The sequence below is a fragment of the Streptomyces sp. NPDC005784 genome (assembly GCF_042871525.1).
In the GTDB taxonomy this organism is placed as follows: Bacteria; Actinomycetota; Actinomycetes; order Streptomycetales; family Streptomycetaceae; genus Streptomyces.
In genome coordinates this window covers 284,809-341,667 of sequence record NZ_JBIAIQ010000003.1, presented here as the reverse complement: position 1 = coordinate 341,667, position 56,859 = coordinate 284,809, and the positions used below count along the sequence as shown (strand labels likewise).

The window sequence follows — 56,859 nt, the reverse complement described above, 5'->3', positions numbered from 1 at the left end:
GCGGTCTCCGGGAGGAAATCGAGCGTGGAGGTGCGGGCGATCTCGGCGCGGCGCTCCGCGCGGCGGGCGAGGAGCTCGTCACGCCGGGGCGTGAACAGCCGGTGCAGTTCGGCCACGAAGGCGAGGGCCGAGTCGGTGAGGACCTCCTCCTGCCGGGGCAGGGGCTCGGCGTCGACGATGGCCAGCGGGGACGGCGCTGGTGCGGACATGGGCTGTCACTTCCTTCAGCGAGCTATGTGCGGGCGAGCTGCATACGGGCGAACTGCGGGCGGGCTGCACAGGGCCATGCGAGCCAACCACGTGCGGCGTCACCGCGCCTGGCACCCGGTGCCGTGGCACGCGGGGACGGCGCAGGGCGCCCTCGACCCGACGGGGGCACTTCTGAGCAGTGGATACTAATTTCCTCATGGTGGAAGTTCAATGGTTTGTTGATGTCGAGATTCTCCGGGTCGACAGAAGGTGGCGCTCGGTGCCACCCCGCTCACTCAAGGTGGACCAGGTCGGCCTCCGTGTCGATGTCGTAGGCCCGCGCCACATCCCCGCACTCCACGAGGGTGATCGCGTCCTCGTGGGCCTTCAGATAGGCGCGCGCCCCCCGGTCGCCGGTGGCGGTCGCCGCGATCCCGGCCCAGTGACCGGCCCCGAAGAGCACCGGATGGCCGCGTTCCCCGTCGTAGGCCGCCGCGGCGAGCGTCAGCGGGGAGGCGTACGCGGCGAGCACCCGGGCGACCGCTTCCCGGCCGATTCCCGGCTGGTCGACCAGCGACACCAGCGCGGCCCGTGCCCCCGAGTCGGCCAGCGAGTCGAGCCCCGCCCGCAGCGAGGAGCCCATGCCCTCCTCCCATCGCGGGTTGTCCACGAGGACGCACCCGGCCAGCGACGCCTGATCCCGTACGGCATCCGCACCCGCGCCGAGGACGACATGGACGCGGGTGCAGCCGCCGGCGCGCAACACCCCGACCGCATGTTCGACGAGTGGCCGTCCTCGGTGGGGCAGGAGTGCCTTGGGGCGACCCCCGAGACGCCGTCCGCCTCCGGCCGCCAGCAACAGCCCCGCCACCTCGTCCTTGTTCACCGTCATCTCCCCTGCATACCCGACCCGGCCGGAGCACGCCCCGGAACCCGGGCCGTCAACCCCGATGTCCCCGGGCTGAATTTCGGTCCGGGCGGTGGCGCCCGGCGCACCGGGTGGCGTTTACTGGCCCGCGTCCCCCGGCGCCCGACCACCGCCACGGGGAGCTCGGGCCGACTTGAGGCCGCCGTAAGAGGGACCGACGCAGAACGGCGCGCGAGGGGGAGAGCTGTGTTGCGGAGCTTGGGGCAGAGGTCAGTGACCGGCAGCGACGAGGATCCGAGGGTGGCGGAGTTACGCACCGCCGTCTCCCGGCTGCGCCGTGAACTCGCCGCGCATCCGGCCGAGTTCCCCGACCGTGGCATCGCCGAGGACGAGCTCGCGGCGCTCGCCGCGATGGCCGCCGGAGGCATCCCGGAGATCCCCCGGCTGCGCCGCTCGCTCCTCCTGGTCGCGGGCGCGATCGGCTCGGTGAGCGCCCTCGCGACCCGCCTCGCGGACGTCCGCGACGCGGTCGAACTCTTCGGAGAACCCCCGCGTCGAACCCTGCGGTAGTCGCCTCGGGAACTTCGCGTCGAACCCTGCGGTAGTCGCCTCGGGAACTTCGCGTCGAACCCTGCGGTAATCGCGTCGGAGAACACCGTGCCGAACCGGGCGGTGACCGCGCCGAACCGGTGACCGTGAGAACCCGGCGGTGACCGTGCCGAACCGGGCGGTGACCGCGCCGAACCGGTGACCGTGAGAACCCGGCGGTGACCGTGCCGAACCCTCCCGTCCTGTCCACGCCCGGCCCGGCTCAGCCCCGTCTGCGGATGACTCCCCGCTCGGTGGCAGCCGCCACCGCCGAGGTGCGGGAGTCCACGCCCAACTTCGCGTAGATGTGCACCAGATGGGACTTCACGGTCGCCTGGCTCAGGAACAGCTTCTTGCTGATCTGCAGGTTCGAGAGACCGTCCTTGACCAGTTCGAGGACTTCCAGCTCGCGACGGCTGAGGGCGGCGGCGGGAGTGCGCATCCGGTCCATGAGGCGATCGGCGACCTTCGGGGCGAGCGCCGAGTGACCCGAGGCGGCGGTGCGCACGGCGGCGGAGAGCTCCTCGGGAGGGGCGTCCTTGAGGAGGTAGCCGGAGGCGCCCGCCTCGACCGCGGCGAGGATGTCCGCGTCGGTGTCGTACGTGGTGAGGACGAGGACCCGGGGCGCGCCGGGGCGTGCCGTGATGGCCGCCGTGGCCTCCGCTCCGTGCATCCCGGGGCCGAACTGGAGGTCCATGAGGACGACGTCCACACCGCCCGCCCCGGCGCGCTCCACCGCGGCCTCTGCCGTCGGCGTCTCCGCGACGATCTCGAACTCCGGCTCCGCGGACAGTACGGCGCGCAGTCCGGCGCGGACGACGGGATGGTCGTCCGCGAGCAGCAGGCGGATGGTCACGTCCGGCTCCCTGCGGCCTGCGGCAGGGGAAGCCGTTCGGCGTCCAGGGACACCGTCTCCGGTGGCTCCCCTGTGACGGGCAGCGGCAGCGTGACCGCCACCGCCGTGCCCTGTCCGGGCGCCGACTCGACGGTGAACGTCCCGCCCAGCGACTCCGCCCGCGAGCGCATCGCGGGAAGACCGAAGCCCCCGTCCGCCTGGTCCGCTTCCGTACGGTCCCCGTCCGGCCGCACGCCGCCGGGGGCGAAGCCGACACCGTCGTCGACCACGTCCAGGGCGACCGAGGTGTCCATGAAGCTGAGCGTGATCTCCGCGCGGTCGGCGCGCGCGTGGCGCAGCGTGTTGCCGAGCGCCGACTGGGCGATCCGCAGCAGCGCCACCTCGTACGGGGTCGGAAGCTCGGCCGGCCGGCCGCTCACCGAGAAGCGGATCTTCGGCGTGTCCACGGCGGCCGACCGGCACAGCCGTTCCAGCGCGGCGGCCAGCGAGCCGTGTTCCAGGTCGGGAGGGGTGAGGGCGCGGACGAAGCGGCGGGCCTCGGCGAGGTTGTCCTGGGCGGTGGCGCGGGCCTGCTCCAGATGCGGGGCGGCCGGGGAGTCCGCGGGCAGCAGACGCTGGGCGGCGCGCAGCAGGAGCTGGATGCTGGAGAGGCCCTGGGCGAGCGTGTCGTGGATCTCGCGGGCGAGCCGCTCCCGTTCGGCGAGCGTGCCCGCGGCGCGCTCGGCCTCGGCCAGCTCGGCGCGGGCGGCGATGAGCTCCTCGATCAGCTCGCGGCGGCGCTCACTCTCCCGGTACAGCGCCTCGTACCCGAGGACCGTGGCGACAGCGACCGCCGCCCCGAGCAGCGGGCCGATGAACGCGCCGGGTGTGAGTGGCGCGCCGTGCGCCACGAAGCTCGCGATGGCCGCTCCGGCGGTCAGGGCGACCGCGGGCAGGCTCCAGCGCACCGGCAGCAGGTGCAGCTGCAGGAAGTAGAGCGGGAACGCCACCCAGACTCCGTCCGGTGAGAGCGTGACCAGCACCAGCCAGCTCGCGCTCAGGGCGGCCACCCATACCGCCGCCGCACGCCGTGAGCGGTGCACCGCCGGGCCGACGGCGCCCGCCACGAGCACCGCGCCGGTGACGAGGACCGACAGGACGACCGCCGTCGGGTGCCCGCTGTCCCCGGCACGGAGGGCGGCCAGCAGGAGAAGCCCCGCGAGCAGGACGTACAGGCACAGGCGCAGGGTGGCGACGACGGGGGAGTGGCGGCGGACATTCATGGTCGTTCCAGGGTAGGCGGGTCGGGGCCGGCCCCGGTCAACCGAAAGGTTGAAAGCGGGCCGCCTCCTTTGTCGGCGCGGCCTCCCTCGCGCGTCCGGGGGACCTTCGTTCCTCCGGTTCCGGCCGGTCCGTCTCCCGGTGACGCGCGCGCCCCTCTTTCGGCGCGGGTGAACCATGCCGTGGCGCGATGCCCCGGACGCGGTCCGGGCAGCAGGGTTGAGGCATGTTCGTCGCATGGAGAGATCTACGGTTCGCCAAGGGGCGGTTCACCCTCATGGGAGCCGTGGTCGTACTGATCACCCTGCTCGTGGGGCTGCTGTCCGGGCTCACCGCCGGGCTCGCCGAGGAGAACACCTCGGCCGTCACCGGGCTGCCCGCCGACCACCTCGCCTTCGCCGCGCCACCCGCGGGGCAGTCGGTGTCCTTCACCGGCTCGGAGGTGCCCGCTCGTGCGCGGGGAACCTGGGCCGACAGGCCGGGCGTCACCTCGGCCGAGCCCGTCGGCATCCGCACCCTGAACGCGGCCGCCGGGAACCGTACGGCCGCGGTGTCCACCTTCGCCGTGCGGCCGGGCTCCGGGATCGCCCCGGCCGGGGTCGCCCCGGGCCGTGTCGTGCTCTCCGAGAAGGCCGCCGCCGCGCTCGATGTGAAGCCCGGGGACCGGGTGCGGCTCGGCGGCACCGGGCTGACCGTCGCGGCCGTGGCGGGCCATGCCTCGTACAGCCACACCCCTGTCGTGTGGACCGACCTCTCCGGTCCGGCGACCGTGCTCGCGCTGCGGACCGGCGGTGCCGACCTGCCGGCGGCCGACCGTGCGGCCGGGACGAAGACCCTCACCAGGGACGACGCCCTCACCGCCATCGGCTCCTACCGGGCCGAGAACGGCTCCCTCCAGCTCATGCGCGGATTCCTCTTCGTCATCTCGGCGCTCGTCATAGGGGCGTTCTTCACGGTCTGGACGATCCAGCGGTCGCCCGACATCGCCGTCCTGAAGGCGCTGGGCGCCTCCACGCCGTACCTGCTGCGGGACGCGCTCGGACAGGCGGTGCTCATGCTCGCCGTCGGGACGCTGCTCGGTACCGGGCTCGCCGCCGGAGCCGGCGTACTCGTGCGGGGCGGCGACGTGCCGTTCGTGCTGGACGGGCCGACCGTGCTCGGACCCGCCGCCGTGATGATCGCCCTCGGGGCGCTCGGCGCGGGCCTGTCCATCCGGCGGATCACCACCGTCGACCCGCTCACCGCGCTGGGAAGCGCCCGATGAAGGCGCCGGGAGTACCAGATGAGGGTGCCCGGGGAGTGCCCGATGAAGGGTGCCGGGGGTGCCCTGTGACTGGTGTCAGGGATTGCCGGATGAAGGCGCCGGGGGTGCCCGATGAGGGGTGGCAGGGGTGCCCGATGGCGGGTGCCGGGGATTGCCGCATGAAGGCGCCGGGGGTGCCCGATGGCGGATGCCAGGGATTACCCGATGAAGGCGCCGGGAGTGCCCGATGAGCCGATGAAGGTGCCGGGAGTGCCCGATGAGGGCACCAAGGAGTGCCCGATGAGGGCACCAAGGAGTGCCCGATGAGGGCACCAAGGAGTGCCCGATGAGGGCACCAAGGAGTGCCCGGTGAGGGCGCCAAGGAGTGGCCCGCGAGGGTGCACCGAAGTGCCGGACCGACCCACGAGAGAGTGCCGCATGAGCCTGTTCCTTGACGACATCACCCTTACCTACCCGGACGGCGACGGCCGTCTGACCGCCCTGGACGGTGTCGGCCTCCTGGTGCCGGCCGGGACCATGACGGCCGTCGTCGGCCCCTCCGGATCCGGCAAGTCCAGCCTCCTCGCGGTCGCGGCCACCCTGGTCACCCCGGACCGCGGGCGCGTTCTCGTCGGCGGTACGGAGACGGGGACGCTGACCTCCGCCGAGCGGGCCGCGTTGCGGCGGCGCGAGATCGGGATCGTGTTCCAGCAGCCGAACCTGCTGCCCTCGCTGACCGCGCTGGAGCAGCTCCAGGTGATGGGTCACCTGGACGGACGCCGCCAAGTGGCGGACCGGTCAAGGGAGTTGCTCGCCGCAGTTGGACTCGGCGACCTGGCGCACCGGCGCCCCCACCAGCTCTCCGGCGGTCAGCGGCAGCGGGTGAACATCGCTCGCGCTTTGGTCAACGAGCCGTCGGTGCTCCTGGTCGACGAGCCGACCAGCGCCCTCGACCACGAACGCGGCACGGCGGTGCTCGACCTGCTGGTCCGGCTCACCCGTGAACGCGCCACGGCGACCGTCCTCGTGACACACGACCGCGCCCACCTCGGCGAGGCGGACGCGGTGCGGGAGATGACGGACGGGCGCCTGGAGGCACCCGTCGGAGCCTAGGGGCCGGACTGGGACGACGCCGGGGCGGGTGAGCGCGCGCCGTGGGGCGGGGCTCAGGTCAGTTGGCGCCCGGACCCGAACTGGCCAGGGCCTCCGACAGCTCGGCCGCGACCTGCTGGAGCACCGGCACGATCTTCTCGGTGGCGGCCTCGGTGACCCGGCCGGCCGGACCGGAGATCGAGATCGCGGCGGCGGTCGGGGAGTCGGGCACGGAGACGGCCAGGCAGCGGACGCCGATCTCCTGCTCGTTGTCGTCGACCGCGTAGCCGGTCCTGCGCACCTCTTCGAGCGCGGCGAGGAAGCCGTCCGGCGTGATGATCGTCTTCTCCGTCGCGGCCGGCATCCCGGTACGGGAGAGCAGCGCGCGCACCTCGTCGTCCGGGGTGTGGGCCAGCAGCGCCTTGCCGACGCCGGTGGAGTGCGGCAGCACCCGGCGGCCCACCTCGGTGAACATGCGCATGGAGTGCTTGGACGGCACCTGGGCGACGTAGACGATCTCGTCCCCGTCGAGCAGCGCCATGTTCGCGGTCTCCCCGGTCTCCTCGACCAGGCGCGCCAGGTAGGGGCGGGCCCAGGTGCCGAGCAGCCGGGAGGCGGACTCGCCGAGGCGGATCAGACGGGGACCGAGCGCGTACCTGCGGTTGGTCTGCTGGCGTACGTATCCGCAGGCCACCAGGGTGCGCATCAGCCGGTGAATGGTGGGCAGCGGCAACCCGCTGCTCGCGGAGAGCTCGCTCAGGCCGACCTCGCCCCCGGCGTCCGCCATGCGCTCCAGCAGATCGAAGGCGCGCTCGAGGGACTGGACGCCGCCACTGGGAGCGGATGATTTGGCGGCGTCGGTGGTGCTGGCGCTGGACGACGGCACGACGGCGGTCCTTTCGGGCGGGCGGGCAGGAACGCAGCCTACCCGGCAGTCGATCGACTGCCGGGTTGTGCATCACTACATTCTGCCTGCCGGAAGTCGGATCTCGTCTTGTGGAAACCTCCAGAGTCGGGCAGGTCGGGGGCGCGAGTGGGGCGGATCGAGGGAGCCTGGAGCGGTGAACCCTTGACGGAGAGAGGGTCGGAGTGAAGACTTCTTCAACAGAAAGTTGAATTCCGTTACGCGGAAGTAAACCGGCGATGGCGGGAGTCAACGGCTGCGGAGAGAGGGGTCCGGGTGTCCGATGTCGAACTGGTGCTGCGCTCGACGCGCGTCATCACTCCCGAAGGGACGCGCGCCGCTTCGGTCGCGGTCGCCGCGGGGAAGATCACGGCCGTGCTCCCGTACGACGCCGAGGTACCGTCCGGTGCCCGGTTCGAGGACTTCGGCGACGACGTCCTGCTGCCCGGCCTCGTCGACACCCACGTCCATGTGAACGACCCCGGCCGCACCGAGTGGGAGGGCTTCTGGACCGCGACGCGCGCCGCGGCCGCCGGCGGCATCACCACCCTGATCGACATGCCGCTCAACTCGCTCCCGCCGACGACGACCGTCGGCAACCTCCGTACGAAGAAGGAGGTCGCCCGCTCCAAGGCACACATCGACGTCGGATTCTGGGGCGGCGCGCTGCCCGACAACGTCAAGGACCTGCGCCCCCTGTACGACGCCGGCGTCTTCGGGTTCAAGGCGTTCCTGTCGCCCTCCGGGGTCGACGAGTTCCCCGAACTCGACCAGGAACAGCTCGCCCGGTCCCTCGCCGAGATCGCCGGCTTCGGCGGCCTGCTGATCGTGCACGCCGAGGACCCGCACCACCTGGCCGACGCCCCGCAGAAGGGCGGCCGCAAGTACGCCGACTTCCTCGCCTCGCGGCCCCGCGACGCCGAGGACACCGCCATCGCGAATCTCGTCGCGCAGGCCAAGCGCCTCGACGCGCGGGTACACGTACTGCACCTGTCGTCGAGCGACGCGCTCCCGCTGATCGCCGCCGCGAAGGCCGACGGCGTCCGGCTCACCGTGGAGACCTGCCCGCACTACCTCACCCTGACCGCCGAGGAAGTCCCCGACGGGGCCAGCGAGTTCAAGTGCTGCCCGCCCATCCGCGAGGCCGCCAACCAGGACCTGCTGTGGCAGGCGCTGGCCGACGGCACGATCGACTGCGTGGTCACCGACCACTCGCCGTCGACCGCCGACCTCAAGACGGACGACTTCGCGACCGCGTGGGGTGGTATCTCCGGCCTTCAACTGAGCCTGTCCGCCGTCTGGACAGAGGCCCGCAGGCGCGGCCACGGCCTGGAGGACGTGGTCCGCTGGATGTCCTCCCGTACGGCCGAACTGGTCGGCCTCGGCGACCGCAAGGGAGCCATCGAGGCAGGCCGCGACGCCGACTTCGCGGTGCTCGCCCCCGACGAGACCTTCACCGTCGACCCCGCCGCGCTCCAGCACCGCAACCGGGTGACGGCCTACGCGGGCAGGACCCTCAGCGGCGTCGTGAAGTCGACCTGGCTGCGCGGCGAACGCATCGTGTCCGAGGGCCGGTTCGCCGAGCCCGCCGGACACCTCCTCACCCGCCACCCGTAAGCCCACCACCGTCTCCCGCCACCGATCCGCACAAATCTGATCCGCGCAACGCTGGTCCGCCTAACTGATCCCCGCGCCCCATCCGCATCACGGATCCCCGCACCCCATCCGCATCACCGATCCGTACACCGACCGCCGCACCGCACTCCGGCACCCGCACCGCATCCGCACCCGCAACGGCCGACCCCCGAAAGGCAGATCGATCATCGTGACGGCGCAGCGCCCACCCGTTCCGGCCACCTTCACCGGAGACGCGAACCCCTATGGAGGAGGCGACCCGTACGCGGACTACCGCACCGCCGACTTCCCCTTCACCCGGTACGTCAACCTCGCCGACCGGCAGCTCGGTGCCGGGGTCGTCGCCGCCAACGACGAGTTCTTCGCCGAGCGCGAGAACCTCCTCGTGGCCGGGGCAGCCGCGTTCGACCCCGAGCACTTCGGCCACAAGGGCAAGATCATGGACGGCTGGGAGACCCGACGGCGCCGCGGCGCCTCGGCCGAGCACCCGTGGCCGACCGCCGAGGACCACGACTGGGCCCTGGTACGGCTCGGGGCCCCCGGTGTGATCCGCGGGATCGTCGTCGACACGGCCCACTTCCGCGGCAACTATCCCCAGGCGGTGTCGGTCGAGGGCGCGTCGGTGCCCGGTTCGCCCTCTCCCGAGGAACTTCTCGCGGACGACGTGAAGTGGACGGCCCTCGTACCGCGCACGCCGGTCGGCGGTCACGCGGCCAACGGATTCGCCGTCTCCGCCGAACAGCGCTTCACGCACGTCCGCGTCAACCAGCACCCCGACGGGGGCATCGCGCGACTGCGTGTGTACGGCGAGGTCGTGCCCGACCCGCGCTGGCTGTCAGCCCTCGGCACCTTCGACGTGGTCGCCCTGGAGAACGGCGGACAGGTCGAGGACGCCTCCAACCTCTTCTACTCACCCGCCGACAACACCATCCAGCCGGGCCGCTCCCGCAAGATGGACGACGGCTGGGAGACCCGCCGGCGCCGCGACAACGGCAACGACTGGATCCGCTACCGGCTCGTCGCCCAGTCCGAGATCCGCGCCATCGAGATCGACACGGCGTACCTGAAGGGCAACAGCGCCGGATGGGCCTCGGTGTCGGTGAGGAACGGCGGCGAAGGCGGCGAAGGTGACGCGGGCGAGTGGACGGAGATCCTGCCCCGAACCCGCCTCCAGCCCGACACCAACCACCGCTTCACCCTCACGGCGCCCGTCGTCGGCACCCACGCGCGCGTGGACATCTTCCCGGACGGCGGCATCTCCCGCCTGCGCCTCTTCGGCTCCCTGACGGACGAGGGCGCGTCCCGCCTGACGGCACGCCACCAGGAACTGGGCGGCTGACCCTTCCGGAGCCCCCATCCGGAGCCGTGAGGCCTGCGGCTCCGGCTCCGGCTCCGGCTCTGGTCCTGGTCCTGGTCCTGGTCCTGGGCCCTCTGGTCCCGCGCTCCGGCGGTCCCGCAGTCCCGCGGTCTTGCGGAATGCGCTCCAGCGGTCTTGTGGGTCGTGCGGTCTCCTGGGGGCGCGCCGTTGCCGGTGCGCCCCCACGGGCCGTGGTCCGGCTTGTGCCGGGTACCACCCGTGTCCTGGTGCTCCGGGTGTTGGGTGCGGGGCGTGACGTGCCGCGCTACGCCGCGTGGCCTCCGTCCACCGCGAACTCCGCCCCCGTCACATACCCCGCCTCGCTTCCCGCCAGATACGCGACCATCGAGGCGACCTCGTCGGCGGCGCCGAAGCGGCCGAGGGCGGTCATCGCGGTCTGGTCCGGTGCGTACGGACCGTCCGCCGGATTCATGTCCGTGTCGATGGGGCCGGGATGGACGATGTTGGCGGTGATCCCCCGGCCGCCCAGTTCCCGGGCCAGTGCCTTGGTGAGGCCGATCAGCGCGGACTTGCTCATGGCGTAGAGCGTCCCCCCGGGGCCGGGTACCCGCTGTGTCATGCAGCTGCCGATCGTGATGATCCGCCCTCCCGCGCCGAGGTGCGGCGCGGCCGACCGGGAGGCCAGAAAGACCCCCCGGACATTGACGGCGAGCACCCGGTCGACCTCCGCCGGGGACAGTGAGTCCAACGGCCCCAGAACGCCCACCCCCACGTTGTTGACGAGTACATCGAGCCTCCCGAACTCCGCGACGACCCGGTCCACCACTCCACCGGCCTCCGCCGCCTCCGAGGAGTCCGCGCACAGGGCGATCCCCCTGCGTCCGATCGCCTCGATGCCCCGTACGACGCCCTCCGCGGCCTCCTTGCCACCCACATAGGTGATGGCCGCATCCGCACCCTCCCGGGCGAGGCGCAGCGCCGTCGCGGCCCCGATGCCCCGGCTGCCGCCGGTCACGAGGGCCACCTTGCCGTTCATGGTTCCCTGAGAAGTCATGCGTCCATCCCAGCGGCCCCGCGTGGCAGGCGCTGGCGGCGAACGGACGCCGAATTCGCCCGGCGCCGCGCCTCACCCGACGGGCTGGAACTCTTTGCTCCGTCTCCCGCGTTCTTTCGGCGTGACTCTTCAGCAAGAAATCGTCGGCAACGCCATGCGGATGGCGGTCGTCAACCTGAGCCTCGGCCAGACCGTGTACTGCGAAGCGGGAAAGTTCCTGTTCAAGACGACCAACGTGACCATGGAGACGCGGCTCTCCGGGCCGTCGGGCGGCGGTGGCGGAGGTCAGCAGGGCGCAGGCGGTGGCATGGGCGGCATGCTGCGCCAGGCCGTGGGCACCGCCATGCAGGCCGGCCAGCGCGCCCTCGCGGGCGAGTCGCTGGCGTTCCAGTACTTCACGTCGACGGGCGGTGAGGGCACCGTCGGTTTCGCGGGCGTGCTGCCCGGTGAGATGCGCGCCCTGGAGCTCGACGGCACGCGCGCGTGGTTCGCCGAGAAGGACGCCTTCGTGGCCGCGGAATCGACCGTGCAGTTCGGCATCGCCTTCCAGGGCGGCCGGACCGGGCGCAGCGGCGGCGAGGGATTCGTCCTGGAGAAGTTCACCGGGCACGGCACGGTGATCATCGCGGGCGCGGGCAATTTCATCGACCTGAACCCGGCCGACTTCGGCGGCCGCATCGAGGTCGACACGGGCTGTGTCGTCGCCTTCGAGGAGGGCATTCAATACGGCGTCCAGCGCATCGGAGGCCTCAACCGGCAGGGGCTGATGAACGCGGTCTTCGGCGGCGAGGGCCTGTCGCTGGCCACCCTGGAGGGCAACGGACGGGTGATCCTTCAGTCCCTCACCATCGAGAGCCTCGCCAACGCCCTGAGAAAGGCCCAGGGCGGCGACAAGCAGGGCCCGACGGGCGGGCTCTTCTCGACCGACGCGGGGTGAACCGTCGGCCGATCGAAGCGGGGTGACTCGTCGGCCGACGCGGGGCGAGTCCTCGACCGGCCCAGGGTGAGCCGGTCGCGGGACCGCTGACGGATGCCGGGTGACCGATGCCCGGTGACTCCGCCGCGGGACCGATGAGTTGCGGGCGCCGGTGGAGTCTGCCCTGATGACAGCAGACCCCACTGCAAGGAAGCAGGCACCGTCATGGGCAAGCTCACCCTCACCGCTTTCGTCACTCTCGACGGAGTCCACCAGGCGCCGGGCGGTCCGGAGGAGGACCCGAGCGGCGGCTTCGACCACGGCGGCTGGAGCGTCCCCTACGGCGACGAGGACTTCGGGCGCTTCGTCACCGACGGCTTCTCCCGGGTGGACGCCTTTCTGCTGGGCAGGCGCACGTACGAGATCTTCGCGGGCTACTGGCCGAAGATCACCGACCCGGCCAACCTGATCGCCTCCAAGCTGAACTCGCTGCCGAAGTACGTCCCCTCCTCGACTCTCACGGAGCCCGCCTGGGAGGGCACGACCGTGATCACCGGTGAGCTCGACAAGGAGGTCAACGCCCTCAAGGAGCGCACCGAGGGCGAGCTGCAGGTCCACGGCAGCGCCGCGCTCGCCCAGTCCCTGTTCGCGCTCGACCTGATCGACACCCTGCACCTGATGACCTTCCCCGTCGTGCTCGGCGCGGGCCGCCGCCTCTTCGCCGAGGGCGCCGTCCCCACCGCGTTCCGGCACGCCGGCGGTACGACCACCGGCGCGGGTGTCGCCATCCACACGTACGAGCGCGCGGGCCGCCCCACGTACGGCAGCTACTAGGCGTATCGCCCGCCGCCCGCCGCCCGCCGCCCGCCGCCCGCCGCCCGCCGCCCGCCGCCCGCTGCCCGCCGCCCGCCGCCCGCACCGCCCCGGCACCGAGCCGCTGTGGGGCCCTTCGACAGGGATCGCGCTCGGCGGTGGGCGTCTCGTGCGACGCGCCTGGTGGGTGGTGTCGCGGTACTTGTGGGGGCCGGGTGAGGGCGCCACGCGACAAGTTAACTCCCGGAAAATTCATGGGACTTGGCGGGAGAAATCGGTTTCCTTGACATTGACATGTCATGGTCTACGCGCGTCATTCTAGTTCCATGAGATTCCCCCCACGAACCACCCGCATCGGCGCCCTCGTGGCCCTCATGTCCGCCCTGCTCGTCGGCGGCACCGCCGTGGCTCCCGCCAACGCGGCGGCTACCGCCGTCGGCGGCATCTGTTACAGCGCGCTGCCGTCCCAGGCGTACGACACGCTCGACCTGATCGACTCGGGCGGCCCCTTCCCGTACTCGCAGGACGGGGTGGTCTTCCAGAACAGGGAGGGCGTCCTGCCCTCCCAGTCCACCGGGTACTACCACGAGTACACGGTCATCACGCCGGGCTCCTCGACGCGTGGTGCCCGTCGCATCGTGACCGGCAAGAAGACCCTGGAGGACTACTACACCTCGGACCACTACGTCACGTTCAAACTGATCAACTTCGGTTGCTGATCCCGGCCGCCGGAAGTCCGGTCCGTGTCTACTCGGACTTCCGGCTCTCCGCGGCCGCGAACAGCGCGAACGCCAGTACGAGAAGCGCGGCGCTCGCGTAGATCTCGTAACCGTCGAGGAAACCGAGCCGCCGCACGAGTCCCCACCCGTGCGGTCGGCCGGTGATCTCCTGGACCAGACCGAGGACGTCCTGAACGAGGGCGACAAGACCGAGCACCTCCAGCAGTCGCTTCATGGGACGACCCTCGCCCCGCGGACCCCCCGAGTACATCGGCCGCGGGGCGAGGAATGTCCGACCGAAGTCGCCGGGCGTCGGGCCTCGGCCGCACGAAAGTCTGAAGCGGCCCGACTTTGGTCGATGACGGGGCTCGAGGGGAGGTGTCGGCGGGTTCGGCTGCGTAGATTTGTCGACCGTGAGTGGTGACAATCCGGCGCCCGTGCCGCGTGACGTTGCAGCGCCGACCCTGTCCGGCCGGCGCTGGCTGCTGCCGTCCGCCGTGGCTGCGGAACTCGACCCCGACGCCGAGCGCGCGGGGCCCTCCGGGCGGCCACGGCGCACCGTGCGCGACTGGGTCGTCGACTTCGGCTGCTTCCTGCTGGCCGTCGCCATCGGCCTCGCTGCCGCGAACACCGTGACCGACGACCCGAACATCCCGCACGGCTACGCCGTCGCCGACCAGTTGATCGGCGCGCTCGCCTGCGCGGCGGTCTGGCTGCGCCGGCGGTGGCCGCTGGGGCTCGCCGTCGCCATGATCCCGGTCGGGCTGGTCTCGAACACGGCGGGCGGTGCGGGTCTGGTCGCCCTCTTCACCCTCGCCGTGCACCGGCCCTTCCGATACGTCGCCTGTGTCGCCGGCGTCCAGCTCGCGCTGCTCCCGGCGTTCTTCTGGCTGCGCCCCGACCCCGACCTGCCGTACCTCGCGGCCCTCGCCGTCACCGCGCTGCTCACCTCCGCGGTGGTCGGCTGGGGCATGTTCGTACGGTCCAAGCGCCAGCTCATGCTGAGTCTGCGGGACCGCGCGCGGCGGGCCGAGACCGAGGCGGCGCTGCGGGCCGAGCAGGCGCAGCGGCTCGCCCGTGAGGCGATCGCGCGCGAGATGCACGACGTGCTCGCGCACCGGCTCACGCTGCTGAGCGTGCACGCGGGAGCGCTGGAGTTCCGGCCCGACGCTCCCCGGGAGGAGGTCGCCCGGGCCGCGGGGGTCATCCGGGAGAGCGCGCACGAGGCCTTGCAGGATCTGCGCGAGATCATCGGGGTGCTGCGGGCCGGCGACTCCGACGACGCGGGTCGGCCGCAGCCGACGCTCGCGGCGCTCGACGGGCTGGTCTCCGAGTCGCGCTCGGCCGGTGCGAAGGTCGTCCTCGACAACCGTGTCGCCGACCCGGCCGACCTGCCCGCGTCCGTCGGCCGCACCGCGTACCGCATCGCCCAGGAGGGGTTGACGAACGCCCGCAAGCACGCGCCGGGAGCGGAGGTCACGGTGACGGTCCGGGGGGCCGCCGGACACGGCCTGACCGTGACCGTCGCCAATCCCGCGCCGCCCGGTCCCGTGCCGAGGGTTCCGGGGTCCGGGCAGGGGCTGATCGGGCTGACGGAGCGGGCGACCCTGGCGGGAGGGCGGCTCGAGCACGGGGCGGTAGGGGGTGGCGGGTTCCGGGTTCGGGCGTGGTTGCCGTGGGGCGGGTGAGAGTTCGAGTGCCGAGTGCCGTTTCCGGGTGCGGGTGCGGGTTCGTTCACGGGCGATATCGCGGGCGGTGTTCAGCCCCTCCGTGGTTCGAGGAGCGGGGTCCGGGACGCAGCCCCGGGGTGGGTCCGGTACGGGCGGCGGGGGCGATGAACCGCCGGGGAACTGGTTAGGTGGGGCTCATGACTGCGATTCGGCTGCTGCTCGTCGACGACGATCCCTTGGTGCGAGCCGGGCGGGCTCTCATGATGGGCGGCGCCGAGGATGTCGAGATCGTCGGTGAGGCCGCCGACGGCAGTGAGGTGGAGGAAGTCGTCGACCGCACCCGTCCTGACGTCGTCCTGATGGACATCAGGATGCCGGGTGTCGACGGGCTCACCGCCACCGAGCGGCTGCGTGGACGCAAGGAGGCGCCCCAGGTCGTGGTCCTGACGACGTTTCACGCCGACGAGCAGGTGCTGCGCGCGTTGCGTGCGGGCGCGGCCGGATTCGTCCTCAAGGACACACCGCCCGCGGAGATCCTGGCGGCGGTACGCCGGGTCGCGGCCGGAGACCCGGTGCTGTCGCCCACCGTCACCCGCCAGTTGATGGAGCACGCCGCGGGTTCCGCGCTCGACACCCGCAGGTCCGGCGCCCGTTCGCGGATGGCCGTCCTGAACGAGCGTGAGCGCGAGGTCGCCGTCGCGGTCGGCCGGGGCAGTTCGAACGCGGAGATCGCCGCCGAACTGTTCATGAGCGTCGCCACGGTCAAGACCCACGTCTCCCGCATCCTCGCCAAGCTCGACCTCAACAACCGTGTGCAGATCGCCTTGTTGACGTACGACGCCGGAATGCTGGAGGGGGACGGGCGCTGACCGGGGCCGCGGCCGGCTGCCCGGCATGATGATGCGAGGAGTGCGCCGAATGCCGGTGCGCCGGCGAGCGGCCCGTGCCGCGTGAGGAGTGTCGACCGTGCTGCGTACGGCGGAGATCACCGCGGAGCTGACCGGCCCGGAGAAGTCCCACCAGCTCTACTGGCGCTCCCAGTTGGAGTTCAGCCTCGACTGCTTCATCTGCGAACGGACCGGGCGGACGACGGTGTTCGAGCGCGGGGCCGAGCAGGCACTGTGCTCCGGCAGTCGCAGCGGATTCAAGCGCCACCACACCGCCGCCAGGATCGCGGGGTTCGACACGACGAGCGGCCGGGAGCGGCTGGCGGTCCGGGCTCTGGTCGACTTCTGGTGGGCGCCCTTCAGCGACACCCGGGACGGCCGGAAGGCCGCCGCGCCGACCAGCCACCCCTGGGTGCGGCTGCACCTCGCCTATCACTGCCCGGAGGCGAAGGAGTCGGGCACCGGCAGCATCCAGACCAACCTGGTCCGGCCGTACCGCCTGACGTGCAAGCACTGCGACCGGCTGCTCGGCGTCGACACGGAAACCCCGGCCGTGCGGCTCCTCGGATGAGGGACGGAACGGCCGGGGGCTCGTGATTCGGCCGACGGTTGCATGCGACTGCCGGCCGTCTTGTTCCGGGCCCGCCCCGCGGCAATTCCCGGGCCCGCCCCGCGGCAATTCCCGGGTCCGCCCGGCCGCACTCATGGGCCCGCCCGGCCGCGCTCCCGGGTCCGCCCGGTGGCAGTCTCGGGCGCGCCCGGTCGCACCCCTGGGCCACCCGGTCGCACCCCTGGGCCACCCGGTCGCACGCATGGGTCACGGGTCGTACTACTGGGCAGCCCGGCTTCGGGTCCTGGTCCCGGGTCACCGGTCGTGACCCGAGAACACGGCCGCGAAGTCCCGGGTCACCGGTCGTGACCCGGGTCACCGGCCGTGTTCTCGGGCGTCGTGCGCGCCCCGTCTCAGTGCCGGCCGCCCGGGATCTCCGCCGGTGAGACCGGGCGGCGCTCGCGCCGGGACAGCTCGCAGGCCTCGGCGATGCGCAGCGCCTCCAGTGCCTCACGGCCGTCGCAGGGGTTGGCGCGCTCGCCGCGGACCACCTCGACGAAGGCGGCGAGCTCCGCCTCGTACGCGGGGCCGAAGCGTTCCAGGAAGCCCATCCACGGCTTGTCCGCGGGCGGCGGCCCTGCCGGTTCGGTCGAGGCGATCGGCGTACGGTCGTCCAGGCCGACGGCGATCTGGTCCAGTTCGCCGGAGAGTTCCATGCGGACGTCGTAGCCCGCGCCGTTCACCCGCGTGGCGGTCGCCGTCGCGAGCATGCCGTCGTCGAAGGTGAGGACGGCCGCGCCGGTGTCGATGTCACCCGCCTCGCGGAACATCGCGGGCCCCGCGTCGGAGCCGGTCGCGTACACCTGGACGACCTCGCGGCCGCTGACCCAGCGCAGCATGTCGAAGTCGTGGATCAGGCAGTCCCGGTAGAGCCCGCCGGAGAGCGGGAGGTAGCCGGCCGGGGGCGGCGCCTGGTCCGACGTCATCGCGCGTACGGTGTGCAGCCGGCCGAGCCGGCCCGACCGCACCGCCTCGCGGGCGGCCGTGTATCCCACGTCGAATCGACGCTGGAAGCCCATCTGCAGAACCGTTCCGGCGGCGTCGACCTCGGCGAGCGCGGCCAGCGTGCCCGGCAGGTCGAGGGCTATGGGCTTCTCGCAGAAGACCGGGAGTCCGGAGCGCGCTGCCCGACCGATCAGTTCGGCGTGCGCCGAAGTGGCGGCAGTGATGACCACCGCGTCCACACCCCAGGTGAAGATCTCGTTCACGCTGGGCGCCGCCGTCGCGCCCAGCCGGTCCGCCAGTCGCTGGGCCCGTGCGGGGTCCGCGTCCGTGACGATGAGAGAGCCGCCGACCTCACGGTGACGGCTGAGAGTGGTCGCATGAAATGTGCCGATACGACCCGCTCCGATAAGTCCGATGCGCATGGGAACAAACTGAAGGCCGACGCATCATGCTGTCAATGGTTTGTCCGGACAATCGAACTTCACAACTTCCCGTCAACATCTCCCGGAGCTACGCTCGAGCCGTGGCCAAACCAGATGTGGATCCGACCGTGTCGCTCCAGCTCAGCGTCGACCGCAGCAGCCCGGTCCCGCTCTACTTCCAGCTGTCGCAGCAACTCGAGGCCGCCATCGAGCACGGAGCACTGACCCCGGGCAGCCTGCTCGGCAACGAGATCGAGCTCGCCGCGCGGCTCGGCCTGTCCCGCCCCACGGTCCGCCAGGCCATCCAGTCCCTCGTCGACAAGGGCCTGCTCGTACGACGTCGAGGTGTCGGTACCCAGGTCGTGCACAGCCAGGTCAAGCGCCCGCTGGAACTCAGCAGCCTCTACGACGACCTGGAATCGGCGGGCCAGCGCCCCGCGACCCAGGTGGTCGTCAACACCGTCGAACCGGCGTCCACCGAGGTCGCGGCAGCGCTCGGGGTGGCCGAGGGCAGCGAGGTCCACCGTGTCGAGCGGCTGCGTCTCGCGCACGGCGAACCGATGGCGTACCTCTGCAACTTCCTGCCCCCCAAGCTGCTGGAGCTCGACAGCGACCGGATGGAGGCCACCGGCCTGTACCGGCTGATGCGCGGCGCCGGCATCACGCTCCACAGCGCCCGCCAGTCCGTCGGCGCCCGCGCGGCCAGCGCGGACGAGGGCGAGCGGCTCGGTGAGCCGGCCGGGACTCCCGTGCTCACCATGCAGCGCACCACCTTCGACGACACCGGCCGCGCCGTCGAGTTCGGGTCCCACATATACCGCGCCTCGCGCTACTCCTTCGAGTTCCAGCTCCTCGTACGACCCTGATCCGCCTGCTTTTCCTTCGGCCGTGACCGCCGGCTCTCCTCGTAGGTCACCGCCGCCCTTGGCGTGAAGCAGCCCGGTCTGGTTGTCGCATAGGTGGCCTATGTGCCGCCGCACGGGACTCCGGACTGGGTGTTGAGTTCATCACCCATAATCCGCATCACGCCCACCTGGTGGGAGATCGTTTCGTCCTGCTGCAGCGCGGCACCATGTCGGGCAGCCACACCCGGGACGGGATCACGCTGGACGAGCCGGCGCGCCGGATGGCGGGCGGAAGCGAGCCCGACGACCTGCGGCACGAGCTGGAGAACCGTGCCGTGCGCGGGGCGCGGGGCCGTGACCCGTACGGCTCCACCGGCCGGCCGGGACCGGCCACAGGCGGCCCACAGGTCACATGCGTCCCCGCGCTTCCACGGTGCGGCCCCGGTGCGGCGTAGGGCAGAATCGGCGCGATGAGCACCTACCGCGACGCGCTGCCCCGAGCTCTCGGCTCCGCTCGAGCAGGGGGCACCCCCATCGGCTCCGCGCGGGCCACCGTCCTGCGGACCGTGGGGACACGCGAGCGCCGTTCCCATCTGACGGCACCCCGCGTCCCCACCGTCGGCATCGACATCGGTGGCACGAAGGTGATGGCGGGCGTCGTGGACGCCGACGGCAACATCCTGGAGAAGGTCCGCGCCGAGACGCCGGACAAGTCCAAGAGCCCCAAGGTCGTCGAGGACACCATCGTCGAACTGGTGCTGGACCTCTCCGACCGGCACGACGTGCACGCCGTCGGCATCGGCGCGGCCGGCTGGGTCGACGCCGAACGCAGCCGCATCCTGTTCGCCCCCCACCTGTCCTGGCGCAACGAGCCGCTGCGCGACCGCCTCGCCGGGCGGCTCGCGGTGCCCGTCCTGGTCGACAACGACGCCAACGCCGCCGCCTGGGCCGAGTGGCGCTTCGGCGCCGGGCGCGGCGAGGACCACCTCGTGATGATCACGCTCGGCACCGGCATCGGCGGCGCGATCCTGGAGGACGGCCAGGTCAAGCGCGGCAAGTTCGGGGTCGCCGGCGAGTTCGGCCATATGCAGGTCGTGCCCGGTGGCCACCGCTGCCCGTGCGGCAACCGCGGCTGCTGGGAGCAGTACAGCTCCGGCAACGCGCTGGTCCGCGAGGCCCGCGAACTCGCGGCGGCCGACTCCCCGGTGGCGTACGGGATCATCGAGCACGTCAAGGGCAACATCGCGGAGATCACCGGCCCGATGATCACCGAGCTGGCCCGCGAGGGCGACGCCATGTGCGTCGAACTCCTTCAGGACATCGGTCAGTGGCTCGGCGTCGGCATCGCCAACCTGGCCGCCGCTCTGGACCCCTCCTGCTTCGTCATCGGCGGCGGCGTGAGCGCGGCCGACGACCTGCTGATCGGCCCCGCCCGCGAGGCCTTCCGCCGGCACCTCACGGGCCGCGGCTACCGCCCCGAGGCGCGGATCGCGCGCGCCCAGCTCGGACCCGAGGCCGGCATGGTCGGCGCCGCAGACCTCGCGCGTCTCGTCGCCCGCCGTTTCCGGCGTGCCAAGCGGCGCCGCGTGGAGCGCTACGAGCGGTACGAGCGCTACGCCGAGTCCCGTCGCACGACGCAGCAGGAGTCGCGGTGACGGCCTCGCTCCCGCGTCAGGCGTCGTCGTCTCCGGACGAGCCGCGGCGTCCTCCGGAGGACCCGCGCCACAAGTTCCGCCGCCGCGCTCTGACCCTGCTGATCATCGTGCTGCTCATCGGCGTACCGGCCGGCTACCTGATGATCTCCGCAGACCAGAGCCGCAACAGCGGCAAGGACAAGGAGGCGAAGTACTCGGCGACCGGCCTCACCTCGGGCTGGCCCTCGCGCGTCCAGCGCCGTCTCTACCAGGTGCCCATCCCCGGCAACGCCACCGACGTCGCGTACTACGAGACGAACAACTGGAAGACCAGCCGGCTGTACGTCCAGTTCAGCACCACCCAGGCAGGTCTCGACCAGTTCTTCAAGGGCGTCGGCACCACCCGCGCCGCCCTGAAGAGGGACCACATCACCATCAGCGAGCGCAATCAGAAGGTCGTCGGCTGGGAAATCACCGGCCCCGGTCCCTGGTGGGGACTCGGCCACGACCAGAAGGACCCCGCGCCCACCCAGGACATCGTCGTGAACGGTTCCGTGCCCGGCCACCCCATGGTGTACGTCGTCTCGCGCACGATCCCGTAGCCCCGTAGCCCCGTAGCCCCGTAGCCCGGCCCCGCGGGGCCCGCCCCCGCCCGGCGCGGCCGTCGGGGCCGATTGTCAGACCCCGCCCGTAGAGTCGAAGACAACTGATTCGACCGAAGGGTGGGAGGTGACCGGGCGTATGCGGAACGGGGCGGATGTGGCGACCGCGCGGGTGCCTGCCGCGGGGACGCCTTCGGCATGGGTACGTCCCGCGTCCGCGGCCGATCCTCGATCGCGGGAGCACTCCGCGCAGCCCCTTCCCGACCAGTTGCCCTCCGTGCGGCTCGCCGCCGTCTTCCTGCCCGCGCCGCTGCCCCGCGACGGACGGTTCGCGTTCTGGGACCCGGAGCGCGAACCCCTGCCCACCGAAGACCACGGGGACGGGGTGCCGACGGGGGAGCACCCCGAAGGCGCGTCGTCGGCCGCGCCCCCCGCGGGAGCGTCCGCGCGCGAGGACACCGAACTGACGGTCGTACGGCCGCACGGCTCGGGCGTCCGCAGGGGCACCGTCCCCGCACTGACCCTCTCCGTCGCCGAAGCCCTGCCGTTGCTTGCCGGGGCCCGGCGGAACCCCGCGGCGCACCCCGCCACCGCCTGCTGGGGAGCCGCCGCGCTGCACGCGCTGCGCCTCGTGGCCCGCGGACGGCTGCTGCCGGGGCTCACCCCGGACGGTTTCGACTCCTGGCGCGCGGGCCCGCTGGACCAGGACGACATCGCCCATTTGAGGTCCGTCGCCGCGGCCCTTCCGTACGAAGGACACGCCGTACCGCTGCCCGGCAAGGGACCGATCCGGCTGCCCGAGCCGGAAGCGCTGATGCGGTCCTTCCTGGACGCGGTCGCCGACACCCTGCCCCGCACCCCCGCCGCGCCCCACACCTCCGGCAAACCCTTCGCGGCGCGCGAGCCGCAGCGGCTCACCGGCGCCCACGACTGGGCCGCCGAGGTCGCCGCCGGCATGGACGCGGGCGTGCGGATCTCGCTGCGCCTGGACCTGTCCGCCCACCAGCTCTTCGACGACGGCGAGGGGGCGCGGCGCGCGGGCGCCGCCGTCGTCCAGGTGCACAGCCTCGCCGACCCCACCCTCGTCGTCGACGCGGCCGCGCTGTGGGCGGGGGACGCCGACACGGTGTTCGGACCCCGTGCCCGCGTCGACGCCGCCCTCGCCGTCCGTCGCGCCGCCCGGGTCTGGTCACCCCTGGACCGCCTGTCCGAACAGGACGTGCCCGATGTGCTCGCCCTCTCCGAGGAGGAGTTGTCGGATCTGCTCGGGGTCGTCGCCACCCGGCTCGGCGCGGCCGGGGTCGCCGTGCACTGGCCCCGGGATCTGGCGCACGACCTGAGTGCCGCCGCGGTGGTGCGCCCCGCGCCCGGGTCGGCGACCGACGGGACCGGATTCTTCGAGAGCGAGGAACTCCTCCAGTTCCGTTGGCAGTTGGCCCTCGGCGGAGATCCGCTCAGCGAGGCCGAGATGGACGCCCTGGCCGAGGCCCACCGGCCGGTCGTCCGGCTGCGCGACCAGTGGGTCCTGGTCGACCCGGCGCTCGTCCGCAAGGCCCGCAAGCGTGAACTGGGCCTGCTCGACCCCGTGGACGCCCTGTCCGTCGCGCTCACCGGAACCGCCGAGGTCGACGGCGAGACCGTCGAGGCGGTGCCGGTCGGCGCCCTCGCCACGCTGCGCGACCGGCTCACGGCGGGCGTGACCCCTGTCGAGCCGCCGCCCGGCCTGGACGCCCGCCTGCGGGACTACCAACTGCGTGGCCTCGCCTGGCTGGACCTCATGACCTCCCTCGGCCTCGGCGGCTGCCTCGCCGACGACATGGGACTCGGCAAGACCGTCACGCTCATCGCGCTCCACCTGCGGCGGGCCCGTAGCGAGCCGACCCTGGTGATCTGCCCCGCGTCGCTCCTCGGCAACTGGCAGCGGGAGATCACCCGCTTCGCGCCCGGCGTCCCCGTGCGCCGGTTCCACGGCCCCGAACGCACCCTCGACGGTCTCGACGGCGGCTTCGTCCTCACCACCTACGGCACGATGCGGTCGGCCGCCGCCCACCTCGCCGACCAGCGCTGGGGCATGGTCGTCGCCGACGAGGCGCAGCACGTCAAGAACCCGTACTCCGCGACGGCGAAGGCCCTGCGGACGATCCCGGCCCCCGCGCGCGTCGCGCTCACCGGCACACCCGTGGAGAACAACCTCTCCGAACTGTGGGCCCTGCTGGACTGGACGACCCCCGGACTGCTCGGCCCCCTCAAGTCCTTCCGTGCCCGGCACGCGCGCGCCGTGGAGAACGGCGAGGACGAGGAGGCCGTGGCCCGACTGGCCCGGCTGATCCGCCCGTTCCTGCTCCGCCGCAAGAAGTCCGACCCCGGAATCGTCCCCGAACTGCCGCCCAAGACGGAGACGGACCACCCGGTCCCACTCACCCGGGAACAGGCCTCCCTCTACGAGGCCGTGGTCCGCGAATCCATGCTGGCGATCGAGACCACCGACGGCATCGCCCGCCGTGGCCTGGTCCTCAAGCTCCTGACCTCCCTCAAACAGATCTGCAACCACCCCGCCCTGTTCCTGAAGGAGGACGCGCAGGCCGTCGCGCAGGGCACCTCCGCCCGCTCGGGCAAACTGGCCCTGCTCGACGAGCTGTTGGACACCCTGCTCGCCGAGGACGGCTCCGCCCTGATTTTCACGCAGTACGTGGGCATGGCCCGCCTCATCACGGCACACCTGACCGCCCGCGCCGTCCCGGTGGAACTCCTGCACGGCGGCACACCGGTCGCCGACCGCGAACGCATGGTGGACCGCTTCCAGAGCGGGGCGACCCCGGTCCTGGTGCTGTCCCTCAAAGCCGCCGGCACCGGATTGAACCTCACGCGCGCGGGTCATGTCGTCCACTTCGACCGCTGGTGGAACCCCGCGGTCGAGGAGCAGGCCACCGACCGCGCCTACCGCATCGGCCAGACCCAGCCCGTCCAGGTCCACCGCCTCATCACCGAGGGCACGGTGGAGGACCGCATCGCCGAGATGCTCGAAGCGAAGCGGGCCCTTGCTGACGCGATCCTCGGCTCCGGCGAGGCGTCCCTGACGGAGCTGACGGACCGCGAACTGTCGGACCTCGTGTCGCTTCGGAGGCCGACATGAGCGGGACCGAGGAAGAGCCTCGTGCGGCGGAGGCCGGGGGCACCGAACCGGCCGACGGCGCCGATCGATCTCGTCCCGTGACCGGAGACCGCCCCGCCGACGAGGCCCGTCGGGCGTTGCGCGCCGCGCGGGAGGCCGCGGCGGCCGACGAGCACTCGGGTGCGGGCTCGGGCCCGGGTGCAGGTGCGATTGCGGGTGCTGAGCGGGAGGCGGCGACCGGTACGCCGTCCGTGTCGACCACGCCGTCCCCTTCGGCCCCTTCGGCCAGGGTGCCCGAGGCGCCACCACGGGCGTCGGCTGCGGGATCGAGGCCGAGTGATGCGGCCCGCGAGGCCCTACGACGGGCGACCGCGGCAGCGAAGATCGCTGGTGCTGGTGCTGGTGCTGGTGCTGGTGCTGGTGCTGGTGCGGCTGCGGGGGCTGGTGTCGGTGACGGCGAGGGTGTCGGGGCCAATGCCGGCCCCAGTGCCGGCCTCAGTGTGCAGCCGACTGCGAACGTGCACCCTGACGAGGGTTCGGACATCGACGCCGGGGCTCGTGTGCGTGGTGTGAGCGGTGAGCGTGGTGTGCCTGACGCCCGTGATGTGGCGGTTCCGGCATCCGACGGTGCGGCCGAGGCCGGCTCGGGACAGCGCCCCGCGGGGGCCTCGGCGGAACGCCCGGAGGCGAGGGAGCCTGCCACGACCGGCCGTTCTGGTGAGGAGACGACAGGAGGCGCACGCCCCGGTGACATCGCCCGCGAGGCGTTGCGCGCCGCGCGGGAGGAAGCGAGGCGGCTTCGCTCCGAGGACGCGAACGACGGCGGGGAGCGGACAACAGAGGCTGATGGCAAGGGAGTTGGCCCGAGGCGTCGGTCCGCCAGGCCGTCACCCGCCGGCTCCCGGGGGCGCCGGAGTCCCGTCCACCCTGTGAGCACGGATCGGGAATCCAGGGAGCGGGAGTTGCGCGACCTGCTCGCCGGTGCTTTCCAGTTGCCTCCCGACGTGGCCGCCATCACCGGGCACCCGACGCATCCCGCCGACGACACCGCCGAGGCGACGCACGACCGGGACCACGGCCGACCCGCGGACCCTGTGCACCCCGTGCACCCCGTGCCCGAGTGGGAGACCTCGGCGTCCCCCGAGCCCTTCACGCCCGGCCCTCTCGACCCTGTGCCCTTCACGCCCAAGTCCTTCACGTCCGGGTCCTTCACTCCAGGGTCTCCCGGCGCCGGGGCCGCCCCGTACCCGCCGACCGGCGCCCTCGACCCGGCCGACACCCCCGGCGAACCGGTCACCCCGCTCCCCGCCGAGCGGCTCCCTCGCTCCATGGCATTGCCCGGCCGGGACGGCGAGTTGCGCCGTACCTTCCCCGCCTTCCCCGCGCGGGTTCGGGGGGCAGGTGGGTTCGCGGAGACGTGGTGGGGCAACGCGTGGGTCACGGCGTTGGAGGAAGGGGCCTTGGACGCGGCGCGGCTGGCGCGTGGGCGGACGTATGCCGGCCAGGGCTACGTCGACGCCATCACCGTCACCCCGGGTCTGGTGCTCGCGTATGTGCACGGGAGCCGGCCGCGGCCGTACCGCGTCCAGGTCCGGGTGCGGACCCTGTCCGACGACGACTGGGACCGTTTTCTCGACGCGGCGGCGGAGCGGCCCGGACACATCGCCGCGCTGCTCGACAAGGAGATGCCCAAGTCGCTGGCGGACTGCGGTGTCGCACTGCTTCCCGGCCCCGGCGAACTCGAACCGCACTGCAGCTGCCCCGACTTCGGGCACCCCTGCAAGCACGCGGCCGCGCTCTGCTACCAGATGGCGCGGCTTCTGGACCAGGACCCGTTCGTCCTGTTCCTGTTGCGCGGCCGTGGCGAGCGCGAGCTGCTCGACGCGCTGTCCCGGCGCAGCGCCGCCCGCGCGGCCCGCGCCGCCCAGGAGCGGGAACCGGCACCGCTGCCCGGGGTACGCGCCCGCGACGCCCTCGCGCGACGCGTGCTGCCGCCCCTCCCGGCTCCGCTGCCGCCGCCCGCGCACCCTGAGCAGCCGCCGACCTACCCGGCGGCGCCGGGAGGCCCCGACCCGTTCGCGCTGGACCAGTTGGCCACGGACGCGGCCGCCCGCGCGCACGCGCTGCTCACCTCGGGCCGCGATCCCGTAGCGGAACTGACGCTCTGGCAGGACGCGGTCCGTATCGCCGCGGCCCGCCCCGGATCGGGTCTCACGGCCGGCACCCGCGCGCTGTACTCCTCCCTCGCCTCCGCGACCGGCCGTACGCCTGCCGAGCTGGCACGGGCGGTAGCGGCCTGGCGGCAGGGCGGGTTCGACGCGCTCGGCGTTCTCGAGGAACCCTGGGACCCGCCCGCGGGCCGGTTCGACCGGGCCCGGCCGCTGCTGATGGCCGCCGACTTCCCTGCCTTCCGCCCCTGGCGCAACCACCTCACCCATCCGCGCGGCCACGCCCAGCTCCGCCTCGGCCGCAACGGCCTGTGGTACGCCTACGAATCCGAGCCGGGCCACGACGACTGGTGGCCCCGCGGCACCCCGGACCTCGACCCGGTCGGCGCCCTGACGGGCCTCGGCGCACCGGGCGAGTTCTGACGCGGGCCGGATTCCCGGGCCGTACCGTGCCGGGCCGGTCCGGCGGATGTGCCGCGAGTGGTCCGACTACGGCGTGGACACGTGTGGCGACCCCGTGTGGGCGACGTGGACAAATGGGCCGCATTTCCTCCCGCACGGGGTCGGAAGTTAGCGTGGGGCGGTGAGTGAGACGAAGACCCCCGCCCTCCAGTACCGCATCGACGGCCCGGAAGATGCCCCGGTCCTCATACTCGGACCCTCGCTCGGCACCACCTGGCACATGTGGGACAGGCAGGTCCCGGAGCTCGCGAAGAGCTGGCGGGTCTTCCGTTTCGACCTGCCGGGACACGGCGGAGCCCCCGCCTACCCGGCCGGATCGGTGGCCGAACTCGCCGGGCGGCTCCTCGCCACGCTCGACCGGCTCGGCATCCAGCACTTCGGGTACGCGGGCTGCGCGTTCGGCGGGGCCCTCGGGATCGAGCTGGCGCTGCGCCGTCCGGAGCGGGTCGCCTCCCTCGCGCTGATCGCCGCCTCGCCCCGCTTCGGCACGGCCGACGAGTTCCGGCAGCGCGGAGTGATCGTGAGGTCGAACGGGCTCGACCCGATCGCCCGTACCTCGCCCGAACGCTGGTTCACGAGCGGCTTCGCCGCTGCTCAGCCCGCGATCACCGAGTGGGCTGTGCAGATGGTGCGCACCACCGACCCCGGCTGCTACATCGCGGCCTGCGAGGCGCTCGCCGCCTTCGACGTACGGGCCGAACTGGGCATGGTGGGTGTGCCCACCCTCGTCCTGGCCGGCTCCGACGACCAGGTCACCGGGCCCGCGGAGGCGCGGACACTGGTCGCCGGGATACCGGACGCCCGCCTCGCGGTCGTCCCCGGTGCCTCGCACCTGGTTCCCGTGGAGCAGCCCGCCGCCGTCACGGAGCTGCTCGTACGGCACTTCTCCAGCGCCTGGCAGCCCGCCTTCGACTCGTCCACCGGCCAGATGGCGATCCCGGCAGCGCCGGCCTACCCGGTGCAGGCCGCCCCGCCGCCGGTCGTGCCCTTCGCCGAGATCGCCCCGGCCCCCGTACCGCCCGAGAACATGGGGCGGGCGGATGCCTACGAGGTCGGCATCAAGGTGCGCCGCGAGGTGCTGGGGGACGCGCACGTCGACCGGGCGATGGCCTCGGCGGACGAGTTCTCCGGGGACTTCCAGGAGTTCATCACCCGGTACGCGTGGGGCGAGATCTGGGACCGGCCGGGCCTCGACCGGCGCTCGCGCAGCTGTGTCACGCTCACCGCCCTGGTCGCGGGCGGCCACCTCGACGAGCTCGCCGTCCACACCCGTGCCGCGCTGCGCAACGGTCTCACCCCGGTGGAGATCAAGGAGGTGCTGCTCCAGACGGCCGTCTACTGCGGCGTTCCGGCGGCGAACAGCGCTTTCCGAGTGGCGCAGGAGATCATCCGTGAGGAGACGACACCTCAGGAGTGATGTGAGGGGACGACACTCCGGGAGTGACGTGAGGAGACGACACCCCAGGAGCGAGCGGGCGGAGTCGTCCACGGCAGTGCGCCTCCGAAGCAGTCCTGCCTCCGCGCGCTCGCGGGGGCAGGATGGACTCATGAAGCTCACGAAGAAGTCGCACGCCTGCGTCCGTCTCGAAAAGGACGGGCGCACGCTCGTCATCGATCCCGGGGGTTTCAGCGAGGAGGACGCCGCCCTGGGCGCGGACGCCCTCCTCGTCACGCACGAGCACCCCGACCACTTCGACGAGGAGCGGCTGCGGGCGGCCATGGAGGCCAACCCGGCGGCCGAGATCTGGACACTGCGGTCGGTGGCGGAGAAGATCTCCGCCGCCTTCCCCGGCCGGGTCCACACCGTCGGCCACGGCGACTCGTTCGGCGCCGCCGGTTTCGACGTCCAGGTGCACGGCGAACTGCACGCCGTGATCCACCCGGACATCCCGCGCATCACCAACGTCGGCTATCTCGTCGACGGCGGCCGGGTCTTCCACCCCGGCGACGCCCTCACGGTCCCCGACCGGCCGGTCGAGACGCTGATGCTCCCGGTGATGGCCCCGTGGAACAAGATCTCCGAGGTCATCGAATACGTCCGCGAGGTCAAGCCGCAACGCGCGTACGACATCCACGACGCCCTGCTCACGGACCTCGCCCGGCCGATCTACGACCGCCAGATCGGGGCTCTCGGCGGCGCGGAACACCTGCGGCTCACGCCGGGAGCGTCGGCGGAGATCTGAGCCGGCCGTGCGGCAACCCGTGACGCTCCCGCAGGGCACCCCGTGATCGGCCTCTCGCCCCCACCGGGCCGACCCGGCGGCGAAGGGGTGGACCAGGCGTCTTCGGCGGACCCGTTGTCATACCCGCCCGGTAGGTTGTCAGGCATGCGCATCGCCACCTGGAACGTGAACTCGATCACCGCCCGTCTCCCGAGGCTGCTGGCCTGGCTGGAGAGCAGCGGCACGGACGTGCTGTGCCTCCAGGAGGCCAAGGTCGCCGCCGAGCAGTTCCCGACCGAACCGCTGCGCGAGCTGGGCTACGAGGCGGCCGTGCACGCCACGGGACGGTGGAACGGCGTGGCGGTGATCTCCCGGGTCGGCCTGGAGGACGTGGTCAAGGGCCTGCCCGGCGGCCCCGGGTACGAGGGTGCGGAGGAACCCCGGGCCGTCTCCGCGACCTGCGGTCCGGTCCGCGTCTGGTCGGTGTACGTGCCGAACGGCCGCGAGGTGGACCACGCCCACTACGCGTACAAGCTCCAGTGGTTCGAGGCCCTGCGAGCCGCGGTGGCGGGCGACGCGGCGGGCAGCCGGCCGTTCGCGGTGCTGGGCGACTACAACGTGGCGCCGACGGACGACGACGTCTACGACGTGGCCGCGTTCGAGGGCCTGACCCATGTGACTCCGGCCGAGCGCGCCGCACTGGCCGCCCTGCGCGAGGAGGGCCTGACGGACGTGGTCCCGCGCCCCCTCAAGTACGAGCACCCGTTCACGTACTGGGACTACCGCCAGCTCTGCTTCCCGAAGAACCGCGGGATGCGCATCGACCTCGTCTACGGCAACGAAGCGTTCTCGACTGCGGTCAAGGACGCGTACGTCGACCGCGAGGAGCGCAAGGGCAAGGGCGCCTCGGACCACGCACCGGTCGTAGTGGACCTGGACGTCTAGAAACCGGCCCGGCCGGCGATCACTGAACACGTGGCCCCGGTGGCACCCTTGGAGTTCTCCAACCGCCCGCGGCTCGGCGGTCGCTGAGCTGTGGTTCACGCATGCTCCTGGGGGCGTCGAACCCGGCTCACCCATGTGATCGCGAACTGCCCCGGACGCGACCGGCCATGACAAGGGTGCGGGTCGTCCCGTCGGGGAAGGAGAGTGGTGAGACCCCGGAGGCGGTCCGAAGGGCGTCACGATTCGCCTGGTTCCGTGATCAACTGCCGCAAGCTACATTTTGTTCACATGCCGGGAACGCTGAGCTTCGGCGACCGCACCCCACGGAGAGGCCGGTCATGAACATTTCCTTCTTGGACAAGTGGCTCAAGCGGCAGCCGGTGCGGCGGGACCAGCCCCTCGCGGTTGCCTTCGAGGACGATCCGGCGGGTGTGGCCGAGTTGCTCTCGGAGTGCGAACTGCTCCGCTCCCAGGCGGCGGCCGTCGGCCTCGAACTGGACGACTCCCCGGCCTCGTTGGTGGCGCTCGACCAACTCCTGCCGTTGTGGCGCGACGACCCCGAGGCGCTGCCCTGGCTCGGCAACGATGCCGGCCTCTACCTCGGTACGGTCGTGGTGCGCACGGTGCCGGGAGCCGCCTGGCACGTCTGGCCCGGCGGCAGTCCGGCGGTCCGGCTCCCCTCGGGCCGCGAGATCCCGGTCGTCGAGGCCGGCCTCGACTGGGCCGTGCAGGGCGTTCCCGAGCTGTCCCAGATGTACGCCGAGGCCGCGGAGGCCTGAAGCGTCCGCGGGGGCATCCGGGGGATCGCCCGGAGTGTCGTGATCTGCTCGTCATCCAGCCTCAAATACGGTTAATTGCCCTGCGTGCGTGTCGCCCGTTACGTGCCGATTTGCGCCGATAGTTTGCGCTGACCGACACAGCTGAGAGTGGGCAGGACCGGAATGGCCGTCGATCCGTTGATCGAGCTGCACGACGTCAACAAGTACTTCGGGGAGCTGCATGTTCTGCAGGACGTCAACCTCACCGTCGGCAAGGGAGAGGTGGTCGTGATCCGCCGGTCCAGGGATCTGTCCCCGAACAGAGCCTCAACTGCCGGGTGAGGCAAGGGAATCGGCATTCGGACCCGTGGGCCCGTCCGTGGGCGTGCGGGCGCGCTCGCCCCACCGTCGGCGGCGAGGCGGCTCGGACGTACGGCGACCGCGTCCCACGCGGGGACAACGCGCCGAGTCCCGCCGCCCGGAAGCAGCCGCTCATGCCCGTACTGGCGGTGGTGATTCTCCTGGCACCGGGGACGCGGCAAGGGCCCGCGCCCTTCACCTACGAAGACTTCCTTGGTGCTGGGAAGCTGATCGCGTCGATCCTCGACTACGATTTGCCGTTCATCCCCGTGGTGACGGTGATCGCGCCGATCTGCATCGGGATGTGTGTGCTGCTTTCCTGGTTCGCCCCGTGGGCGTTCGGGTGGGAGCTGCGCAGTCCCGAGACCGAGGCCGTGGACGTGGCTCCGGCCGAACCAGGGACGCTGCTGCCGGGTGGGGTACCCCCCACAGCCCCGAGACTGTAGGGGGAGCAGCAGCTCAAAGGGCCAGGCCCGGCCGGCGGCAGCCGGAGATCACTGCTCGCGCAGGGGCACCGACACATAGGACGGGTCGTGCTCAGGTGAGGAGAAGGTCAGCTGCGCGCCGGACGGGTTGTGCTCGATGTAGAGCGGGTCGACCGTGTCGACGACCAGGGCGAGACGATGCCCTGCCGGGACGTCGTAGGCCGTGGAGAACAGGTCCAGGTCCACACCGAACGGCTCGCCGGGCGTCTGCCCGTGGAAGGTGTACGGCGCGTTGCTGACCAGCTTGCCGAGGCCGAGCGGGCCCACGTCGTAGAGGTAGGCGACGAGGGTGCCGCTCTCCTTGGTGCCGGTGACCGTGGTGTGCAGCCGGACGGTGCCGCGTATGTGCTGGGCGCTCGCGTACCGCTCCGACTGCCACACCGCGGCCCAGTAGCGCGGCAGCAGCGGGATCGCGGCCATCGGTGGAATCCGCGTGAGCTGGTCGAGGATGCTGGACAGGAAGATGACCCCGCCGTCCGCGCCCGAGTCGACGTTCGCGTGGATCCTGGTGGTGCCTCCGAGAGCGATCTTCCTCGTGGTCGCGCCGACCGACTTCCAGTCCGGGTAACCCTCGTAGCCGTCCGCGGAACGGGACTTGAGCTCCACCGGCTGTTCGCGGTCGACGCCGTTGGCCTTGCCCGCCAGATAGTGGTCGAACCAGCGGCCGGTGTCGGTCCACACGTCGTTGGGCAGTCCGAACAGGCCGGTGATCTCGGGGGTCGCGTGGTCGCCCGGGCGGAGCTCCAGCCGCTTGGGCCCGGTCAGTTCCCCGTAGAACTTCGCGTACTGGTTGGGCGAGAAGACCGTGTCGCCCCAGGCGTTGGCCATGAAGACGGCGGCGCCGTTCTTGTTGAGCTGGTCGACATAGGTCTCGGGGGAACGTTTCTTCCCCCAGTCGATCAGATCCTGCTCCTTCGAGAGGTTCGAGGCGAAGAAGTCCTTGAACACCTGTTGGGTCTCGGCGCTGGGACGGCCGGTGACATGGCCGACGCCGTCCAGCAGAGCCGCCGCCTGGACGTGTTCGGTACGGCCGGAGTAGATCGACTCGGTCAGGTCCGCCCAGCCGCTCAGCGCGGCGACCGCCTTGATGCGCTTGTCGTGCGCGGCGGCGAGCAGGCTGATTCCGGCGCCGTACGAGACGCCCGCCACGCCGACCCTCCCCGCGTCGGCAGGGGTGTTGGTGAGGGCCCAGTCGATCACCTTGGACACGTCGGCGGTGTCGCGGGGGCCCGCGACGTCGATCTCCCCGCCCGACTGCCAGAAGCCGCGGACGTTGTAACTGACCACTACGTAGCCGGAGTTCGCGAGCTTCTGGGCCTGTGCGAGGTACTCGACCTGCGGCAGGCCCCAGCTCGTGGGCAGCACGATGAGCGGGTAGGCGCGTGAGCCGTCGGCTCCCGCGGGGGTGACGACGTTGGCCTTGAGGGTCGTGCCGCCGTCACCGGAGATGTCGACGAAGCGGACGCCGTTCGTGCTGTCGGCGGCCTGGGCGGCGGGCGCCAGGCCCAGGCCCGCCGCGGCGATCAGCGTCGCGGAGACGGCACCGACGGCCGATGTGCGCAGGGGGTTGCGACCGTTTCCCAACGGGTCACTCCTCACTCGATCAGTGCAAAGTGACCCGACGGTAACCTCGGCGGCTTACTTCAAGTAACCCGTCGGTAAGTTACGTGCGGGTAACGATTGTTGAAGTGTTCATTTCATCACCACGGGCCTCATTGATATCTGGTCGCGCGGACGGCCGGAAAGCGTCGGCGTCCTGCGAGCCGGACGGCAGGCGATCCGGACGGCAGGCGTGCGAGCAGCCAGGCGTGCGAGCAGCCAGGCATGCGAATGGTCAGGCACGCGGTGGTCAGGCATGCAGGTCGGTGGGCGCGCCAGGCGTCATGTACGCCGCCGCGGCCGAGGCGTGGTCGGCTTCGCCGCCGACTCCTCGTCCGGCTTGGGGTCCGATGCCGGGTCCGGTGCCGGTGGCGTCGGCAGCGGGGTCTGAGCGGCGCGGGTGACGTCCGCGACGACTTCGACGACATCGGGGCCGTACGCCTGGGAGTTCACGACCTTCAGGAGCAGGACGAAGCTGCTGCCGCCGTGCTTGCGGGCGAGGCGCGTGTGGTTGCGGGCGAGATAGCGGGTCGCCGCCTGGTTGGTGATCGCGCGCTGGCCGCAGAAGAGGAAGACCGGTCTCACGTCGCGGCTCTGGCCCGCGGTGAGCCGGGCGAGGATCACGTACTCGGCCTTCCCCGACTCCAGGCGGTAGCGCTCGCTGCCGATCTGGAAGGCGCCCCGGTCGGGCCCCGGTTCGGAGTCGACGTTGACATGTATGCCGGGCAGCAGGGAGTGCAGATGCGCGGCCATGCGCCGGTTCGACGCCGGCCCGCCCACACAGAACTCCGTCCGCTCGCCGAAACCCTGCTGGGTCGCGTCGTGCGCGATGACCTGGGCGTGCGCGCCGCAGTCCTTGATCAGTGCGGACAGTTCGAGGAGTGCGAACACGTCGTGGCGCATCACCGTGAGCTCGGGGCCGCCCGCCTCGCGGTTCACCACCAGCAGCGACTCGGAGTTGTCGGGCAGCCCGAAGAACGCCTGCTTGCGGCGGAGCTTGCGCCGCCACAGATAGGTACGGGCGAGCCAGCCGAGCGCGGCACTGATGCCGGCCGCCAGGACGCCGAGGACGATGTTGCGCACGTCGTCAGTCATGTGCGCGCATGCTAGCGGGCCCACGGAACGGTGTTCGAGGGGGCCTGACGCGGGCATGGCGGTGCAGTTACGCTGCGCAGACGGCTGTTGACTGGAGGTACGGATGCGACGCCCTCTTGCGCGGAATCTGACGGTCTTGGCGGTTTCGGCCGCGACGGTGCTGGTCGGTGCGGCGGCGCCACCCGGGGCGCCGGCCGCGGGCACGCTCGCGAGAACGCCTGTCGCGAAGGTGCCCGTCGCGGTCGGCTACGGAGGCGCCGTCGCGAGCGTCGACGCGGACGCGTCCGCCGCCGGCATCGAGGTGCTGAAGAAGGGCGGCAACGCCGTCGACGCGGCCGTCGCCACGGCGGCGGCCCTCGGCGTCACCGAGCCCTACTCGTCCGGCATCGGCGGCGGTGGCTACTTCGTCTACTACGACGCCAAGTCCCGTACGGTCCACACGATCGACGGACGCGAGACGGCACCCCTGACCGCCGACTCCGGGCTGTTCCTGGAGAACGGCAAGCCGCTCGCCTTCGCGGACGCCGTCACCAGTGGGCTCAGCGTGGGCACTCCGGGCACGCCCGCCACCTGGCAGACCGCACTGGACACCTGGGGCAGCGAACGCCTGGGCAGCGTCCTGAAACCGGCCGAGCGCATCGCCCGCGCCGGGTTCACGGTCGACGCGACCTTCCGCTCGCAGACCGAGTTGAACCAGGACCGCTTCAAGAACTTCCCCGACACCGCGAAGCTCTTCCTGCCCGGCGGCTCGCTGCCGGTCGTCGGATCGACCTTCAAGAACCCCGATCTGGCGCGTACGTACGAGGAGTTGGGCAGGAAGGGCACGGGTGCGGTCTACGACGGTGACCTCGGCCGGGAGATCGTCGACACCGTCGACGAACCGCCCGTGGATCCGGCGTCCGGCTACAACGCCCGGCCCGGCAAACTGTCCCTCAAGGACCTCGCGGCGTACGAGGCGAAGCGTCAGGCGCCCACCAGAACCTCGTACCGCGGTCTGAACGTCTACTCGATCGCGCCCTCCTCCTCCGGTGGCACGACCGTCGGCGAAGCCCTCAACATCCTGGAGAAGACGGACCTTTCGAAGGCGAGCGAGGCGCAGTACCTGCACCACTACATCGAGGCGAGCCGGATCGCGTTCGCGGACCGGGGGCGCTGGGTGGGCGACCCGGCCTTCGAGGACGTACCCACCAAGGGCCTGCTCTCGCAGAAGTACGCGGACGGTCGAGCCTGCCTCATCAAGGACGACGCGGTGCTGACGAGCCCGCTCGCGCCGGGCGACCCGAGCGGTACCACCGCCTGCACCACCGCCGGGACGGCGGCCCCGACGACGTACGAGGGCGAGAACACGACCCATCTGACGGTGGCCGACAAGTGGGGCAACGTCGTCGCCTACACGCTGACGATCGAGCAGACCGGCGGCAGCGGCATCACCGTCCCGGGACGCGGCTTCCTCCTCAACAACGAGCTGACGGACTTCTCCTTCTCGCCGGCCAACCCGGCCGTGCACGACCCCAATCTGCCGGGTCCGGGCAAGCGCCCGCGCTCGTCGATCTCGCCGACCATCGTGCTCGACCGGACCAACCGGCCCGTCGTGGCGCTCGGTTCGCCGGGCGGCGCGAGCATCATCACGACGGTTCTGCAGACGCTGACCGAGTTCGTCGACCGGGGTCTTCCGCTGGTCGACGCGATCGCCACGCCACGCGCCAGCCAGCGCAACGCCGCCCAGACCGAGCTCGAACCCGCCCTGTACGACAGTCCGTTGAGGGCGCAGCTCGAAGCCATCGGCCACTCCTTCAAGGTCAACCCGGAGATCGGCGCGGCAACGGGCGTCCAGCGCCTCCCGAACGGCAAGTGGCTGGCCGCGGCGGAGAAGGTCCGGCGGGGCGGAGGATCGGCCATGGTGGTGCGGCCCACGCCGTAGCGGTCGTGCCGCGGGGCAGGAACACCCTTCCGCCCCGCGGCAGTCGACGCCCGAGCGGTCAGCGCGCCGTCAGGATGCGAGGGCCCGAGTCCGTGATGGCCACGGTGTGCTCCGCGTGAGCCGCTCGGGAGCCGTCGTCGGTGCGCAGGGTCCAGCCGTCGGGGGCCGCGTGGTAGCCGTCCGTGCCGCCGCCGATGAGCATGGGCTCGATGGCGAGGACCATGCCGTGCCGCAGGGGCAGTCCGCGGCCCGGGCGGCCCTCGTTCGGGACGGCCGGGTCCTCGTGCATCCGGCGGCCCACGCCGTGCCCGCCGAAGCCGTCCGGGATTCCGTACCCCGCCCCGCGGCACACCGTGCCGACGGCGTGCGCGATGTCCCCTATGCGGTTGCCGACGACGGCCGCCTCGATACCCGCGGCCAGCGCCCGCTCGGCGGTCTCCACGAGCCGCACGTCGGCGGCGCGCGGCTTGCCGACGATGAAGCTGATCGCCGAGTCGCCCACCCAGCCGCCCAGTTCGGCGCCGAAGTCGATGGAGACCAGGTCGCCGTCGCGCAGCCGGTGCTTCGTCGGGATGCCGTGCACGATCGCCTCGTTCACGGAGGCGCAGATGACCGCGGGGAAGGGCGTGGGCGCGAAGGAGGGGCGATAGCCGAGGAAGGGCGAGCTCGCGCCCGCGTCGCGCAGGACCTGGTGCGCCACCTCGTCCAGCTCCAGCAGGGAGACGCCCACGTCGGCCGCCTCCCGCACGGCCGTGAGTGCCTTGCCCACGACCTGGCCGGCCGCGTACATCTCGTCGATCGATGTGTCCGTCTTCAGTTCCACCATGCCAATTACTATACCGGTATTAGAATGGGGTCATGGTGCGAAACCCCCTGACCCCCGAAGAGCGCGAACGCGGCGAGCGGCTCGGCCGATTGCTGCGCGAGGCCCGCGGGGGCCGCAGCATGGCAGATGTCGCGGGGGTGGCCGGGATCTCCGCGGAGACACTGCGCAAGATCGAGACCGGGCGGGCGCCCACGCCGGCCTTCTTCACGGTCGCGGCGCTGGCGCGGGTCCTCGGGATCTCGATGGACGACCTCGTCGTGCGGTGCGCGTTGGTCCCCGTGGTCTGACGGCTCCGTCCGCCCCCGCCCCGGGCCCTCGGCCGGCCACGCCGCCACGTCGCGGTCGACCGTTCCTGCCGGTCGGCCGATCAAGGGATTGTTGAATTCATGGAATATTCCCTTGTCGTCTACGCGCGTAGTCATTAATCTCCGGCCATGTCGAACACCAACGCCCGCTCCGGCGTGGCGACTTCGCAGGAGCCGCCTCTGGGCGAGACGCGGCTTTCCACCCGTACGGAACCATCGGCGAGGCGCGGGCGCCGCGCGCGCCCGGTCGTGCGGCTCGTCTGCACCGACCTCGACGGCACCCTGCTCGACTCGGACGGCGCCATCCGCGAGCGCACCCTGAGCACGCTCGCGGAGGCGGCGCGGGCCGGCGTCGCGGTGGTGGGGGTGACCGGACGGCCCGTCCGGGACACCTTGGACCTGGCCCGGCGCTACGGGCTCACGGGGCCCGTGGTGTGCAGCAACGGCGCGGTGACCGTCGACATCGCGTCGGGGCGGCTGCTGGACTGCCGGGGGTTCGGCCCCGGCGACGCGGCGGGGATCCTGCGCGAGGTACGGGACGCGGTGCCCGGGGTCGCCGTCGGGGTCGACTCCGTGTCCGGGCTCCGGCTGGAGGCGGCCTTCGTGCGGCTGGTGCCGAACCCCTGGTGTCACGTGGCGTTGGAGGGCGGGACCGCGCCGGTGGACGGGGACCCGGTGGTCAAGATCCTCGCCGCCCACCCGATGCTGCTCGTGGACGAACTGGCCGCCGTGCTCGCCGCGGTCGTCGGTGACCGCGCGGTGATCACCAGGTCCACCGGCGACTTCCTCGAACTGTCCGCCCCCGGCGTCGACAAGGGGGAGGCGCTGCGGTTGCTCGCCGAGCGGCGCGGACTCCCGCTGGAACACACCGCCGCCGTCGGTGACATGCCCAACGACATACCCATGCTGCGCGCGGCCGGGCTCGCCGCCGCCGTCGCCAACGCCCACGAGGACGCCCTGCGAGCGGCCGACATCGTGCTGCCCAGCAACGACGACGAAGGTGTCGCCGCGCTCATCCGGCTCGTCCTGCCCCGCGCGGGCAAGGGGGAGGCGTGCCGCGTCTGAGGCCGCCGCAGCGTCTGCTGCAACTTTCGCCGCAACGTCCACTACTCGGGTGGGAGTTCGGGTCGGAGTTCGTGCCGCGTCCGAGGGCCGCCGCAACGTCTGCTGCAACATCCGCCGCTCCGGTGGGAGTTCGGGTGGGAGTTCGAGTCGGAGTTCGGGTGGATGCTCGGCGCGGGCGAAGGTCCGCGTCCACCGTGCGACGGGCCGCTCCCGCGCGTACGAGCCCCCGGCCCGAACTCCCGCCGGAGCGGCGGTCTTCGTGCGTGCCGGGCATCGGCTCCCGGGTGTCCCGGGCGCCAGTCCCGCCGCGCCGGACGCGGTGGGCGCGGTGGGTGCGTGACGGCTCGCGTTCGACACGCGGACGGGGGAGGGGCGTAAGACCCCCCGTCCTTCGGCGTGCTCGTACGGGAGTGCGACGAGGTGTCCGTCGCTGAGAGCTCTGCGTCCGTGCCGAAAACTCCCCGTAGTCGATCCGTAACACGGCTGGTGTTTTCTATCGGGTCGGAGTACTCACGTCGGGCGGGGAGTTGGGTGATGGCTGTAGAACAACTCCCGGGACAGGTGCTGGAGTTCGCGAGGTACCTGAACGGGCTGGTGGACCGCCTCGACCGCGGCGGCGGCTGGTGCGGAGTCTTCTGGCAACGTGACCCCGACGGGATGCGGGCGTGCCTGGAGGGCTGGGAGGTGCCGCCCTGGGACGTCGTGGAGGCGCTCCTCCAGGACGTCGTCGCGGAGTACGGGGAGCGTGCCGCCGCTCAGGAGACCGAACGGGCCCGCGCCCTGCACCGCGCCTCGCTGGCCGCGTACGACGCCCGTCCGGGTGGCCGGGACGCCCTCGGCGACCGCCTCGATGTCATGCTCCGCGAACAGCGCTACGCCGCCGAACGCCATGGCGAACTGAGCAGGCTGCTCCCCTCGGCCGCCTCCCGGGAAGAGGCCGACGCGATCCACCTGGACCTTGCCTGGGCTCAGGACGATCACGAACGCGCCACCGCCCGCTGCACGGAACTGCGCCACCGTATGACCGACGTCGACCGCCGCGCCCTGCGCACCCGCGCGCAGGGCGCGCTGAGTTTTCCGCCCCCCGCCACCGGGGGCGCCGCATGGACGCGGCAGCCGGAGAACTGGGCCGACCCGTCCGAAGGGGACCGGTCCGGACGTGACCCGTCCGGAGGAGACCCGTCCGAAAGGGGAGGCGCCCGGCGCGCCCCGGAGACGGGCACTCCCGGCGCGCTCCGGGGCGCACACCTGGGTATGCAAGCCGGCGCGCACGATGCCGACACGAGCCCCGTCGGCCGCTTCCCGGACTCCGGCCCCGGCCCCGGCTCCGGCCTGGGCCCCGGACCAGGCGCGGGCCTCGGCCCCGGCTCCGGCCTCGGCCCCGGCTCCGGCCACGGCTCCGGCCACGGCCACGGCTCCGGCCCCGGCCCAGGGCCAGGCGCCGGCCCGGCGCTCCCTGGGCAGTCGGGGTCCTGGTCTCCTCCCGCGGGCCGCGCGTCGGGCGGCGAGCGGGCCTACGGCCAAGGCGCCGCACCCGCCCCGAGGGACGACGGGACCCCGCCCCGCCCCGGACCAGGCGCGGACCCGGCGCTCCCTGGGCAGTCGGGGTCATGGTCTCCTCCCGCGGGCCACGCCCCCGGCGGCGAGGCGGAGCCCAGGTCCCCGCTGACGGACCTGGCGGCGGGTGGCGAGCGGGCCTACGGTCAAGCCGCCGCACCCGCCCCGACGGACGACGGGACCCCGTCCGGACCAGGACCAGGACCAGGCGCGGGCCCGAAGCAACGCTCCAAGCGCCGGCCCCGGGGCAGCGCCCGCTTCGCCGGGATGACGGCGCCGGACGCGGCGCCCGTGACCGCACCGCAGACGGCGCCGGTGCTGACCGCCCCGCCCGCGCAGGGCAGGCGCACACCCCGCGGCGCACGCTTCGCGGGGGCCGCCGAGGAACCCGCCCGCCCGCGGACGAAGCCGGAGACGGAGCCGCCGGACGAAGACGCGCGACGACTCACCGCGGAGACCGTCGGGACCCTCACGCGGCTGCGGAGCGAGGGCCGCAGCGGCGAGGCGCACGCCCTGCTCGTCGAAGCGGCCTACTGGCCCCCCGCACGCTTCCCCCTGCTCGCCGCCGAACTCCACCGCGCCGGCCTCGACGCGGACTGGGCCACCCTCCTTTGGGAAGCAGCCTCGCTGCCCGCCGACCGGCTGGTCGCCGCGGCCGACGCGCTCACCGCCGCCGGCCGTACCGCCGACGGCCGGCAGATGCTGCGCCAGGGCGTCACCCGGCCCGCGCCCGAGATCGGGGCTGCCGTGCTCGGGCTCGCCGACGAGGGCCGTGCACGCGAGATCGGCGCCCTCCTCGACGCGTACGTGCGCGTACGCACCCCGGAGGAGGCCGCCCGCAGCGTCGAGACGGACCCGCAGCGCCTCGTACCGCTTCTCCTGCAGGCGGCCCGGAGCGTGTCCGACGAATGTCAGTGGGACCTGGTCCACGCCTTGCGCGTCGCGGGCTTCACGACGTGACCGTCCGCCCGGCGAGACGGCCACGCCACCCGGCCGCCCCCTCCCCGTCCCCGCACCTCCCTCCGCGCGCGCGGAGGGAGGTGCGCGCGCGATTGCCGATGACCGACCGGTCCTCCGATCGGCCGCACCGTCCCGCCCCACCGGCCACGTCACTCACCCGTGGGGGTCAGAAACGTGATCGACTCAGCGGGTTAACGACGATGGTCTTGGCAAGGCTGTCCGGGGGGCTTACTTTCGAGCCTCTACAGCCTTTGTCTACGGGCGTAGAGGCTCTCTGACGTCCCGTCGAAGGAGCAGCTCATGGCCAACGTCGTACGTGCCGCCCTGGTCCAGGCCACCTGGACCGGCGACACCGCATCCATGGTCGCCAAGCACGAGGAACACGCCCGCGAGGCGGCCCGGCAGGGTGCCAAGGTCATCGGATTCCAGGAAGTCTTCAACGCCCCGTATTTCTGCCAGGTCCAGGAGCCGGAGCACTACAGCTGGGCGGAGCCGGTCCCCGACGGGCCCACCGTCACCCGTATGCGGGAGCTCGCGCGCGAGACCGGCATGGTGATCGTCGTACCCGTGTTCGAGGTCGAGCAGTCCGGCTTCTACTACAACACCGCGGCCGTGATCGACGCCGACGGCACCTACCTCGGCAAGTACCGCAAGCACCACATCCCGCAGGTGAAGGGCTTCTGGGAGAAGTACTACTTCAAGCCCGGAAACCTCGGCTGGCCCGTCTTCGACACGGCCGTCGGCCGGATCGGCGTCTACATCTGCTACGACCGCCACTTCCCCGAAGGCTGGCGGCAGCTCGGCCTCAACGGCGCCCAGCTCGTGTACAACCCCTCCGCCACCTCCCGCGGCCTCTCCGCCCATCTCTGGCAGCTGGAACAGCCCGCCGCGGCCGTGGCCAACGAGTACTTCATCGCCGCGATCAACCGGGTCGGGCAGGAGGAGTACGGCGACAACGACTTCTACGGAACCTCGTACTTCGTCGACCCGCGCGGACAGTTCGTCGGCGAGACGGCGAGCGACAAGGCCGAGGAACTCATCGTCCGGGACCTGGACTTCGACCTCATCGAGGAAGTACGCCAACAGTGGGCGTTCTACCGCGACCGGCGCCCCGACGCCTACGAAGGGCTGGTGCAGCCATGACCGACCTGTACGCCCGCCACCAGGCCGTCCTGCCCGACTGGCTCGCCCTCTACTACGAGGACCCGATCGAGATCACGCACGGCGAGGGCCGCCACGTCTGGGACGCCGAGGGCAACAAGTACCTCGACTTCTTCGGCGGAATCCTCACCACGATGACCGCTCACGCGCTGCCCGAGGTGACGAAGGCGGTCAGCGAGCAGGCCGGCCGGATCATCCACTCCTCGACGCTCTACCTCAACCGGCCGATGGTCGAACTCGCCGAGCGCGTCGCCCACTTGTCGGGCATTCCGGACGCCCGCGTCTTCTTCACCACCTCCGGCACCGAGGCCAACGACGCGGCCCTGCTGCTCGCCACCGCCCACCGGCGGAGCAACCAGATCCTGGCCATGCGCAACAGCTACCACGGCCGGTCGTTCAGCTCGGTCGGGATCACCGGCAACAAGGGCTGGTCACCCACCTCCCTGTCCCCCCTCCAGACGCTGTACGTGCACGGCGGCGTCCGCACCCGCGGCCCCTACGCCGACCTCGACGACAAGGCGTTCGTCGCCGCCTGTGTCGAGGACCTCAGGGACCTGCTCGGCCATGTGCGCCCGCCGGCGGCGCTGATCGCCGAACCCGTCCAGGGCGTCGGCGGCTTCACCGCACCGCCCGACGGCCTGTACGCGGCCTTCCGCGAGGTCCTCCAGGAGCACGGAGTCCTCTGGATCTCCGACGAGGTGCAGACGGGCTGGGGCCGCACCGGCGAGCACTTCTGGGGATGGCAGGCGCACGCCGCCTCCGGCCCGCCCGACATGCTCACCTTCGCCAAGGGCATCGGCAACGGCATGTCCATCGGCGGTGTGGTCGCCCGCGCCGAGATCATGAACAGCCTCGACTCCAACTCCATCTCGACCTTCGGCGGTTCACCGGTCACCATGGCGGCGGGGCTGGCGAACCTCACCTACCTCCTCGAACACGACCTCCAGGGCAACGCCCGGCGCGTCGGCGGCCTGCTCATCGAACGGCTCCGCGCGGTCACCGCGCAGTTCGACGGCGTACGCGAGGTGCGCGGGCGCGGACTGATGATCGGCGTCGAACTGGTCGAGCCCGGCACCGACCGGGCGAACCCCGAAGGAGCCGCGGCCGTACTCGAAGCGGCCCGCGAGGAAGGCCTGTTGATCGGCAAGGGCGGCGCTCACGACACCAGCGTGCTGCGCATCGCACCGCCGCTCTCCCTCACCGTCGCGGAGGCGGAGGAGGGCGCGGCGATCCTGGAACGCGCCCTGAGGCGGGCCCAGTAACAGCGGGCCCAGTAACAGATCGTGAGCAAGGGCGGGTGAGCCGAAGGGGCGGAAGGGGTCGAAGATCCGGCGCGCGAAGACCCGAAGGGCGGGTACGCGTCGAGTCCTCGAAAACGGCCGCAGCGCTCCGGAGGCGAACCGAGCCACAGATAAAAGGGGAACGCCGCCATGACCACCGCCTTGGAACCCGCGCTGTCGGTACGCCAGGTCCTCGCCCTGGACCGGGTGCTCGCCGGGGAGCCCGAGGTGGTGGCCGGCGCCGGCCACCTCGACCGGTCCGTCCGCTGGGTGCACGTCGCCGAGGCCGCCGACGTGGGCGTCATGCTCAGCGGCGGCGAAATGGTCCTCACCACAGGGGTGTTGCTCGCGGGCAACCCCGATGCCCAGGCCGAGTACATCCGCTCGCTGCACCGAGCCGAGGCCGCGGCCGTCGTCCTCGGGCTGGGCCGGGCCTTCCCCGCACCCCCGGACGTGATGCGCCGGGCCGCCGAACGCTGCGGACTTCCCATGGTGGTGCTCCACCGGCCCTTCCCCTTCGCCGAGTTGACGGAGGAGGTCCAGTCCCGGCTGGTACGGAGCAAGTTCGCGGCCGTGAGCCTCTCCGAGGCCGTACGCACGGCCCTCACCGGGCTCATCACCACCGGTGCCCCGCTCCAACGCATGCTCGACGAGATCGCCGTGCACGCCGCCTGCCCCGTCGTCGTCACCAACCTCGCCCACCGGGTGCTCGCCACCGCCGGTGAACGCTCCGCCGTCGACGACGTGTTGCGCGACTGGGACCGCATCGCCCGGCAGGCGGGCGGCAGCGAGGGCGACGGCTGGATCCGCGCGGAGCTGGGCGGACGGGGCGAGAGATGGGGCCGCATCGTGCTGTGCGGCCACCGGGGCGACGCGGCGACCGGGCGGCTGCTCGCCGACCGTGCCGCCGAAGCCCTGGTCCTGCACCGCATGCTCGGCGGCTCCGCCCACACCTGGGAGGAGGAGTCCGCGCAGGGCCTGCTGACCGACCTGGTGAGCGGTGTCGTGCCGGCCCGCCAACTCCTTCCCCGAGCGCGGGCCGCCGGACTGCCCGTCAACCGCCGCACCTTCGTACCCCTGGTGGTACGCAAGGCCGACCCCGCCCAACTCGGCCGCGTACTACGGCTGCTGGGGCTGCCGGGACTCGTCGCCGAATTGTCCGACGGAGCCACCGCCCTGCTGCTCAGCCTCGCCCGGGACCAGGACGCGGACGCCCTGGCCGCACACTTCGCCCTGCGACTGCGGCACGAGACGGGCGCCACCACCACCGTGGCCGCCGCCGGACCCCGCACCGCCTGGGACGACGTCCCCGCCGGGCTGCGCGAGGCCCTGCACGTCGCCGAGGCCGCCGACGACAGACCCGCGGACCAGGACCAGCCCGTACTGGTGCGGCTGCGTGACGTCCATCTGCGTGGCCTCGTCCGGCTGCTCCGGGACGACCCGCACGTCCAGTCCTTCGCGGAACGGGAACTCGACGGGCTGCTCTCGGGGCCGCAGGCGGACCCGCGGCTGCTGCCCGTGCTGCGGACCTATCTCGCCACCGGCCGCAACAAGTCGCGCACCGCCCAGCTCCACCACGTCAGCCGGCCCGCGCTCTACCGCCGTCTGGAGGCCATACAGGCGCGCCTCGGTGTCGACCTCGACGACTTCGAACAGGCCGCGTCCGTCCACATCGCCCTGCTCGCGCACGACGCACAACAACGGTGAAGCCCGATGCACAACAACGGTGAAGTCCCCTGCGGACCGACGGGAAGCCCGATGCGCGGCAACGGCGAGAACCCGGTGCGCAACCACGGTGAAACATACGACGACTCTGGCGAAACACGGGACGACGCGGAGGTGACACCGTGGAACGGCACAGCACTTCGGACGTGACACGGTGCAACTCAAAGACGCGGTCCGGGCTTTCTAGGCTCCTCGCACACCGAGCGACCGGAGGTCCCGATGAGCAGAGTGATCCGCGCCGCCGTCTTCCAGACCGCATGGACCGGCGACAAGGAATCGATGATCCAGGTCCACGAGCAGGCGGCCCGCGACGCGGCCGCGCAGGGCGCACAGGTCCTGTGCTTCCAGGAGCTGTTCTACGGACCCTACTTCTGCCAGGTCCAGGACAAGGAGTTCTACGCCTACGCCGAGCAGATCCCCGAAGGCCCGATCGTGCGGCGCTTCCAGGCGCTGGCGAAGGAACTGGGCCTCGTCCTCGTGCTGCCGATGTACGAGGAGGAACAGCCCGGCGTCCTGTACAACACCGCGGCCGTGATCGACGCAGACGGCTCCTACCTGGGCAAGTACCGCAAGACCCACATTCCCCAAGTCCCCGGATTCTGGGAGAAGTTCTACTTCCGGCCCGGAAACTCCGGCTGGCCCGTCTTCGACACGGCCGTCGGCCGGATCGGCGTCTACATCTGCTACGACCGGCACTTCCCGGAAGGCTGGCGGGCGCTCGGCCTCGCGGGTGCCGAGATCGTCTTCAACCCGTCGGCGACCTCGCGTGGTCTGTCCGGCTACCTCTGGCAGCTGGAGCAGCCGGCCGCGGCCGTCGCCAACGAGTACTTCGTGGGCGCGATCAACCGGGTGGGTGTCGAGGAGTACGGCGACAACGACTTCTACGGGACCTCGTACTTCGTGGACCCCGAAGCGCAGTTCGTCGGCGAGGTGGCGAGCGACAAGGAGACCGAACTCGTCGTCCGCGACCTGGACATGGCCAAACTCCGCGAGGTCCGCGACCGGTGGCAGTTCTACCGCGACCGCGCCCCGGGGACCTATGGGCCGCTGACCGCGCCCTAGCAACTCCCCGGGCCGCGGGCACGGAGGCTTTCCGGGCCGCGGGCCCGGACCGGCTCCGGGCGCCGGACGGCGGCGCCCGGAGCCACCGGCGGCACGGCGGCCGGCACGGTCCCTCCCGCGAACCGCCCCACGAGTTTCCGCACCGGGAAACAGTGCCGACCTCAGCCCCTGACAGCCTCACAAACCCCTCAGTGCACGCACGACCGGAAGGAGAGGGAGCATGAGCCGTACCGTCATCCGGGGTGGTCTCGTCATCACCGCGTCCGACGAGATCCACGCCGACGTCCTGATCGAGGACGGCCGGATCGCCGCCCTCGCCGCGACCGGCACGCCCACGGCCGAGTCGTGGACGGCCGAGCGCACCATAGACGCCACCGGCAAGTACGTCATCCCGGGCGGCGTCGACGCCCACACCCACATGGAACTGCCCTTCGGCGGCACCTTCGCCTCCGACACCTTCGAGACCGGCACCCGGGCCGCCGCCTGGGGCGGCACCACCACCATCATCGACTTCGCGGTCCAGAGCGTCGGCCGCTCCCTGCGCGAGGGACTCGACGCCTGGAACGCCAAGGCCGACGGCAAATGCGCCATCGACTACGGCTTCCACATGATCGTCTCCGACGTGAACCAGGAGACGCTCAAGGAGATGGACCTGCTGGTCGAGGAGGGTGTCACCTCCTTCAAGCAGTTCATGGCCTACCCGGGCGTCTTCTACAGCGACGACGGCCAGATCCTGCGCGCCATGCAGCGTTCCGCCGAGAACGGCGGGCTCATCATGATGCACGCCGAGAACGGCATCGCGATCGACGTGCTCGTCGAACAGGCGCTGGCCCGCGGCGAGACCGACCCGCGCTACCACGGGGAGGTGCGCAAGGCGCTCCTGGAGGCCGAGGCCACCCACCGCGCCATCAAGCTCGCCCAGGTCGCCGGTGCCCCGCTCTACGTCGTGCACGTCTCCGCCACCGAAGCGGTCGCCGAGATCGCCCGCGCGCGCGACGAGGGTCTGAACGTCTTCGGCGAGACCTGCCCCCAGTACCTGTTCCTGTCGACCGACAACCTCGCGGAGCCGGACTTCGAGGGAGCGAAGTACGTGTGCAGTACGCCCCTTCGGCCCAAGGAGCACCAGGCGGCCCTCTGGCGCGGTCTGCGCACCAACGACCTCCAGGTCGTGTCGACGGACCACTGCCCGTTCTGCTTCGTCGGTCAGAAGGAGCTCGGCCGCGGCGACTTCTCGAAGATCCCCAACGGCCTTCCCGGCGTCGAGAACCGTATGGACCTGCTCCACCAGGCCGTCGTCGACGGGCACATCTCCCGGCGCCGCTGGATCGAGATCGCCTGTGCCACGCCGGCCCGGATGTTCGGCCTGTACCCGAAGAAGGGCACCATCGCGCCCGGTGCCGACGCCGACGTCGTGATCTACGACCCGCACGCCGAGCAGATCATGTCGGTCGAGACCCACCACATGAACGTCGACTACTCGGCGTACGAGGGCAAGCGCGTCACCGGACGGGTCGAGACCGTGCTGTCGCGCGGCGAAATGGTCATCACCGAGCGGGAGTTCACCGGACGCGCGGGCCACGGCGTCTACACCCCCCGTTCCACCTGTCAGTACCTTCTCTGAGCGACCAGGAGTGGCGCCAATGGACTTCGGACTCGTCCTGCAGACAGACCCCCCGGCCTCCCGTGTCATCGAGCTGATGAAGCGGGCCGAGGCCAACGGCTTCACGTACGGCTGGACCTTCGACTCGGCCGTGCTCTGGCAGGAACCCTTCGTGATCTACAGTCAGATTCTCGCCAACACCGAGAAGCTGACGGTCGGCCCGATGGTCACCAACCCGGGCACCCGCACCTGGGAGGTCACCGCCTCCACCTTCGCGACGCTCAACGACATGTACGGCAACCGCACGGTGTGCGGGATCGGGCGCGGCGACTCGGCGATGCGTGTCGCAGGGCGCAAGCCCAACACGCTCGCCCGTATAAGCGGTGCGATGAAGGTCATCCGTGCCCTCGGCCGGGGCGACGAGGCCGACCTCGGCGGCACCGTCATCAAGTTCCCCTGGGTCAAGCCGGGTGCCGAACTGCCGGTCTGGATGGCCGCGTACGGTCCGAAGGCCCTCAAGATGACCGGCGAGGAGGCCGACGGCTTCATCCTCCAGCTCGCCGACCTCTATCTCACCGAGTACATGGTCAAGGCCGTGAAGGACGCGGCGGCCGAGGCCGGGCGCGACCCCGCCGAGGTGAAGATCTGCGTGGCCGCGCCCGCCTACATCACCGAGGACGACTCGCCCGAGGCGCTCGCCCACGCCCGCGAGCAGTGCCGGTGGTTCGGCGGCATGGTCGGCAACCACGTCGCCGACCTGGTCTCCAAGTACGGCGAGCACTCGGCGGCCGTCCCCGACGAACTCACCGAATACATCAAGGCCCGTGAGGGGTACGACTACTCCCACCACGGACGGGCCGACAACCCCGACACGGCGTTCGTGCCCGACGAGATCGTCGACCGGTTCTGTCTGATCGGCACGCCCGAGCGGCACATCGAGAAGCTGAACGCGCTGCGCGAGCTGGGCGTCGACCAGTTCGCGGTCTACGACATGCACGACGCCCAGGAGGCCACCATCGACGCGTACGGAACGCGGGTCATCCCCGGCATCAACGGGCAGTAACCGAAGGCCGACCCCCTCAGTCTCCCCTTCCCGCCGTCCCGGGAAGGGGACCAGGGCGCTCCCCGCGCACCCCCCGCAGTTCGTCCCCGCACGGCCTCTCCCGTCACTCCTCATTGATTGGCCTGCTCATGACAGAAACCGTCCCCCCGGACAGCCCGCCCACCGGACAGGTCACGCTCCCCGACGGCCGGGTGGAGATCGCGCCCGGCGCACCCGCGCCCACCGGCCCCTACGCCAACGAGGACCTGCTGCCGGTTCCGGTCGAGAAGCGCACCTGGACCACGTACAACTTCTCGGCCCTGTGGGTCGGTATGGCCCACAACACCGCTTCCTGGACGCTGGCTTCGGGCCTGATAGCCGTCGGCATGGACTGGAAGCAGGCCGTCCTCACCATCGCCCTCGCCAACCTGATCGTGCTGGTCCCGATGCTGCTCACCGGGCACGCGGGACCGAAGTACGGCATTCCGTTCCCGGTCTTCGCCCGTGCCTCCTTCGGGGTCCGCGGGGCCAACCTCCCCGCTGTCGTACGGGCGTTGGTGGCGTGCGGCTGGTTCGGCATCCAGACCTGGATCGGCGGCGAGGCGATCTACTTCCTCGCGGGCAAGCTCTTCGGCGACGGCTGGCGGAACGCCTCACAGGTCGGTGGCCACGCCTGGACCATGTGGCTGTCGTTCGCGATCTTCTGGGTGCTCCAGGTCGCCATCATCTACCGCGGCATGGAGACCATCCGCCGGTTCGAGAACTGGGCCGCGCCCTTCGTGCTCGTCGGCGCCGGCGTGATGCTGTGGTGGATGAGCAGCAAGGCCGGCGGCTTCGGGCCGCTGCTCGACCAGCCGTCGAAGCTCGGTTGGGGCGGTGACTTCTGGAAGCTGTTCTGGCCCTCGCTGATGGGCATGATCGGCTTCTGGTCCACCCTGTCGCTGAACATCCCCGACTTCACCCGCTACGGCAAGAGCCAGAAGGCGCAGACCTGGGGGCAGGCGCTCGGGCTTCCCACCACGATGACGCTCTTCGCGTTCCTGTCCGTCATGGTGACCTCGGGCTCGCAGGCCGTGTACGGCAAGGCCGTCTGGGACCCGGTCCAGCTGGCCGCCAAGACGGACAACGTCGTCGGCATCATCTTCGCGCTGGTCACCGTGCTGGTCGCGACGCTGTCCGTGAACATCGCGGCGAACCTGGTCTCGCCGGCCTTCGACTTCTCCAACATCGCGCCCCGGAAGATCAACTTCCGTACCGGCGCGCTCGCCACCTGTGTCCTCGGCGTACTGATCTTCCCGTGGAAGCTCTACTCCGACCCGCAGGGCTACATCTTCACCTGGCTCGGTCTGGTCGGCGGACTGCTCGGGACGGTCGCCGGCATCCTCATCGCCGACTACTGGATCCTGCGCCGCACCAAGCTCGACCTCGCCGACCTGTACCGCACGGGCGGCCGCTACTGGTACGACGGCGGCTGGAACTGGCGGGCCGTGGTCGCCTTCGTCACCGGCGGCGTCCTGGCCGTCGGCGGCGCGGACTTCCATCCGCTGATCGACGGACGGCCCATCCCGGCGCTGGAGTCGCTCGCCGACTACGGATGGGCGGTCGGCCTCGGCACGTCGATGGTGCTGTACGTGGTGCTGATGCTGCTGCGCGGAAAGGACAGGACCACGGTCTGAGCGCGGCGACCGGAGGACGGCCAGTTCTTCTGGCCGTCCTTCAGCTCTTCTGCTCGGCCTTCAGCGCCGCCGTCGCGTCCTTGGCCGCCTTGATGGCACCCTTGTTGATCTCTTCGGTGCCGGGCGCCTTCTTGGTCTCGAAGTCGCTGCCGTTGTAGGTGACGACCACCAGCGCGTTGGACGCCCGGACGATCACCACGCCTTCGCGGGTCTGCTGCTTGTCCTCGGTGGTGAGGTTGACCACGGAGTAGGCGGAGTCGCCGACGCCCGGCACCGCCCCGCCACCGCTCTTGTCGGCGACGCGATCCTTGTAGGCCTTCTCCGCCGCGGCGTCCGACTCCTTGATCTCGTACGAGACGTCGAGCCAGCGGTAGTCGAAGCCCTTCAGCGCGTTCCACGAGCAGGTGCGGCGCACCGCCTTGTCGGTCGACGCGATCTCCTGGCCGGCTGTCTTGGCGCCGGGGACCAGGGACTTGATCGTCGAGACCTGGATGCCGCCACAGGGGGCGGGCGACGCGGCGAACGTCTTGACAGCAGCCGAGGCCGATGGGCTCGTCGCCGAGCCGCTTGTCTGCTTCTGCGTAGATTTATCCTCGGCGTTGGGGGTCGCTGCGGACGGGCCGGCGGCCAGAGCCCAGCCCGCGGAGGCGAGCAGAGCGACCGGAAGCAGACGCGCGGCGAGCGCGAGCGGCAGAGGAAGAGAACCCAAAGCGCACTTCTCGTGGGGGATGGTGCGGAGATGGTCCGCACTGCGGACGGGACGCCAGTGTCACACGAGACGCTGTGGTGCGGAAGGGCCAACCGACTTCGTGCCCGTGTAGTGACAGTGACTCACCTTGGCGGCGATTGACTGATGCTGTGGCAGGATGTCTGTTTTGTTCGCCCCGGTGATCGTTGCCTGTTTCTCCATCCCGTCATCCCGCCATCCCGGTTCCGTCATTCCGTCGCATCGCGATCACGGCTACCGCTTCGAGGCGCGGACCGGGAGGGCCCGCTCGATGCGGTCGACGGCCGCGAACGCGCCGTAGGCCACGAGGCGCACCAGGTGGCGGTCGGAATGATCGGGTTGGCGCCAGGCCGTCACGTCCTCGTCCGTGATGCGGTACGGGGCGAGGGCGGCCAGCAGTGCCAGCCGAGCGCCGGGACGCGAGCGGTCCGGGAGGCCGTCCCACGCGAGTGACGGATGTGCGCCGTCCCATCCCTGGAGCGTTTCCCGTACGAGGGCACGGTCCGCTTCGTCGAGCAGTCCTCCGCCCGCGGTGGCGGCGTCGCGCAGGGCGGCGTAGCCGGGGCCGACGGAGCTGCCGCGCGCCCAGTCGGGACCCGGACCCGGGGCGTCGAGCAGCGTGAGGCCCACACCCGGTGCGGGCCGGCGGCGCACCGTCCTGGCCAGCGACCGCCCGCCCAGACTCCGTACCGCCCGGAAGCGCTGAGCGTTGCCCGGAAGGAGGCTCTCGGTCAGCAGCGCCGACGCGATCCGGTTGATGAAGTGGAACGTGAGCATGGTGCCGATGTAGGCGGGAGCGTGCGCGGCGGGGAACGGATACGGCATCAACGCGGGTGCTCCGGGCGTCCGGCTCGCCCGGCCCCAGGCCAGCACCCGCGCATGCCCCTCGTCCGAGGGTGTCTCTCCGCGCGCGACTGCCTCGGCGAGGGAATGGTCCCCGGTGGCGTGCAGCAGCATCGTGTGCGCGTCCACGCAGAAGGGGCACCGGTTGGCCAACGACACTCCGAGGGCGGCGAGTTCCTTCCCGGTCCTGTCGCCCTCACCCGCGATCAGTGACTCACGCATCAACGCCCATGTGGAGGTGAGGAGTTCGGGCGCGGAGGAGAGGACGACGAAGGTGGCCGGACGCTCCATGCCGAAGTCCGAGGTGAGCTGGGCGTAGACGTCGGCCGTCACGCCGGTGGCCGACTTCCGCGCGGGCTGGCTGGTGTACCGGAAGGGAGTGGAGATGGACATGACCATGAGCGCCTCCTGAGTCGAACGGGGGGGGTGCCGGGCGACCGGCGACCACGGTCAACGATGGCCCGGAGGAAGCGTCGCGGGCGTCGTACGGCCGAGGGTGATCCGGGCTACCGCCGTCGGCCCGGTGCCCGGCGCCGGCTACTCCGACGGGAGTAGCCGGACAGCCGTCCACAGGTCTGACGCGGTGGTCGGCACGCCCGCATAGAGTGCCGGGCATGCAGCTCGACCAGGTCGTCCGTGGGCGTCCGGCCGACGCGGCCCTCGCGGTCGTGGTCGGCGCCCTGGTGGTGGCCGCGGCCGCGTTCGACGACGGCACCACCGCCCTCGACTACACCTTGATCGCCGTCGGTTCGCTGACGCTGGCGGCCTACCGCAGTGCCCCGCGCGTCGTACTGGCGATCACCACCGTCACCACCACGGGGTACGTCGTGCACGCCCACCCCGGTACCCTGTCCGCCCTTCCCGTCCTCGGCGCGGTCCACACGGCCGCCAGAGCCGGCCACCGGGGCGTCGCGGCGCTCGCGAGTGCCGTGTTCCTGGCCGGATTCGTGGCGACGGGACCGGGGACGCGGGAAGTGGTGGAGCGGACGGTGCTGCTCGCCGGCTGGTTCCTGTGCGCCCTGGTCACGGGCCTCGCCGACCGCACCTGGCAGGCCTACCTGCGCCAGACCGAACAGCGCGCCCTGGAGGCCGAACGGACCCGTGAGGAAGCGGCGTTGCGCCGCGCCGGTGAGGAGCGCCTGCGCATCGCGAGGGAGTTGCACGACTCGCTCACGCACAGCATCTCGATCGTCAAGCTCCAGGCGGGAGTCGCCGTCCATCTGGCGCGCAAGCGCGGCGAGGAGGTGTCGCCCGCACTGCTCGCCATCCAGGAGGCCGGCGGTGAGGCGATGCGTGAACTGCGCGCCACGCTGGAGGTGTTGCGCACCGACGAGCCGACCGGCACACCGGCGCTGCTGGTCGAACGGGCGCGTGCCGCGGGGCTCGCCGTCGATCTGCGGGTGACCGGAGAGGAGCGCCCGCTCGCCGCGACCGTGGACCGCGCCGCGTACCGCATCGTCCAGGAGGCCCTGACGAACGCCGCCCGGCACGCGGGCCCCGCCAAGGTGACGGTCGAACTCGGTTATGCCCCGGACGAGTTGACGATCGGCGTACATGACGACGGGGTGGCTCGGCAGTCCCGGCCGCCCACCCCCGGCATCGGTCTCACCGGCATGCGCGAGCGCGTCACCGCCCTCGGCGGCACCCTGAATGCCGCCCCGCGCGCGGAGGGCGGCTTCTCGGTCCGGGCCGAACTACCCCTGGACGCACCGGAGGAGGCGCGATGAGCGACCCGGACGCGCCGACCGGGGCGGGCCGCCTGATCAGGGTCGCCCTGGTCGACGACCAGGCCCTCATGCGCGCCGGTTTCCGCGCCCTGCTGGACGCCGAGGAGGGCATCGAGGTGGTGGGTGAGGCGGCCGACGGGGCGCAGGGGCTCGCCCTGGTCCGCGCCGAGCTGCCGGATGTCGCCCTGGTCGACGTGCAGATGCCCGTGATGACGGGCATCGAGGCCACCCGGTGTATCGCCGCCGACCCGGAACTCGCCGGGGTACGCGTCGTCATCCTCACCAACTACGGGCTGGACGAGTACGTCTTCGAGGCGCTGCGGGCCGGGGCGAGCGGATTTCTGCTCAAGGACACCGAGCCCGCCGATCTGCTCCAGGCCATCGAAGTCGTCGCCCACGGCGAGGCGTTGCTGTCGCCCTCGGTGACCCGCACTCTCATCGGGGAGTTCGTGGCCCGGCCCCCCGACCGGGCCACGGCGCCGGGCCTCGAAGGCCTCACCCGCCGCGAACGCGAGGTCACGGCGCTCGCCGCGCGTGGCCTGAGCAACGAGGAGATCGCCGCCCACATGGTGATCAGTCCCCTGACGGCCAAGACCCACATCAGCCGCGCGATGACGAAGCTGGCCGCTCGCGACCGGGCTCAACTCGTCGTCTTCGCCTACGAGTCGGGCCTGGTGACGGCACGAGGGCAGGTGGACTGATGCCCTCCGCCGAGCTTCCGTGCCATGATCGGCCCGTGATCGCGACAAGCCCGAAACGGGTCGGCGCGGCAGCCGCCGCCGACCGTCCGAGGCGGTCCGGTGCCTCCACCGTCGCCGTACCTCCGCGCGGTGGCCGTTCCCTTGCCGCCGGCGTTCGGGCGAAGTGGGTCCACCCGGTCGTCCTCGCCTGCCTGGTCGCGACGGTCACCAGTGGATGCGGTCTGTCCGCCGAGCTCGACCGTGAGCGCGACCCCGGGCGGACACACGTCCCGGACCCGACCAGGACCTCCACCGCGAATCCTCCCGTCATCGAGCCGCCCGAGCCCTCGAAGACGGTGCCGGTGCAACAGGGCCGTGGCTGCCCGCGGTCCGGCCTGCGCCTCGACACCGGACCCGTCGACGCGGCCATGGGTCTGCGTGGCGTGACGCTGACCCTCACCGACTGCGGCAAGCGGCCGTACAAGGTGAACGGCTACCCGGCCATCGCCCAGGTCCTGGACGAGGAGGGCGCCCCGATCACCGGGGTGCACAGCGTGGTGGGGACGGACAAGGTGCCCATGGCGCCCGCCGACCCCGGTCCCGAGCCCTTCACGCTGAACCCGGGCGACAGCGCACAGGCGGTCCTCTACTGGCGGATGGCGGCCCAGCACGGCGTGTATCTGCGCGTCGCACCGCAGAAGGGGCAGGACGCCGTCACCCTGCGGCTGTCGGACTACCTCGACATCGGCCCGGAGAACACGCTGGGGACCACCCCCTGGGCGCCCGCGTCCTGAACGCCGGTCCGCTCCGGCACCCGCACCGCGGCCCGATCCCGCCCCTCCTCACCCGCGGGACCCATGCGGCGTTCGAAGACATGGCGCTCCGTCCCCAGTGCTGTCGGGCCGCACCCATGGCCTGACCGCCGTTCGCGCTCCGCCAGGGGCTGAGGATCGGCACACCCTTTTTGTCCGCACTGCGGGTTCCCGCAGTGCGGATTTCCGAGCAATGTGCACGGTTCAACCTCCGCCGTCGATGGGGGAAGCTTTCACCGCATGCAGAAACACGCCGTACGGCACCGGTGGCCGGCTCTACGGCTACGAGATCCGCACCGCGGCCGTGGCCCGCTCGGTGCCCTGTCTGACCACGGTGCAGGCACTCGCCGCCGCCGTCGAGGGCATCGACGCCCTCAACCACGGCGACGTGGGCGTCCGCTCACTCCAGGAACACGCCGAGCATCTGACAGCGGCGCGGTAGAGACCGACACTGAAGGGTCGGCCACGGAATTCCGTGGCCGACCCTTCAGTGTCGCCGACGTACCGTCAACTCGCCTATGCCGGGCCCGAGGTGTTGACGGCGAGGGAGACGGCGAGGCCGCCGAGCACCGTTCCCATCATGTAGCGCTGCATCTTGAGCCAGGAGGGGCGGCGGGACAGGAAGACGGCGATCGTGCCGGCTGCGAGGACGATGCTGAGGTTGACCGCGACGCTGACCACGATCTGGAAGGAGCCGAGGATGAGGCCCTGGAGGAGGACGTGGCCCTTGTCCAGGTCGATGAACTGGGGGATGAGGGAGACGTACATGATGGCGATCTTCGGGTTGAGCAGATTCGTCATCAGGCCCATCGTGAACAGCTTGCGCGGCGAGTCGTGCGACACGTCCTGCGGGGCGAAGACGGAGATGCCGCCCGGCCGCAGGGCGTTCCAGGCGAGGTAGGCGAGGTAGGCGGCGCCGGCCAGTTTCACCGCGAAGTACAGCTCCGGTACGGCGATGAAGACGACCGACAGGCCCAGGTTCGCGGCGAGCAGGTACACCATGAAGCCCAGCGCCACACCGCCGAGGGAGATCATCCCGGCGCGCCTGCCCTGCGTGATGCTGCGGGAGACGAGATAGATCATGTTCGGGCCGGGGGTGAGCACCATGCCGAGTGCCACCACCGTCACGCCGAGGATCCCGCTCAGTTCAACCATGAAAATCCCTCATTCGCTGTTCATCGTTCACTGTCTTCGCGCACGGCCTCGGCCAAATCGTGCGCGATGTCGTGGAGGAGGTGACGGGTGAAGAAGTCGACGGTGAGCCGCGGGTCGGCCAGGCGCGCATCGTCGTGGTCCCAGTCGTCGACGGTGAGCGCGGCCAGGCGGCGGGCCAGGGCCTCGGCGGCGCACCCCAGCTCGTCCGCCACCTGCTGCGGCGCCTCGTCCCGGTAGCGCCGGGCAGAATCCGTATCTGCTCCAGCGGATAATCTCGGTGCAATCAGTGATTGCCTCAGGATTGCATCGAGTCGATTGTGGAACAGCAGGCACATGTCCCGTACGTGGCAGCCGGACTCCAGGGGCGACCAGGAGGGCGAGCCCGTGCGGCGGCTGCTCAGTCCCGGCGCCCGCAGCAGCCGCTGCCACCCGATTGCGTACTCCCGGAGTGCGTCGGCGATCGCGTCCTGCCTGATCAGATCGGATGTGAAGCCGCAGCTTCGGCAGTCGGGCGAGGGC

At 71.7% G+C, this 56,859-nt stretch carries 49 protein-coding genes and 4 pseudogenes (1 of these 53 only partly in view); 38 read left to right on the top strand and 15 right to left on the bottom strand.

The features are described from left to right. Both aceB and ACFYR3_RS06975 read right to left on the bottom strand, forming a co-directional pair. A protein-coding gene (gene aceB / locus ACFYR3_RS06980) for a malate synthase A (RefSeq protein ID WP_389281854.1) crosses the window boundary here: on the bottom strand, positions 1 to 209 show its 5' end (the start). It extends 1,426 nt beyond the left edge of the window; only the first 209 of its 1,635 coding nucleotides appear in the window; its start codon is at positions 207 to 209; its stop codon lies beyond the left edge, outside the window. A gap of 272 nt (positions 210 to 481) precedes the next feature. Continuing rightward, positions 482 to 1,081 (bottom strand): nucleotidyltransferase family protein, encoded by a 600-nt coding sequence (locus ACFYR3_RS06975; protein ID WP_355840185.1) that lies wholly within the window; start codon positions 1,079 to 1,081, stop codon positions 482 to 484. Positions 1,082 to 1,303: 222 nt separating this feature from the next. Here ACFYR3_RS06975 and ACFYR3_RS06970 point away from each other — a divergent pair, with 222 nt between their 5' ends. Further along, the gene (locus ACFYR3_RS06970) at positions 1,304 to 1,627 is read left to right on the top strand and encodes a DUF5955 family protein (RefSeq protein WP_355840186.1); all 324 of its coding nucleotides are present in this window, start codon (positions 1,304 to 1,306) and stop codon (positions 1,625 to 1,627) included. 241 nt (positions 1,628 to 1,868) lie between these two features. On the opposite strand, the gene ACFYR3_RS06965 is transcribed toward ACFYR3_RS06970, so the two are convergent. Then, complete coding sequence (locus ACFYR3_RS06965; protein WP_355840187.1) at positions 1,869 to 2,501, bottom strand: response regulator transcription factor; 633 nt, start codon at positions 2,499 to 2,501, stop codon at positions 1,869 to 1,871. Further along, entirely contained in the window at positions 2,498 to 3,763 is a 1,266-nt protein-coding gene (locus ACFYR3_RS06960) for a sensor histidine kinase (RefSeq protein WP_389281851.1), read from the bottom strand. The genes ACFYR3_RS06965 and ACFYR3_RS06960 overlap by 4 nt, the downstream gene beginning before the upstream one ends. A gap of 224 nt (positions 3,764 to 3,987) precedes the next feature. On the opposite strand from ACFYR3_RS06960, the gene ACFYR3_RS06955 reads away from it, so the two are divergent. After that, positions 3,988 to 5,025: an ABC transporter permease gene (locus ACFYR3_RS06955; RefSeq protein ID WP_355840189.1), complete on the top strand. Its 1,038-nt coding sequence runs from the start codon at positions 3,988 to 3,990 to the stop codon at positions 5,023 to 5,025. A gap of 417 nt (positions 5,026 to 5,442) precedes the next feature. Then, complete coding sequence (locus tag ACFYR3_RS06950; protein WP_355840190.1) at positions 5,443 to 6,117, top strand: ABC transporter ATP-binding protein; 675 nt, start codon at positions 5,443 to 5,445, stop codon at positions 6,115 to 6,117. A gap of 58 nt (positions 6,118 to 6,175) precedes the next feature. On the opposite strand, the gene ACFYR3_RS06945 is transcribed toward ACFYR3_RS06950, so the two are convergent. Continuing rightward, the gene (locus ACFYR3_RS06945; protein WP_355840191.1) at positions 6,176 to 6,982 is read right to left on the bottom strand and encodes an IclR family transcriptional regulator; all 807 of its coding nucleotides are present in this window, start codon (positions 6,980 to 6,982) and stop codon (positions 6,176 to 6,178) included. 294 nt (positions 6,983 to 7,276) lie between these two features. Between ACFYR3_RS06945 and allB the strand changes: the two genes are divergently transcribed. After that, positions 7,277 to 8,617, top strand: a complete 1,341-nt coding sequence (gene allB, locus ACFYR3_RS06940; RefSeq protein ID WP_355840192.1) for an allantoinase AllB — start codon at positions 7,277 to 7,279, stop codon at positions 8,615 to 8,617. Positions 8,618 to 8,825: 208 nt separating this feature from the next. Beyond that, positions 8,826 to 9,974 (top strand): allantoicase, encoded by a 1,149-nt coding sequence (gene alc, locus ACFYR3_RS06935; RefSeq protein WP_355840193.1) that lies wholly within the window; start codon positions 8,826 to 8,828, stop codon positions 9,972 to 9,974. A 283-nt stretch (positions 9,975 to 10,257) separates the two neighbouring features. Here the strand turns inward: alc and ACFYR3_RS06930 are convergent, their stop codons facing one another. Continuing rightward, on the bottom strand, positions 10,258 to 11,007 hold the full coding sequence (locus tag ACFYR3_RS06930) for an SDR family oxidoreductase (protein WP_389281847.1): 750 nt from the start codon (positions 11,005 to 11,007) through the stop codon (positions 10,258 to 10,260). A gap of 121 nt (positions 11,008 to 11,128) precedes the next feature. Between ACFYR3_RS06930 and ACFYR3_RS06925 the strand changes: the two genes are divergently transcribed. The 3 genes from ACFYR3_RS06925 to ACFYR3_RS06915 all read left to right on the top strand — a co-directional run bounded on the left by ACFYR3_RS06925 (position 11,129) and on the right by ACFYR3_RS06915 (position 13,455). Then, complete coding sequence (locus ACFYR3_RS06925) at positions 11,129 to 11,944, top strand: AIM24 family protein (RefSeq protein ID WP_389281845.1); 816 nt, start codon at positions 11,129 to 11,131, stop codon at positions 11,942 to 11,944. A 204-nt stretch (positions 11,945 to 12,148) separates the two neighbouring features. Beyond that, the gene (locus tag ACFYR3_RS06920; protein WP_355840196.1) at positions 12,149 to 12,757 is read left to right on the top strand and encodes a dihydrofolate reductase family protein; all 609 of its coding nucleotides are present in this window, start codon (positions 12,149 to 12,151) and stop codon (positions 12,755 to 12,757) included. A gap of 305 nt (positions 12,758 to 13,062) precedes the next feature. Beyond that, on the top strand, positions 13,063 to 13,455 hold the full coding sequence (locus ACFYR3_RS06915) for a ribonuclease domain-containing protein (protein WP_356786379.1): 393 nt from the start codon (positions 13,063 to 13,065) through the stop codon (positions 13,453 to 13,455). Between the two features lie 28 nt (positions 13,456 to 13,483). Here ACFYR3_RS06915 and ACFYR3_RS06910 read toward each other — a convergent pair whose 3' ends face one another. After that, positions 13,484 to 13,690 carry a hypothetical protein gene (locus ACFYR3_RS06910; protein ID WP_389281842.1) on the bottom strand — a complete coding sequence of 69 codons (207 nt, stop codon included), beginning with the start codon at positions 13,688 to 13,690 and terminating at the stop codon, positions 13,484 to 13,486. A gap of 202 nt (positions 13,691 to 13,892) precedes the next feature. On the opposite strand from ACFYR3_RS06910, the gene ACFYR3_RS06905 reads away from it, so the two are divergent. The 3 genes from ACFYR3_RS06905 to ACFYR3_RS06895 all read left to right on the top strand — a co-directional run bounded on the left by ACFYR3_RS06905 (position 13,893) and on the right by ACFYR3_RS06895 (position 16,583). Beyond that, the gene (locus tag ACFYR3_RS06905; RefSeq protein ID WP_355840199.1) at positions 13,893 to 15,143 is read left to right on the top strand and encodes a histidine kinase; all 1,251 of its coding nucleotides are present in this window, start codon (positions 13,893 to 13,895) and stop codon (positions 15,141 to 15,143) included. 179 nt (positions 15,144 to 15,322) lie between these two features. Beyond that, the gene (locus tag ACFYR3_RS06900) at positions 15,323 to 15,994 is read left to right on the top strand and encodes a response regulator (protein ID WP_389281839.1); all 672 of its coding nucleotides are present in this window, start codon (positions 15,323 to 15,325) and stop codon (positions 15,992 to 15,994) included. Positions 15,995 to 16,091: 97 nt separating this feature from the next. Then, positions 16,092 to 16,583 carry a hypothetical protein gene (locus ACFYR3_RS06895; protein WP_355840201.1) on the top strand — a complete coding sequence of 164 codons (492 nt, stop codon included), beginning with the start codon at positions 16,092 to 16,094 and terminating at the stop codon, positions 16,581 to 16,583. Positions 16,584 to 16,975: 392 nt separating this feature from the next. Here ACFYR3_RS06895 and ACFYR3_RS06890 read toward each other — a convergent pair whose 3' ends face one another. After that, positions 16,976 to 17,989, bottom strand: coding sequence for a Gfo/Idh/MocA family oxidoreductase (locus ACFYR3_RS06890; protein WP_355840202.1), 1,014 nt, complete (start codon positions 17,987 to 17,989; stop codon positions 16,976 to 16,978). Between the two features lie 128 nt (positions 17,990 to 18,117). Here ACFYR3_RS06890 and ACFYR3_RS06885 point away from each other — a divergent pair, with 128 nt between their 5' ends. From ACFYR3_RS06885 to ACFYR3_RS06830, 12 genes and pseudogenes are all read left to right on the top strand, one after another. Beyond that, positions 18,118 to 18,855, top strand: a complete 738-nt coding sequence (locus ACFYR3_RS06885; protein ID WP_355840347.1) for a GntR family transcriptional regulator — start codon at positions 18,118 to 18,120, stop codon at positions 18,853 to 18,855. A gap of 48 nt (positions 18,856 to 18,903) precedes the next feature. Then, positions 18,904 to 19,160, top strand: a pseudogene (locus tag ACFYR3_RS06880) (sugar ABC transporter ATP-binding protein); the annotation flags it as partial. A 144-nt stretch (positions 19,161 to 19,304) separates the two neighbouring features. Beyond that, entirely contained in the window at positions 19,305 to 20,489 is a 1,185-nt protein-coding gene (locus ACFYR3_RS06875; protein WP_355840203.1) for an ROK family glucokinase, read from the top strand. Then, the gene (locus tag ACFYR3_RS06870; protein WP_355840204.1) at positions 20,486 to 21,070 is read left to right on the top strand and encodes a sugar kinase; all 585 of its coding nucleotides are present in this window, start codon (positions 20,486 to 20,488) and stop codon (positions 21,068 to 21,070) included. The genes ACFYR3_RS06875 and ACFYR3_RS06870 overlap by 4 nt, the downstream gene beginning before the upstream one ends. A 139-nt stretch (positions 21,071 to 21,209) precedes the next feature. After that, the gene (locus tag ACFYR3_RS06865) at positions 21,210 to 24,203 is read left to right on the top strand and encodes a DEAD/DEAH box helicase (RefSeq protein WP_356786019.1); all 2,994 of its coding nucleotides are present in this window, start codon (positions 21,210 to 21,212) and stop codon (positions 24,201 to 24,203) included. Positions 24,204 to 25,111: 908 nt separating this feature from the next. Beyond that, positions 25,112 to 26,773: an SWIM zinc finger family protein gene (locus ACFYR3_RS06860; RefSeq protein WP_389281836.1), complete on the top strand. Its 1,662-nt coding sequence runs from the start codon at positions 25,112 to 25,114 to the stop codon at positions 26,771 to 26,773. Positions 26,774 to 26,933: 160 nt separating this feature from the next. Further along, complete coding sequence (gene pcaC, locus ACFYR3_RS06855; RefSeq protein WP_355840206.1) at positions 26,934 to 28,229, top strand: 4-carboxymuconolactone decarboxylase; 1,296 nt, start codon at positions 26,934 to 26,936, stop codon at positions 28,227 to 28,229. Between the two features lie 130 nt (positions 28,230 to 28,359). Next, a complete protein-coding gene (locus ACFYR3_RS06850) occupies positions 28,360 to 28,995 on the top strand; it encodes an MBL fold metallo-hydrolase (RefSeq protein WP_389281834.1) in 636 nt (211 codons plus the stop codon). Positions 28,996 to 29,139: 144 nt separating this feature from the next. Continuing rightward, positions 29,140 to 29,919, top strand: a complete 780-nt coding sequence (locus tag ACFYR3_RS06845; RefSeq protein WP_355840208.1) for an exodeoxyribonuclease III — start codon at positions 29,140 to 29,142, stop codon at positions 29,917 to 29,919. A 338-nt stretch (positions 29,920 to 30,257) separates the two neighbouring features. After that, positions 30,258 to 30,698 carry a DUF6278 family protein gene (locus ACFYR3_RS06840; RefSeq protein ID WP_355840209.1) on the top strand — a complete coding sequence of 147 codons (441 nt, stop codon included), beginning with the start codon at positions 30,258 to 30,260 and terminating at the stop codon, positions 30,696 to 30,698. A 162-nt stretch (positions 30,699 to 30,860) separates the two neighbouring features. Next, a pseudogene (locus ACFYR3_RS06835) lies at positions 30,861 to 30,971 on the top strand (amino acid ABC transporter ATP-binding protein); the annotation flags it as partial. 260 nt (positions 30,972 to 31,231) lie between these two features. Continuing rightward, positions 31,232 to 31,483: pseudogene (locus tag ACFYR3_RS06830) on the top strand (amino acid ABC transporter permease); the annotation flags it as partial. A 48-nt stretch (positions 31,484 to 31,531) separates the two neighbouring features. Here ACFYR3_RS06830 and ACFYR3_RS06825 read toward each other — a convergent pair. Together ACFYR3_RS06825 and ACFYR3_RS06820 are read right to left on the bottom strand one after the other, a co-directional pair. Then, entirely contained in the window at positions 31,532 to 33,106 is a 1,575-nt protein-coding gene (locus ACFYR3_RS06825; protein ID WP_355840210.1) for an alpha/beta fold hydrolase, read from the bottom strand. 297 nt (positions 33,107 to 33,403) lie between these two features. Beyond that, positions 33,404 to 34,216: a hypothetical protein gene (locus tag ACFYR3_RS06820; RefSeq protein WP_355840211.1), complete on the bottom strand. Its 813-nt coding sequence runs from the start codon at positions 34,214 to 34,216 to the stop codon at positions 33,404 to 33,406. 103 nt (positions 34,217 to 34,319) lie between these two features. On the opposite strand from ACFYR3_RS06820, the gene ggt reads away from it, so the two are divergent. Next, positions 34,320 to 36,137 carry a gamma-glutamyltransferase gene (gene ggt, locus ACFYR3_RS06815; RefSeq protein ID WP_355840212.1) on the top strand — a complete coding sequence of 606 codons (1,818 nt, stop codon included), beginning with the start codon at positions 34,320 to 34,322 and terminating at the stop codon, positions 36,135 to 36,137. 58 nt (positions 36,138 to 36,195) lie between these two features. Here the strand turns inward: ggt and map are convergent, their stop codons facing one another. After that, complete coding sequence (gene map, locus ACFYR3_RS06810) at positions 36,196 to 36,963, bottom strand: type I methionyl aminopeptidase (protein ID WP_355840213.1); 768 nt, start codon at positions 36,961 to 36,963, stop codon at positions 36,196 to 36,198. A gap of 32 nt (positions 36,964 to 36,995) precedes the next feature. Here map and ACFYR3_RS06805 point away from each other — a divergent pair, with 32 nt between their 5' ends. From ACFYR3_RS06805 to ACFYR3_RS06760, 10 genes are all read left to right on the top strand, one after another. Beyond that, complete coding sequence (locus ACFYR3_RS06805; protein ID WP_355840214.1) at positions 36,996 to 37,250, top strand: helix-turn-helix transcriptional regulator; 255 nt, start codon at positions 36,996 to 36,998, stop codon at positions 37,248 to 37,250. Between the two features lie 147 nt (positions 37,251 to 37,397). After that, positions 37,398 to 38,333, top strand: coding sequence for an HAD family hydrolase (locus ACFYR3_RS06800; RefSeq protein WP_389281830.1), 936 nt, complete (start codon positions 37,398 to 37,400; stop codon positions 38,331 to 38,333). Positions 38,334 to 38,867: 534 nt separating this feature from the next. Next, a complete protein-coding gene (locus ACFYR3_RS06795; RefSeq protein WP_389281828.1) occupies positions 38,868 to 40,850 on the top strand; it encodes a hypothetical protein in 1,983 nt (660 codons plus the stop codon). A gap of 300 nt (positions 40,851 to 41,150) precedes the next feature. Then, complete coding sequence (locus ACFYR3_RS06790; protein WP_355840217.1) at positions 41,151 to 41,993, top strand: nitrilase-related carbon-nitrogen hydrolase; 843 nt, start codon at positions 41,151 to 41,153, stop codon at positions 41,991 to 41,993. After that, the gene (locus ACFYR3_RS06785; RefSeq protein ID WP_355840218.1) at positions 41,990 to 43,273 is read left to right on the top strand and encodes an aspartate aminotransferase family protein; all 1,284 of its coding nucleotides are present in this window, start codon (positions 41,990 to 41,992) and stop codon (positions 43,271 to 43,273) included. Before ACFYR3_RS06790 ends, ACFYR3_RS06785 begins: the two co-directional genes overlap by 4 nt. A 168-nt stretch (positions 43,274 to 43,441) precedes the next feature. After that, the gene (locus ACFYR3_RS06780; RefSeq protein ID WP_355840219.1) at positions 43,442 to 44,998 is read left to right on the top strand and encodes a PucR family transcriptional regulator; all 1,557 of its coding nucleotides are present in this window, start codon (positions 43,442 to 43,444) and stop codon (positions 44,996 to 44,998) included. Positions 44,999 to 45,235: 237 nt separating this feature from the next. Beyond that, positions 45,236 to 46,078, top strand: coding sequence for a nitrilase-related carbon-nitrogen hydrolase (locus ACFYR3_RS06775; protein WP_351125899.1), 843 nt, complete (start codon positions 45,236 to 45,238; stop codon positions 46,076 to 46,078). A gap of 220 nt (positions 46,079 to 46,298) precedes the next feature. Further along, the gene (hydA, locus tag ACFYR3_RS06770) at positions 46,299 to 47,699 is read left to right on the top strand and encodes a dihydropyrimidinase (protein WP_355840220.1); all 1,401 of its coding nucleotides are present in this window, start codon (positions 46,299 to 46,301) and stop codon (positions 47,697 to 47,699) included. A gap of 19 nt (positions 47,700 to 47,718) precedes the next feature. Further along, entirely contained in the window at positions 47,719 to 48,741 is a 1,023-nt protein-coding gene (locus tag ACFYR3_RS06765) for a TIGR03842 family LLM class F420-dependent oxidoreductase (protein ID WP_355840221.1), read from the top strand. A gap of 128 nt (positions 48,742 to 48,869) precedes the next feature. Next, on the top strand, positions 48,870 to 50,396 hold the full coding sequence (locus ACFYR3_RS06760; protein WP_355840222.1) for an NCS1 family nucleobase:cation symporter-1: 1,527 nt from the start codon (positions 48,870 to 48,872) through the stop codon (positions 50,394 to 50,396). A gap of 40 nt (positions 50,397 to 50,436) precedes the next feature. On the opposite strand, the gene ACFYR3_RS06755 is transcribed toward ACFYR3_RS06760, so the two are convergent. Both ACFYR3_RS06755 and ACFYR3_RS06750 read right to left on the bottom strand, forming a co-directional pair. Further along, complete coding sequence (locus ACFYR3_RS06755; RefSeq protein WP_355840223.1) at positions 50,437 to 51,105, bottom strand: hypothetical protein; 669 nt, start codon at positions 51,103 to 51,105, stop codon at positions 50,437 to 50,439. Between the two features lie 252 nt (positions 51,106 to 51,357). Then, positions 51,358 to 52,353, bottom strand: coding sequence for a carboxymuconolactone decarboxylase family protein (locus ACFYR3_RS06750; RefSeq protein WP_389282029.1), 996 nt, complete (start codon positions 52,351 to 52,353; stop codon positions 51,358 to 51,360). 227 nt (positions 52,354 to 52,580) lie between these two features. Here ACFYR3_RS06750 and ACFYR3_RS06745 point away from each other — a divergent pair, with 227 nt between their 5' ends. The 4 genes and pseudogenes from ACFYR3_RS06745 to ACFYR3_RS06730 all read left to right on the top strand — a co-directional run. Further along, positions 52,581 to 53,693, top strand: coding sequence for a sensor histidine kinase (locus ACFYR3_RS06745; protein ID WP_355840224.1), 1,113 nt, complete (start codon positions 52,581 to 52,583; stop codon positions 53,691 to 53,693). After that, entirely contained in the window at positions 53,690 to 54,394 is a 705-nt protein-coding gene (locus tag ACFYR3_RS06740) for a response regulator transcription factor (RefSeq protein WP_355840225.1), read from the top strand. The genes ACFYR3_RS06745 and ACFYR3_RS06740 overlap by 4 nt, the downstream gene beginning before the upstream one ends. 35 nt (positions 54,395 to 54,429) lie before the next feature. Further along, positions 54,430 to 55,167 (top strand): DUF4232 domain-containing protein, encoded by a 738-nt coding sequence (locus tag ACFYR3_RS06735; protein WP_389281823.1) that lies wholly within the window; start codon positions 54,430 to 54,432, stop codon positions 55,165 to 55,167. Positions 55,168 to 55,432: 265 nt separating this feature from the next. Next, positions 55,433 to 55,627, top strand: a pseudogene (locus tag ACFYR3_RS06730) (hypothetical protein); the annotation flags it as partial. A gap of 74 nt (positions 55,628 to 55,701) precedes the next feature. Here ACFYR3_RS06730 and ACFYR3_RS06725 read toward each other — a convergent pair. Beyond that, a complete protein-coding gene (locus ACFYR3_RS06725; protein ID WP_355840227.1) occupies positions 55,702 to 56,340 on the bottom strand; it encodes a LysE family translocator in 639 nt (212 codons plus the stop codon). A 20-nt stretch (positions 56,341 to 56,360) separates the two neighbouring features. After that, a complete protein-coding gene (locus tag ACFYR3_RS06720; RefSeq protein ID WP_356786860.1) occupies positions 56,361 to 56,675 on the bottom strand; it encodes a hypothetical protein in 315 nt (104 codons plus the stop codon). Positions 56,676 to 56,859: the final 184 nt, after the last annotated feature.

What these genes read in the sequence shown, in the direction of transcription:
- ACFYR3_RS06910 (WP_389281842.1), bottom strand. Translation starts at nt 13,690, where the DNA reads ATGAAGCGACTGCTGGAGGTGCTCGGTCTTGTCGCCCTCGTTCAGGAC.
- ACFYR3_RS06740 (WP_355840225.1), top strand. Translation starts at nt 53,690, where the DNA reads ATGAGCGACCCGGACGCGCCGACCGGGGCGGGCCGCCTGATCAGGGTC.
- ACFYR3_RS06875 (WP_355840203.1), top strand. Translation starts at nt 19,305, where the DNA reads ATGAGCACCTACCGCGACGCGCTGCCCCGAGCTCTCGGCTCCGCTCGA.
- ACFYR3_RS06775 (WP_351125899.1), top strand. Translation starts at nt 45,236, where the DNA reads ATGAGCAGAGTGATCCGCGCCGCCGTCTTCCAGACCGCATGGACCGGC.
- ACFYR3_RS06930 (WP_389281847.1), bottom strand. Translation starts at nt 11,007, where the DNA reads ATGACTTCTCAGGGAACCATGAACGGCAAGGTGGCCCTCGTGACCGGC.
- ACFYR3_RS06720 (WP_356786860.1), bottom strand. Translation starts at nt 56,675, where the DNA reads ATGTGCCTGCTGTTCCACAATCGACTCGATGCAATCCTGAGGCAATCA.
- ACFYR3_RS06865 (WP_356786019.1), top strand. Translation starts at nt 21,210, where the DNA reads ATGCGGAACGGGGCGGATGTGGCGACCGCGCGGGTGCCTGCCGCGGGG.
- ACFYR3_RS06765 (WP_355840221.1), top strand. Translation starts at nt 47,719, where the DNA reads ATGGACTTCGGACTCGTCCTGCAGACAGACCCCCCGGCCTCCCGTGTC.
- ACFYR3_RS06850 (WP_389281834.1), top strand. Translation starts at nt 28,360, where the DNA reads ATGAAGCTCACGAAGAAGTCGCACGCCTGCGTCCGTCTCGAAAAGGAC.
- ACFYR3_RS06795 (WP_389281828.1), top strand. Translation starts at nt 38,868, where the DNA reads ATGGCTGTAGAACAACTCCCGGGACAGGTGCTGGAGTTCGCGAGGTAC.
- ACFYR3_RS06780 (WP_355840219.1), top strand. Translation starts at nt 43,442, where the DNA reads ATGACCACCGCCTTGGAACCCGCGCTGTCGGTACGCCAGGTCCTCGCC.
- ACFYR3_RS06890 (WP_355840202.1), bottom strand. Translation starts at nt 17,989, where the DNA reads ATGCGCATCGGACTTATCGGAGCGGGTCGTATCGGCACATTTCATGCG.
- ACFYR3_RS06955 (WP_355840189.1), top strand. Translation starts at nt 3,988, where the DNA reads ATGTTCGTCGCATGGAGAGATCTACGGTTCGCCAAGGGGCGGTTCACC.
- ACFYR3_RS06725 (WP_355840227.1), bottom strand. Translation starts at nt 56,340, where the DNA reads ATGGTTGAACTGAGCGGGATCCTCGGCGTGACGGTGGTGGCACTCGGC.
- ACFYR3_RS06800 (WP_389281830.1), top strand. Translation starts at nt 37,398, where the DNA reads ATGTCGAACACCAACGCCCGCTCCGGCGTGGCGACTTCGCAGGAGCCG.
- ACFYR3_RS06900 (WP_389281839.1), top strand. Translation starts at nt 15,323, where the DNA reads ATGACTGCGATTCGGCTGCTGCTCGTCGACGACGATCCCTTGGTGCGA.
- ACFYR3_RS06920 (WP_355840196.1), top strand. Translation starts at nt 12,149, where the DNA reads ATGGGCAAGCTCACCCTCACCGCTTTCGTCACTCTCGACGGAGTCCAC.
- hydA (WP_355840220.1), top strand. Translation starts at nt 46,299, where the DNA reads ATGAGCCGTACCGTCATCCGGGGTGGTCTCGTCATCACCGCGTCCGAC.
- ACFYR3_RS06785 (WP_355840218.1), top strand. Translation starts at nt 41,990, where the DNA reads ATGACCGACCTGTACGCCCGCCACCAGGCCGTCCTGCCCGACTGGCTC.
- ACFYR3_RS06840 (WP_355840209.1), top strand. Translation starts at nt 30,258, where the DNA reads ATGAACATTTCCTTCTTGGACAAGTGGCTCAAGCGGCAGCCGGTGCGG.
- ACFYR3_RS06975 (WP_355840185.1), bottom strand. Translation starts at nt 1,081, where the DNA reads ATGACGGTGAACAAGGACGAGGTGGCGGGGCTGTTGCTGGCGGCCGGA.
- ACFYR3_RS06820 (WP_355840211.1), bottom strand. Translation starts at nt 34,216, where the DNA reads ATGACTGACGACGTGCGCAACATCGTCCTCGGCGTCCTGGCGGCCGGC.
- ACFYR3_RS06805 (WP_355840214.1), top strand. Translation starts at nt 36,996, where the DNA reads ATGGTGCGAAACCCCCTGACCCCCGAAGAGCGCGAACGCGGCGAGCGG.
- ACFYR3_RS06915 (WP_356786379.1), top strand. Translation starts at nt 13,063, where the DNA reads ATGAGATTCCCCCCACGAACCACCCGCATCGGCGCCCTCGTGGCCCTC.
- ACFYR3_RS06745 (WP_355840224.1), top strand. Translation starts at nt 52,581, where the DNA reads ATGCAGCTCGACCAGGTCGTCCGTGGGCGTCCGGCCGACGCGGCCCTC.
- ACFYR3_RS06960 (WP_389281851.1), bottom strand. Translation starts at nt 3,763, where the DNA reads ATGAATGTCCGCCGCCACTCCCCCGTCGTCGCCACCCTGCGCCTGTGC.
- ACFYR3_RS06790 (WP_355840217.1), top strand. Translation starts at nt 41,151, where the DNA reads ATGGCCAACGTCGTACGTGCCGCCCTGGTCCAGGCCACCTGGACCGGC.
- ggt (WP_355840212.1), top strand. Translation starts at nt 34,320, where the DNA reads ATGCGACGCCCTCTTGCGCGGAATCTGACGGTCTTGGCGGTTTCGGCC.
- map (WP_355840213.1), bottom strand. Translation starts at nt 36,963, where the DNA reads ATGGTGGAACTGAAGACGGACACATCGATCGACGAGATGTACGCGGCC.
- ACFYR3_RS06845 (WP_355840208.1), top strand. Translation starts at nt 29,140, where the DNA reads ATGCGCATCGCCACCTGGAACGTGAACTCGATCACCGCCCGTCTCCCG.
- ACFYR3_RS06760 (WP_355840222.1), top strand. Translation starts at nt 48,870, where the DNA reads ATGACAGAAACCGTCCCCCCGGACAGCCCGCCCACCGGACAGGTCACG.
- ACFYR3_RS06950 (WP_355840190.1), top strand. Translation starts at nt 5,443, where the DNA reads ATGAGCCTGTTCCTTGACGACATCACCCTTACCTACCCGGACGGCGAC.